Source organism: Pseudomonas japonica, from assembly GCF_900188455.1.
Lineage (GTDB): Bacteria > Pseudomonadota > Gammaproteobacteria > Pseudomonadales > Pseudomonadaceae > Aquipseudomonas > Aquipseudomonas japonica.
The window spans coordinates 1-57,419 of record NZ_FZOL01000014.1; the positions used below are offsets into that span (position 1 = coordinate 1).

General features: G+C 64.4%; 45 protein-coding genes and 3 pseudogenes (1 of these 48 running past the window's edge). 32 read left to right on the forward strand and 16 right to left on the reverse strand.

From position 1 onward, the window contains the following. The 9 genes from CHB99_RS17205 to CHB99_RS17245 form a co-directional block, all read left to right on the forward strand. The coding region (locus CHB99_RS17205; protein ID WP_141137303.1) for a type VI secretion system Vgr family protein at positions 1 to 912 on the forward strand (912 nt) is incomplete at its 5' end. Beyond that, on the forward strand, positions 909 to 1,847 hold the full coding sequence (locus CHB99_RS17210) for a hypothetical protein (RefSeq protein WP_052419418.1): 939 nt from the start codon (positions 909 to 911) through the stop codon (positions 1,845 to 1,847). The genes CHB99_RS17205 and CHB99_RS17210, both read left to right, overlap by 4 nt. Continuing rightward, the gene (locus tag CHB99_RS17215) at positions 1,844 to 5,023 is read left to right on the forward strand and encodes a T6SS effector BTH_I2691 family protein (RefSeq protein ID WP_042124122.1); all 3,180 of its coding nucleotides are present in this window, start codon (positions 1,844 to 1,846) and stop codon (positions 5,021 to 5,023) included. The genes CHB99_RS17210 and CHB99_RS17215 overlap by 4 nt, the downstream gene beginning before the upstream one ends. Positions 5,024 to 5,031: 8 nt before the next feature. Further along, on the forward strand, positions 5,032 to 5,802 hold the full coding sequence (locus tag CHB99_RS17220) for a DUF6708 domain-containing protein (protein ID WP_245655599.1): 771 nt from the start codon (positions 5,032 to 5,034) through the stop codon (positions 5,800 to 5,802). Then, the gene (locus tag CHB99_RS17225; RefSeq protein ID WP_042124120.1) at positions 5,799 to 6,287 is read left to right on the forward strand and encodes a hypothetical protein; all 489 of its coding nucleotides are present in this window, start codon (positions 5,799 to 5,801) and stop codon (positions 6,285 to 6,287) included. Before CHB99_RS17220 ends, CHB99_RS17225 begins: the two co-directional genes overlap by 4 nt. Then, positions 6,284 to 7,051 carry a DUF6708 domain-containing protein gene (locus tag CHB99_RS30125; protein WP_245655598.1) on the forward strand — a complete coding sequence of 256 codons (768 nt, stop codon included), beginning with the start codon at positions 6,284 to 6,286 and terminating at the stop codon, positions 7,049 to 7,051. The genes CHB99_RS17225 and CHB99_RS30125 overlap by 4 nt, the downstream gene beginning before the upstream one ends. Continuing rightward, positions 7,048 to 7,326, forward strand: coding sequence for a hypothetical protein (locus CHB99_RS17235; RefSeq protein ID WP_042124118.1), 279 nt, complete (start codon positions 7,048 to 7,050; stop codon positions 7,324 to 7,326). The genes CHB99_RS30125 and CHB99_RS17235 overlap by 4 nt, the downstream gene beginning before the upstream one ends. After that, entirely contained in the window at positions 7,323 to 8,090 is a 768-nt protein-coding gene (locus CHB99_RS30130) for a DUF6708 domain-containing protein (RefSeq protein WP_245655597.1), read from the forward strand. Before CHB99_RS17235 ends, CHB99_RS30130 begins: the two co-directional genes overlap by 4 nt. Positions 8,091 to 8,148: 58 nt before the next feature. Next, positions 8,149 to 8,406, forward strand: coding sequence for a PAAR domain-containing protein (locus tag CHB99_RS17245; RefSeq protein WP_042124116.1), 258 nt, complete (start codon positions 8,149 to 8,151; stop codon positions 8,404 to 8,406). Between the two features lie 6 nt (positions 8,407 to 8,412). Here the strand turns inward: CHB99_RS17245 and CHB99_RS17250 are convergent, their stop codons facing one another. From CHB99_RS17250 to CHB99_RS17260, 3 genes are all read right to left on the reverse strand, one after another. Further along, positions 8,413 to 8,832: a DUF3010 family protein gene (locus CHB99_RS17250; RefSeq protein ID WP_042124114.1), complete on the reverse strand. Its 420-nt coding sequence runs from the start codon at positions 8,830 to 8,832 to the stop codon at positions 8,413 to 8,415. An 8-nt stretch (positions 8,833 to 8,840) separates the two neighbouring features. After that, complete coding sequence (locus CHB99_RS17255) at positions 8,841 to 9,248, reverse strand: lysozyme inhibitor LprI family protein (RefSeq protein ID WP_042124131.1); 408 nt, start codon at positions 9,246 to 9,248, stop codon at positions 8,841 to 8,843. 143 nt (positions 9,249 to 9,391) lie between these two features. Then, positions 9,392 to 10,138 (reverse strand): hypothetical protein, encoded by a 747-nt coding sequence (locus tag CHB99_RS17260; protein ID WP_052419417.1) that lies wholly within the window; start codon positions 10,136 to 10,138, stop codon positions 9,392 to 9,394. 242 nt (positions 10,139 to 10,380) lie between these two features. Between CHB99_RS17260 and CHB99_RS17265 the strand changes: the two genes are divergently transcribed. From CHB99_RS17265 to CHB99_RS30630, 8 genes and pseudogenes are all read left to right on the forward strand, one after another. After that, complete coding sequence (locus CHB99_RS17265) at positions 10,381 to 11,358, forward strand: dipeptidase (RefSeq protein ID WP_009682902.1); 978 nt, start codon at positions 10,381 to 10,383, stop codon at positions 11,356 to 11,358. A gap of 214 nt (positions 11,359 to 11,572) precedes the next feature. Next, positions 11,573 to 12,103 (forward strand): 4-vinyl reductase, encoded by a 531-nt coding sequence (locus CHB99_RS17270; protein ID WP_042124111.1) that lies wholly within the window; start codon positions 11,573 to 11,575, stop codon positions 12,101 to 12,103. A gap of 17 nt (positions 12,104 to 12,120) precedes the next feature. Continuing rightward, positions 12,121 to 14,181: a dimethylglycine demethylation protein DgcA gene (dgcA, locus tag CHB99_RS17275; protein WP_042124110.1), complete on the forward strand. Its 2,061-nt coding sequence runs from the start codon at positions 12,121 to 12,123 to the stop codon at positions 14,179 to 14,181. Positions 14,182 to 14,327: 146 nt separating this feature from the next. Continuing rightward, complete coding sequence (gene dgcB, locus CHB99_RS17280; protein ID WP_042124107.1) at positions 14,328 to 16,274, forward strand: dimethylglycine demethylation protein DgcB; 1,947 nt, start codon at positions 14,328 to 14,330, stop codon at positions 16,272 to 16,274. After that, positions 16,274 to 17,497 (forward strand): electron transfer flavoprotein subunit alpha, encoded by a 1,224-nt coding sequence (etfA, locus tag CHB99_RS17285; RefSeq protein ID WP_042124106.1) that lies wholly within the window; start codon positions 16,274 to 16,276, stop codon positions 17,495 to 17,497. The genes dgcB and etfA overlap by 1 nt, the downstream gene beginning before the upstream one ends. Positions 17,498 to 17,512: 15 nt before the next feature. Beyond that, positions 17,513 to 18,283, forward strand: coding sequence for an electron transfer flavoprotein subunit beta (etfB, locus tag CHB99_RS17290; protein WP_042124104.1), 771 nt, complete (start codon positions 17,513 to 17,515; stop codon positions 18,281 to 18,283). A gap of 676 nt (positions 18,284 to 18,959) precedes the next feature. Then, positions 18,960 to 19,823, forward strand: coding sequence for an RHS repeat-associated core domain-containing protein (locus tag CHB99_RS30625; protein ID WP_084702669.1), 864 nt, complete (start codon positions 18,960 to 18,962; stop codon positions 19,821 to 19,823). Between the two features lie 183 nt (positions 19,824 to 20,006). Further along, positions 20,007 to 20,172: pseudogene (locus tag CHB99_RS30630) on the forward strand (RHS repeat-associated core domain-containing protein); the annotation flags it as partial. 689 nt (positions 20,173 to 20,861) lie between these two features. On the opposite strand, the gene gbcA reads toward CHB99_RS30630, so the two are convergent. After that, a complete protein-coding gene (gene gbcA, locus CHB99_RS17305) occupies positions 20,862 to 22,151 on the reverse strand; it encodes a glycine-betaine demethylase subunit GbcA (RefSeq protein WP_042124101.1) in 1,290 nt (429 codons plus the stop codon). Positions 22,152 to 22,434: 283 nt separating this feature from the next. On the opposite strand from gbcA, the gene gbcB reads away from it, so the two are divergent. Next, complete coding sequence (gbcB, locus tag CHB99_RS17315; protein WP_042124100.1) at positions 22,435 to 23,538, forward strand: glycine-betaine demethylase subunit GbcB; 1,104 nt, start codon at positions 22,435 to 22,437, stop codon at positions 23,536 to 23,538. Positions 23,539 to 23,541: 3 nt separating this feature from the next. On the opposite strand, the gene CHB99_RS17320 is transcribed toward gbcB, so the two are convergent. From CHB99_RS17320 to CHB99_RS30640, 3 genes and pseudogenes are all read right to left on the reverse strand, one after another. After that, complete coding sequence (locus tag CHB99_RS17320) at positions 23,542 to 24,468, reverse strand: hypothetical protein (RefSeq protein WP_042124098.1); 927 nt, start codon at positions 24,466 to 24,468, stop codon at positions 23,542 to 23,544. A gap of 398 nt (positions 24,469 to 24,866) precedes the next feature. Then, a complete protein-coding gene (locus CHB99_RS30635; protein ID WP_428977845.1) occupies positions 24,867 to 25,739 on the reverse strand; it encodes a methyl-accepting chemotaxis protein in 873 nt (290 codons plus the stop codon). Then, positions 25,722 to 26,492, reverse strand: a pseudogene (locus CHB99_RS30640) (MCP four helix bundle domain-containing protein); the annotation flags it as partial. The pseudogene CHB99_RS30640 and the gene CHB99_RS30635, both read right to left, overlap by 18 nt. Before the next feature lie 266 nt (positions 26,493 to 26,758). On the opposite strand from CHB99_RS30640, the gene CHB99_RS17330 reads away from it, so the two are divergent. The 4 genes and pseudogenes from CHB99_RS17330 (at position 26,759) to CHB99_RS30650 (ending at position 29,400) form a co-directional block, all read left to right on the forward strand. Then, positions 26,759 to 26,986 carry an MreC domain-containing protein gene (locus CHB99_RS17330; RefSeq protein WP_042124094.1) on the forward strand — a complete coding sequence of 76 codons (228 nt, stop codon included), beginning with the start codon at positions 26,759 to 26,761 and terminating at the stop codon, positions 26,984 to 26,986. Beyond that, positions 26,983 to 27,285, forward strand: a complete 303-nt coding sequence (locus CHB99_RS17335; protein WP_042124092.1) for a cell division protein ZapA — start codon at positions 26,983 to 26,985, stop codon at positions 27,283 to 27,285. Before CHB99_RS17330 ends, CHB99_RS17335 begins: the two co-directional genes overlap by 4 nt. A gap of 222 nt (positions 27,286 to 27,507) precedes the next feature. After that, positions 27,508 to 28,536 (forward strand): annotated as a pseudogene (locus CHB99_RS30645) (HAMP domain-containing protein); the annotation flags it as partial. Positions 28,537 to 28,671: 135 nt separating this feature from the next. Next, on the forward strand, positions 28,672 to 29,400 hold the full coding sequence (locus tag CHB99_RS30650) for a methyl-accepting chemotaxis protein (RefSeq protein ID WP_428977846.1): 729 nt from the start codon (positions 28,672 to 28,674) through the stop codon (positions 29,398 to 29,400). Between the two features lie 124 nt (positions 29,401 to 29,524). On the opposite strand, the gene CHB99_RS17345 is transcribed toward CHB99_RS30650, so the two are convergent. Next, positions 29,525 to 30,565, reverse strand: a complete 1,041-nt coding sequence (locus CHB99_RS17345) for a threonine aldolase family protein (protein WP_042124089.1) — start codon at positions 30,563 to 30,565, stop codon at positions 29,525 to 29,527. 386 nt (positions 30,566 to 30,951) lie between these two features. Here CHB99_RS17345 and CHB99_RS17350 point away from each other — a divergent pair, with 386 nt between their 5' ends. The 7 genes from CHB99_RS17350 (at position 30,952) to fdhA (ending at position 39,982) form a co-directional block, all read left to right on the forward strand. Continuing rightward, a complete protein-coding gene (locus tag CHB99_RS17350) occupies positions 30,952 to 32,205 on the forward strand; it encodes a serine hydroxymethyltransferase (protein WP_042124087.1) in 1,254 nt (417 codons plus the stop codon). Positions 32,206 to 32,220: 15 nt separating this feature from the next. Beyond that, positions 32,221 to 33,471 carry a sarcosine oxidase subunit beta family protein gene (locus tag CHB99_RS17355; RefSeq protein WP_042124084.1) on the forward strand — a complete coding sequence of 417 codons (1,251 nt, stop codon included), beginning with the start codon at positions 32,221 to 32,223 and terminating at the stop codon, positions 33,469 to 33,471. Between the two features lie 14 nt (positions 33,472 to 33,485). Beyond that, entirely contained in the window at positions 33,486 to 33,815 is a 330-nt protein-coding gene (locus CHB99_RS17360) for a sarcosine oxidase subunit delta (protein WP_042124082.1), read from the forward strand. Beyond that, a complete protein-coding gene (locus CHB99_RS17365) occupies positions 33,812 to 36,829 on the forward strand; it encodes a sarcosine oxidase subunit alpha (protein WP_042124080.1) in 3,018 nt (1,005 codons plus the stop codon). Before CHB99_RS17360 ends, CHB99_RS17365 begins: the two co-directional genes overlap by 4 nt. A 156-nt stretch (positions 36,830 to 36,985) precedes the next feature. Further along, entirely contained in the window at positions 36,986 to 37,618 is a 633-nt protein-coding gene (locus CHB99_RS17370) for a sarcosine oxidase subunit gamma (RefSeq protein ID WP_042124079.1), read from the forward strand. 14 nt (positions 37,619 to 37,632) lie between these two features. After that, entirely contained in the window at positions 37,633 to 38,490 is an 858-nt protein-coding gene (gene purU / locus CHB99_RS17375; protein ID WP_042124077.1) for a formyltetrahydrofolate deformylase, read from the forward strand. Between the two features lie 292 nt (positions 38,491 to 38,782). Then, on the forward strand, positions 38,783 to 39,982 hold the full coding sequence (gene fdhA / locus CHB99_RS17380; protein WP_042124075.1) for a formaldehyde dehydrogenase, glutathione-independent: 1,200 nt from the start codon (positions 38,783 to 38,785) through the stop codon (positions 39,980 to 39,982). Positions 39,983 to 40,177: 195 nt separating this feature from the next. Here the strand turns inward: fdhA and CHB99_RS17385 are convergent, their stop codons facing one another. From CHB99_RS17385 to glnE, 8 genes are all read right to left on the reverse strand, one after another. Continuing rightward, a complete protein-coding gene (locus CHB99_RS17385) occupies positions 40,178 to 41,620 on the reverse strand; it encodes a lipopolysaccharide kinase InaA family protein (protein WP_042124073.1) in 1,443 nt (480 codons plus the stop codon). Continuing rightward, positions 41,620 to 42,372: a lipopolysaccharide kinase InaA family protein gene (locus tag CHB99_RS17390; protein ID WP_042124072.1), complete on the reverse strand. Its 753-nt coding sequence runs from the start codon at positions 42,370 to 42,372 to the stop codon at positions 41,620 to 41,622. Before CHB99_RS17390 ends, CHB99_RS17385 begins: the two co-directional genes overlap by 1 nt. After that, positions 42,369 to 43,103, reverse strand: coding sequence for a lipopolysaccharide kinase InaA family protein (locus tag CHB99_RS17395; RefSeq protein WP_042124070.1), 735 nt, complete (start codon positions 43,101 to 43,103; stop codon positions 42,369 to 42,371). The genes CHB99_RS17390 and CHB99_RS17395 overlap by 4 nt, the downstream gene beginning before the upstream one ends. Continuing rightward, positions 43,103 to 43,909, reverse strand: a complete 807-nt coding sequence (gene rfaP, locus CHB99_RS17400; RefSeq protein ID WP_042124068.1) for a lipopolysaccharide core heptose(I) kinase RfaP — start codon at positions 43,907 to 43,909, stop codon at positions 43,103 to 43,105. Before rfaP ends, CHB99_RS17395 begins: the two co-directional genes overlap by 1 nt. Next, positions 43,906 to 45,027, reverse strand: coding sequence for a glycosyltransferase family 4 protein (locus CHB99_RS17405; protein ID WP_042124066.1), 1,122 nt, complete (start codon positions 45,025 to 45,027; stop codon positions 43,906 to 43,908). The genes rfaP and CHB99_RS17405 overlap by 4 nt, the downstream gene beginning before the upstream one ends. Then, entirely contained in the window at positions 45,027 to 46,088 is a 1,062-nt protein-coding gene (gene waaC / locus CHB99_RS17410; protein WP_042124065.1) for a lipopolysaccharide heptosyltransferase I, read from the reverse strand. Before waaC ends, CHB99_RS17405 begins: the two co-directional genes overlap by 1 nt. Beyond that, positions 46,089 to 47,138 (reverse strand): lipopolysaccharide heptosyltransferase II, encoded by a 1,050-nt coding sequence (waaF, locus tag CHB99_RS17415; protein WP_042124063.1) that lies wholly within the window; start codon positions 47,136 to 47,138, stop codon positions 46,089 to 46,091. 135 nt (positions 47,139 to 47,273) lie between these two features. Continuing rightward, the gene (glnE, locus tag CHB99_RS17420) at positions 47,274 to 50,207 is read right to left on the reverse strand and encodes a bifunctional [glutamate--ammonia ligase]-adenylyl-L-tyrosine phosphorylase/[glutamate--ammonia-ligase] adenylyltransferase (RefSeq protein ID WP_042124061.1); all 2,934 of its coding nucleotides are present in this window, start codon (positions 50,205 to 50,207) and stop codon (positions 47,274 to 47,276) included. A gap of 383 nt (positions 50,208 to 50,590) precedes the next feature. Between glnE and aceE the strand changes: the two genes are divergently transcribed. From aceE to CHB99_RS17435, 3 genes are all read left to right on the forward strand, one after another. After that, positions 50,591 to 53,236, forward strand: a complete 2,646-nt coding sequence (gene aceE / locus CHB99_RS17425; RefSeq protein WP_042124059.1) for a pyruvate dehydrogenase (acetyl-transferring), homodimeric type — start codon at positions 50,591 to 50,593, stop codon at positions 53,234 to 53,236. Positions 53,237 to 53,249: 13 nt separating this feature from the next. Further along, the gene (gene aceF, locus CHB99_RS17430; protein WP_042124057.1) at positions 53,250 to 54,890 is read left to right on the forward strand and encodes a dihydrolipoyllysine-residue acetyltransferase; all 1,641 of its coding nucleotides are present in this window, start codon (positions 53,250 to 53,252) and stop codon (positions 54,888 to 54,890) included. 386 nt (positions 54,891 to 55,276) lie between these two features. Beyond that, positions 55,277 to 57,419, forward strand: the 5' portion of a protein-coding gene (locus tag CHB99_RS17435) for a putative bifunctional diguanylate cyclase/phosphodiesterase (RefSeq protein ID WP_042124047.1). The gene runs 548 nt beyond the window's last position; 2,143 of the gene's 2,691 nt are visible here — the first part of the coding sequence; its start codon is at positions 55,277 to 55,279; the stop codon falls past the right edge of the window.

The window sequence follows — 57,419 nt, forward strand, 5'->3', positions numbered from 1 at the left end:
TACGGCCGGGTGAAGGTGCAGTTCCCTTGGGACCGCGAGGGCAAGGGTGACGAACACAGCTCCTGCTGGATTCGCGTATCGCAGAACATCGCCGGGGCGCTGTGGGGGCACATGGCGATACCGCGCATCGGCCAGGACGTGATCATTTCCAATTTCGACGGCGATCCCGACCAGCCGATCATCACCGGCCGCGGCTACACCGCCTTGCAGCGCCCGCCCTACGAACTGCCCAAGCACAAGACGCGCATGACCCTGAAGAGCCAGACCCACAAGGGCGATGGCTTCAACGAACTGCGCTTCGAGGACGAGGCGGGGCAGGAAGAGGTGTTCATCCATGCGCAGAAGGACCAGAACAACGTGGTCCGCAACGATGAAACCACCTTTGTCGGGCATGACCGCAGCGAGCAGGTGGAAAACGACGAGACCCTCACTGTCGGCCACGACCGCAAGGACACGGTGGGCAATGACGAGGAGGTGCTGATCAGCCGGCACCGGCGCCATCGGATCGGCGAGGACGACAACCTGAGCATTGGTCGCAACCACACCATTCTCACGACCAAGGACCGCACCGAAGAGGTGGGCAACAACCGTCTCGACAAGACTGCCGTCGATCACCGGGTGGAGATCGGCGCGAATCTGGAGCAGCAGGTGCAAGGTGCGGCGAGGTTGCAGGCGGGGCAGAGCATCACGCAGCACACCAGGGTATTTGAAATCCATGCGTCCGATTCGGTGGTCATCAAGGGCCCTGGCGGCACGCTGCGCATCGATGGCGCGGGGATCACGCTGGACGGTATTCAGATCACGCTCAAGGGGACCATGAACAAGCTGGGGGGAGGTGTCGGCAACGACCTGTCGCTGGTGAGCAAGGTCATGGAAGGGAAAGAAACCACATGCGGGGAGGAAACCAGATGAATAACGACGCTGTCAGCCGTTTTCCCGAGTACCGTGCGCCGGACGACTACGTCTATCTGCTGTTGGACGGTTGGGCCGAATGTGCGTCGGATCATCCGCTCAGCGTACCGTCGCTGATCCAGTCGCTGGGCGATGATGCCATTACCCGCGTGCTGCGGCCGGACCTATCCCACTCGCCCGACCTCTGCCCCGCACTGATTCGACTGGCAGCGCCGGGCGAGGACGTGCCACAGCGCTATCTCGGACTCAGCGCCGAATACGCCTCCCAGGACCTTGTCCATAGCAAGCGGTATGTCTGCGGCTGGCTGCTCAGCCCGCAACCGCTGGAGGTCGTCGCCACCCACATCGCGGATCGATGCCGCACCACCGCGCCCGAGGGCGAGCCTTCCTCGGCCTGGTTCGAGCCGCTGAGGCTGGAACTGTTGCTCGGCGCGATGAGCACGCAAGCAGGCGACTTGCTGGGGGCGATCCGCTTCTGGCTTTTCCCGCTCAGTTGGGGTGGTTATACGCTTTTGCGTGGCACCGCCTGCCCCTGTGATACAGCGCTTTCCGATACCGCGAAGGAAACCCAGCACCTGGCGCCAGTGGTCAACCGATTCCTGGGCATCTGGCGCCATGCCCTGCGCCGTCCACCCCGCTTCGCCCCGTGGCGCTGGGCGGGCACCTCCGGGTTGCCAGCACAGGCCGCTGTTCATGGTTTCCGCCTGATTCGCGATGCGCGCAGGCTCGGGCTTGCAAACAACCGCGACCTCATCTCCCTCAGCCTGCGCCGGGTGTTCCTGCACCCTCATCTGCCGCAGCACCCGGACATTCAGCAGGCCATCGCCCAGGCGCGAGCCGGCGCTCTCGATCTGCAAAGTCATTTCGCCAGCCACAGCGAAGCCACCTGGAGGCGCATCGTCTCCGAGTTGCCCCGTGCGGAGAATTACTCATGAGTTCCAATACCTCGTCCGATCTCGACCTCAGTCTCGACATAGCCATCAACGAAGCCGATCCACCGTCCCTCGACGTGTGCGGGGTCTGCAAGCGCATCGGCCTGCCCATCCTGCCCCTGCGCACGGCCTGTGCCCCCAGGCCCCTGGAGACCCAGGAACTGCCCCTGACCCTCGGCTCCGACGTCAGGACCGTGCGCCTGCGTGACAATCAGCCGCGCATTCTGCGCCGAGGTTTTCTCTATGTGATGCTCGACAGGAGGGAATGGCAGGCTTACCAGATCACGCCCGAGGGGGCACTGCGTCAGTTCCGGCCATACCAGGTGCCCCGAGAAGAACCACGCCCCTTGAGTGAGCGCTGCATCAGGCACGACCACGACATCCCCGCGTCCTTCCTCAACATCGACACCGACAAGTACGCCACCGCCTGGCTGGCCATCGCCAACGATCCCTGGCCCGCCGAGGTGCTGGACCGCTACCGGCGCGGCGGCACGGTCGACGGCATGAACCTCGACGAGCGCTTCTACAAGCTCGACCTCAAGGCTGCCCGCGAGAATCCCGCCAGCGTCGGCATCGCCATGACCGAGAACGACCTGCAGATCTACGACGTCCTCGAATACGGTCAGCCTGCGGCTGGCGGCTTCCACAGCGTGCATGGTTTCTATCCGCGCAATCACCGTCTGCGCGCCCTGGCGGGGCATGTGCGGGCAATGACCGAGAAACACACGCTGCCCAACGGCGTGCTGGCCCTGGTCCTGCCCGATCCCATCGGCATGGTGCAGGAGATCAATGCCCAGCGGCTGTTCCGTTACCAGGCCATGCAGGAATGGTGTGCCGAGCCACAGCGGCGGTTCGAGCACTTCACCTCGCAGGCATTGCTCGGGATTCGTGAGTTGCAGCTCGACAAGGCGAAAAAGCAGGGGATCAAGGACGCTGAAGAGGCGGTCGAGAATCAGCGTCAGTACAACGCCAGGCCGCAGTCCTACAGGGCGCCCCTGCCTGAACTCGATCTGGAGAAGGAGAAGCAACGCAGGACCAAATCCGAACAGGCCGATGCCGGCGAGCGGCTCGGTGACCGCTACGACGAGAAAGCCCGCGCGGCCTTCGAGGCCAACTACAACAAGACCCTGGCCGACTGGCAACAGATCGTCGACGAGGCCGCCGAGCCCTACGCGAAGCACTATCAGGGCGCTGCGTTTCAACTGGCTGCGCGGCATGACTACAGCGCCACCGATGACCGCTCGGTGGAGCTGTTCATCCGCATGATGAGCCAGTGCCTGGCCGGCGGGCCGACCGAACGTATCAAGGAGGGCAGTCTCGGTCCCAGCCAGGCGCTCTGGAAGGGCGAGCTGGAGAGTGGCTACAGCCTGTTCTACGAGGCTCTGCACGGCAAGGATGAGGGCTGGCTCAAGCAGATTCACCAAGGCCTGGTCGGTGATGAGCGGACCCGGATCTATCACGGGCTCAAGACCTTAATCACCACCGATGAAGGCGGGAAGCTCATGAAAACGGCGGTGCAGACGGCCATCGGCCAGTTGCTCGGCGGTGCCGCCACGGCCAGCCATGCCCTTGGCGAGCAGCTTTCGGAGCATATCCGGGCGCTGGTGGGGCACCTGCACCGGGAGGCCTGGCTGCGCTACTCCGGGGTGGAGCTCACGCAGCTCACGGTTACGTTGAGGGTGGGCGAATACCTCACGTTGCTCAACGAGATCCTTCACGAAGGCACCGCGTGCTTCATCGCCCACCTCGACCAGCAGTTCCGCAAACCGGCCGAGCGCAAGGTGCGCGCCATGCTGCTGAGTAATCAGTTCGCCCCGGCGCTGGCGGGCAGCCATGCGGTGCTGATCGAGATCAAGGTCTGGTCGCTGGAGAGTGCCGAGGCCTTGCAGGCCCGGCTGGAAACACTGCGGGCCGGTGTGGGTGACGGCGTCGGCGATGCGCTGCGCAAGGTCCGGGTGGGTACCGAAGCCGTTATCAGCACGATGGACGACATGGCACGCCACTTCACCGTCAATGCCGAGGTGGCGCGGCTGCTGGCGAGGGACTCGATGCACGGCATGCTCAATGCCGCCAAGACCGGTGGGAACGGCGCCTTCAACCTGGGGCTGGCGCTGGGTAGCTTGTGGTTCCAGCAGGATGCCCTGCGCCGGAGCTATGCGAACCTGCTGAAGACGGTGGGGAAGGAGCGCCCCGAAGCGATGGCGGCGGTGATGTCGGCGTCGTTCGGGGTGATGGGGGCGAGTGTTGAAGTCGTCGGGGGGAGCATTCAGATGCTGCGGCCTGATATGAACATCGCGGTGGTTCGAGCAACGGGAGGGGTGCGGGATATTAAGTTAGGCGGGCGGATTCTTCAGTTTGGCGGTGCGATTGTGTCGGTGGCGAGTGCGATGGAGGGGTTGCAGTATGCGTTTGCTGCTCGACGCTCATACAGCACTGGCGACCAGTTGGCGAGCGTCATTTATACAGGAGCTGCCATCACGGCGGGCCTTTCCGCAGGCTTCGGAATTGGAGGTTCTCTAGCTCCGGCAGCATTAGCACTCGCTCCCCTTGCAATTGCTGTGCTGTTTGGCCTTGCCGCGTATGGGGTAGCTGTTTGGGCGAAAGGGCAGGAGTCGCAGCCCTTGGAGCTATGGGCACGCCATTCCCTCTGGGGGCTACCGGGAGCGCACCGTCGCTGGACGGACGTGCACGATATGGATACGGCGATTGGTGCCTTGAACGCTGCGCTGTTGGGTTTGACCGCACAGCTTGCTGTAACCGAACGCATCCAAAGGCCAGGCGACAAGGTATCAGGGCGAGGTGGAACCTTGGAGTACAGAGTTCTTCTACCAGGCTATGACGCTGAGGTGTCGCGCTACAAATTTGCGTTGCAGGGATTCCAGGTTGGTGAAACTTCGGGCGGTATGATCGCCGGTGGACATACCGGTGGAGCGAATGGCCCTTTGCCGGTCCCTGCTGAGTGGAAATGGCGGAGCTATGACCCTGCAACGACGGCTCCGATCACTCATCACAATCCTGAGTCAGCAACGCTGGAGATCAAGGGCTCCATCACCTTCAACGGGGTTCTTGACTTTCATGCTCTGGAGCTTGAGGTGGACTACTGGCCTGACAAAAGTGATGAGTCCGGTGTCGCCCGGTTGATCGTAAAGGAAGACAAGATCAATGGGCGAGCGGAGTAGTAACCCATATGAAAGCACCTAAACTCGTTCCGCCTTGTCCGGGCTGGCAGGAAGACCTGCCTCGTCCTGATGAGGTGCCGGTCGTAGCTCCGGCACTTGGGTTCGATACGCCGAATCATCAGGATGATGTATTTCTGGAATTGCCTCGTGCGTCGGCCCTTATCAGGGGCGTGATGTTTTGGTTTGCACCGTTCTCAATTATTTCCCTTGTCATTTTTTCGTGGCTTTTTCTGTCAATTGATCAGGGGCGTAACTTTGAGACATGGATGATGTTTGTATCAGTCTTACTCATCGGAGTTTGGTCAGCCTTACTCTTCTGGAAGGTGGATGTGGCTCCGCCTCGAGATTTACCACTTCGCTTCAACCGCCCTCGTCAACGTCTCTACGCATATAACTTTAAGCACCGCTGGTGGAACCCTTTCGAACGCTGGCGAGTGGTGCCGGTGGCCTATGACTGGTCACAAGTACGTGCAGAACGCTGGAGCAGACGCCATTTCACGGCCCAGGGTGGGGTCATCTTCCAATTTGGTGTTGAGTTGTCCATCGTCAAGCCCGGCACCAACGAGGTCATCGACCGCTTCCCCCTGACCGCCATGGGCGCCGATGAACACGCCTGGGCTTATGTTTGCACCTACATGCAACAAGGCCCTGACGCGCTATCTCCCCCTGGCCCACCGAAAGATCACAACGATGTGCTCTGGTGCAATATCGCGCTGCTCCTGGCACCCAAGGTCAAATGGCCTGCCGAGATGGATCTGGAGTCGAGAACGGCACCATGAGCGTTGTCTTCATCGCCCACCTCGACCAGCAGTTCCGCAAACCGGCCGAGCGCAAGGTGCGCGCCATGTTGCTGAGCAATCAGTTCGCCCCGGCGCTGGTGAGTAGCCGCGCCAGAATCGTCCTGCCTGGTTATGACCCAGGCACCTCGCGCTACGAATGGTCATTTTGGGGATACCATCCTGGTGAAACTCCGGGAGGGATTATTGCCGAGGGGCGTACCGGTGGGACGAATGGTCCGTTGCCGGCTCCGGCAATGTGGAAATGGCCGGGCTATGATCCCGCAACGACGGCTCCGGTGATTCATCACAATATCGAGTTAAAAACGCTGGAGATCCGGGGAGCGATTGCATTCCAGGGTGATCTTGATTTTCACGCTCTGGAACTGGAAGTGTCCTACTGGCCTGACAAGAGTGACGAAGCGGGTATCGCTCGGTTGATCGTGAAGGAGGACAAGATCCCTGGGCGAGTAGGGTGGAAGGTATGAAAAGACCTGAGCTCGCCCCCCCATGTTCTGGCTGGCAAGAAGATCTGCCTCGTCCTGATGAGGTGCCGGTCGTAGCTCCGGCACTTGGGTTCGATACGCCGAATCATCAGGGCGATATTTTTCTTGAGTTGCCGCGTGCCTCAGCACTTATCAGAGGCTTGGTGATTTGGTTTGCACCGGTCACGAGTATCTTGCTGATTGTTCTGTCTTGGCTCTTTTTCTCAATTGAGCAGAAACTGAAGTTCGAGTTCTGGATGGTATATCTCTGTTGCATGTCTGTAGGAGTTTGGACGCTTCTGCTTTGTGTGCAGTTCGATATAACCCCCCCTCGAGACTTACCTCTTCGCTTCAACCGCGCCCGTCAGCGCCTCTACGCCTACAACTTCAACTACCGCTGGTGGAACCCCTTCGAACGATGGAGGGTTGAACCTGTAGCCTACGACTGGTCCCAGGTCCGCGCCGAGCGCTGGTTCAAGCGCGGCGCGACGGCGCATGGGGTCGTCTTCAAGGGCGGCGTGGTGCTCTCCATCGTCAAGCCTGGCACCAGCGAAGTCATCGACCGCTTTCCCCTGACCACCATGGGCGCCGACGAGCACGCCTGGGCCTACATCTGCACCTACATGCAACAAGGTCCTGACGCGCTACCTCTCCCCGGCCCGCCGAAAGATCATAACGATGTGCTCTGGTGCAATATCGCCTTGCTCCTGGCACCCAAGGTCAAATGGCCTGCCGAGATGGACCTGGAGTCGAGAACGGCGCCATGAACGTTGTCTTCATCTCCTCGCTCGACCAGCAGTTCCGCAAACCGGCCGAGCGCAAGGTGCGCGCCATGCTCCTGAGCAATCCGAAGATTCATCACGATACCGAGTCAAAAACGCTGGAGATCCGGGGGGCAATTGCTTTTCAGGGTGATATTGATTTTCACGCACTGGAGCTTGAGTTCTCCTACTGGCCTGACAAAAGTGATGAGTCGGGTATCGCTCGCCTGATCATTAAGGAGGACAAGATCCCAAGGCGAGTGGGAAGGGGGCTCATATGAGAAGGCCCGAGCTCGTCCCCCCATGTTCTGGATGGCAGGAAGATCTGCCTCGTCCTGATGAGGTGTCGGTCGTAGTTCCGGCCCTCGGATTCGATTCCCCCAATCATCAGGATGATGTTTTTCTGGAACTGCCGCGTACTTCAGCACTTATTAGAGGTTTGATGATCTGGTTCGCGCTGGCCATGAGCGTCGTGATGATTGTTCTGTCATGGCTATTTTTTTCAATTGAGTCAAAATTGAAACTTGAAATTCTTATGATATTTGTTCTGTGCATATTTGCTGGAGTTTGGTCAGTCCCCGTCTTCTGGAAGTTCGATGTAGCACCTCCGCGCGATCTGCCCCTCCGCTTTAATCGCGCCCGCCAGCGCCTCTACGCCTACAACTTCAACTACCGCTGGTGGAACCCCTTCGAACGCTGGAAGGTTGACCCTGTAGCCTACGACTGGTCACAGGTCCGCGCCGAACGCTGGTTCAAGCGCGGCGCGACGGCGCATGGTGTCGTCTTCAAGGGCGGCGTGGTGCTCTCCATCGTAAAACCCGGCACCAACGAAGTTATCGACCGTTTCCCCCTCACCACCATGGGCGCCGACGAGCACGCCTGGGCGTACATCTGCACCTACATGCAACAAGGCCCCGACGCACTACCGCCCCCCGGCCCACCGAAAGATCACAACGATGTGCTCTGGTGCAATATCGCCCTGCTCTTGGCGCCCAAGGTCAAATGGCCTGCCGAGATGGACCTGGAGTCGAGAACAGCGCCATGACAGCCCACACGCCTTCAAGACTATTCACCCAAATCTATACAACCAGAGGAAACCATCCATGCAGCCAATCGTTCTTCTAGGACACCAGCACGACTGTCCAATACACGGCAAAGGCACCGTCACCAGCGGCGCAATTGACGCAACCGTCAACGGCAAACCCATCGCCCGCGTCGGCGACTCGATCAGTTGCGGGGCGGTTATCCAGACTGGCTCTGCCGACACCTTCATCGACGGCCAGGCCGTGGCCCGTGTGGGTGACACCACCAGCCATGGCGGTACCCTGATCGAAGGCGATGCTGGCTGGTTGGTGGAGTGAATTGCCTCAGCGGCGGCTGAAGAGCACCGCACAAGCGCTCTTCCACGCCTCATGCTGATACTTGTTGAGCACCGCCGGCGGGGTCAGGTCGTGCTTCTTGCTCTGCGCGGTGATGGTCTGCGGCGACACCAGGTGCACTTCGCAGCCGTCGAGCAGTTGCAGCAGGCCTTCCAGCTTGAAGGTCACCGGCCCGCCGGCGAAGTCGCCCTTCTTGCTGCGTTTCTTGATCGCCAGGTGAGTGATGCCGTGTTCGCCGACGAAAGCCCGGACACGGGCGGCGAAGTCGCGGACCTGGGCGGCGTCCTCGTCGTCGTCGAGGCCGATCTTCTTGATCGCCGTGGCCACATGCACCGGTTGCCCGGCGTCCAGGCTGGCCACCGCCAGCAGGGCTTCGCTGCCCTTGAGTTCGATACCGCAGATGATCATGTGTTCGCTCAGTCGGAAGTCGGCAGGCCGAGGGATTGCAGGTATTCGGAGCGGTCGTCGTTGCGCTGCGCCAGGCAGGTGTTCTGCGCCGCTTCGAAGGCCTTGCCGGCGGCGATGTCGTAGGTCTCGACCTTGCAGTCGGCGTCGCGCAGCTGTTTCCAGATCGCCTCGGCGTCGCCCAGGCGCTTGCTCAGCTCGGCGATTTTCGCGCTCTTGCCGGCGTACTGCTCCTTGATGCGCTCCTGCAGGTCGGCGAAGGCGGCTTCCAGCTCGCGCTCGGAGGCGCTGCGGCTGTAGTGCGCGCACTCGTAGTTCTGCTGATCGGTTTCAACGTTGTCGCACGGCGTGCTTTCTTCTTCCGCGGCATGGGCGCCAACGGCCAGGGTAGCCAGCATCAGCCAGACCATCGATTTCATCGAATTCATCTCCCAAAGGAACATGGGGCGGGATTCTCGCTCTTTGCCCAGGCAAAGAACAGGGTGGCTGGATGAAGGTTTTTTTCCGCCGCGGTGCGTGGCACGGCCCCCGGGGCGCCGGGGACCGTGGCCGCGGGCGAGCCTCAGAGGCTCAGGTGCGCCAGAAAACGGTTGGCGTTATCCCCCAGTTTGGTGATCACTGCTTCGCGCACCTGGCTGTAGGTCTGGGTGTTGAGCACCGAGGTCTGGGCGGCGCGGAAGATCTGCACCTCGTTGCTCTGGAAGGTGACGAACAGAATGCTGGTGTTGGAGGTATTGCGTATCACCTGCATGCAGTTCATCAACATGGTCACGTCCCCTTCGGCGTTCTGCGTGCAGGGCATGATCTGGAAGGTGCCGACATTGCCTTTGTTGCAGTTGTCGAGAAACAGTTGCAGGGCATGCGGTTGCTTGCGCAGCGACTCGAAGGTGCGCCGCGCGAGGGGGGCGAACTCGGCACCGCCAACGACGCTGTCGATGATGTCCAGCGCCACGTCGTCCAGGGTGAACGCCTGGCGGTTCGGCTGGTAGCGCTGCATTTCGCTGTGCGACAGGGTCCAGCCGAGCTTGCCCAGGCCTTCGGTGTAGAAGTTGAACCACTTTTCGCGCTGCTTGGCCTTGTCGAAGCGCTTGCTGGCCGCCAGTTGCATCAGCAGGGTGCTGTTGAGCACGTCCTCGCGGGCCTGCTGACCGAGGCCGGAGACGAAGGACACGAGGCTGTCGCCGAGCACCATGGCGCCGTCGGTCCGGCGGGTGCTGTTGTCCGACTGGGGGGGCGGGTTCTGCAGAAACGGCCGGTGGGCGGTATCCGGAAACTGCAGGGACGCGATGTAATCATGAACGTCGCTCATGGGGTGACTCCTGTCGTGGTGGAAAGCCTGCGAAACTAGCGAAATCCCCGGCGCATGGCAGGCGGACGGGCTTCCTCGCCCGCCCTGGCACTCCGTCGTGCAGCCCTTTGTCGTCCTTTGACGCTTTCGGCAATTCCCCTGTCGTTTTTGCGTCGGGGCGACAATCACCCGAGGCATATGCTGACCTCCAATAGCGCCGGCAGACGATTCGGCGCCGGAATGCCAATAAAGGGGACTGCCTGATGAGCCCAGCCGAATTACACGCAGACAGCATCGTTATCGACGGGCTGATCATCGCCAAATGGAACCGCGAACTGTTCGAGGACATGCGCAAGGGCGGCCTGACCGCGGCCAACTGCACCGTGTCGGTCTGGGAAGGCTTCAAGGCCACCGTCGACCAGATCGCCGCCAGCCAGAAGCTGATCCGCGACAACAGCGACCTGGTGATGCCGGTGCGCACCACCGCCGACATCCGCAAGGCCAAGGAACTGGGCAAGACCGGCATCCTCTTCGGCTTCCAGAACGCCCATGCGTTCGAGGACCAGATTGCCTATGTCGACGTGTTCAAGCAGCTCGGCGTGGGTATCGTGCAGATGTGCTACAACACCCAGAACCTGGTCGGCACCGGTTGCTACGAGCGTGACGGCGGGCTGTCCGGCTTCGGTCGCGAGATCGTCGCCGAGATGAACCGCGTCGGCATCATGTGCGACCTGTCCCATGTCGGCTCCAAGACCAGCGAGGAAGTCATCCTCGAATCGAAGAAGCCGGTCTGCTACTCCCACTGCCTGCCTTCGGGCCTCAAGGAACACCCGCGCAACAAGTCCGACGCAGAGCTGAAGTTCATCGCCGACCACGGCGGTTTCGTCGGTGTGACCATGTTCGCGCCGTTCCTGGCCAAGGGCATCGACTCGACCATCGACGACTACGCCGAGGCCATCGAGTACACCATGAACATCGTCGGTGAAGACGCCATCGGCATCGGTACCGACTTCACCCAGGGCCATGGCCAGGACTTCTTCGAGTACCTGACCCACGACAAGGGCTACGCCCGTCGCCTGACCAACTTCGGCAAGATCATCAACCCGCTGGGCATCCGCACCGTGGGCGAGTTCCCCAACCTCACCGAGACCCTGCTCAAGCGCGGCCATTCCGAGCGCGTTGTCAGGAAAATCATGGGTGAAAACTGGGTCAACGTCCTCAAGGACGTCTGGGGCGAGTGAATACCTCTGGAGCCTCGCGAGCACGCCGATAGCTGCGTCAGGTCCTCACGATAAGCTCGCCGTACCTCGGTACTGTCTCGCTTATCGTTCCGGTCCTTCCTTGCTCTCGACGCGCTCGCGAGCCTCCAGAGGCATTCACAGCGGCTTTTTATCAAAGAGCAAAGCCAAAGCGGCTTTGCAGCTCGAATATCTAAATTTCTGGAGTTGAGTTTCCATGGCCAAGATCGCCCCGCAATTGCCAATCGAAGTCGACAGCGAGACCGGTGTCTGGACCAGCGACGCCCTGCCGATGCTGTACGTACCGCGGCATTTCTTCGTCAACAACCACATGGGCATCGAGGAAGTGCTGGGCGCCGAAGCCTACGCCGAGATCCTCTACAAGGCCGGCTACAAGTCCGCCTGGCACTGGTGCGAGAAGGAAGCCGAATGCCACGGCCTGGAAGGCGTGGCGGTGTTCGAGCACTACATGAAGCGCCTGTCCCAGCGCGGCTGGGGCCTGTTCAAGATCCAGGACATCGACCTCGACCAGGGCACCGCCAGCGTCAAGCTGGAGCACTCGGCGTTCGTCTACGTCTACGGCAAGGTCGGGCGCAAGGTCGACTACATGTTCACCGGCTGGTTCGCCGGGGCCATGGACCAGATCCTCGCCGCCCGCGGCAGCAAGATCCGCACCGTCGCCGAGCAGGTCTACGGCGGTTCCGAAGAAGGCCACGACGACGGCCTGTTCATCGTCAAGCCGCTGTAAGTCGAGGAGCCCGCGCCATGGCGTTCGAAGCTATGTTCCAGCCGATCCAGATCGGCAAACTGACCATCCGCAACCGCGTGCTGAGTACCGCGCACGCCGAGGTCTATGCCACCGACGGCGGCATGACCACCGAGCGCTATGTGAAGTACTACGAGGAGAAGGCCAAGGGCGGTATCGGCCTGGCCATCTGCGGTGGTTCTTCCGTGGTCGCCATCGACAGCCCGCAGCAGTGGTGGTCGTCGGTGAACCTGTCCACCGACCGCATCATCCCGCACTTCCAGAACCTCGCCGACGCCATGCACAAGCATGGCGCCAAGATCATGATCCAGATTACCCACATGGGCCGTCGCTCGCGTTGGGACGGCTACCACTGGCCGACCCTGATGTCGCCGTCCGGCATCCGCGAACCGGTGCACCGTGCCACCTGCAAGACCATCGAGCCGGAGGAGATCTGGCGGGTGATCGGCAACTACGCGCAAGCGGCACGTCGCGCGAAGGAAGGCGGCCTGGACGGCGTCGAGCTGTCGGCCGTGCACCAGCACATGATCGACCAGTTCTGGAGCCCGCGGGTCAACAAGCGTACCGACGAATGGGGCGGCACCTTCGAAGGCCGCATGAAGTTCGGCCTGGAAGTGCTCAAGGCGGTGCGCGCCGAGGTCGGCCCTGACTTCTGCGTCGGCATGCGTATCTGCGGTGACGAATTCCACCCCGATGGCCTCAGCCACGAGGACATGAAGGAAATCGCCAAGTACTACGATGCCACCGGCATGGTCGACTTCTTCGGCGTGATCGGCTCGGGTTGCGACACCCACAACACCCTGGCCAACGTGATTCCCAACATGAGCTACCCGCCGGAGCCGTTCCTGCACCTGGCGGCGGGCATCAAGGAAGTGGTCAAGGCCCCGGTGCTGCACGCGCAGAACATCAAGGACCCGAACCAGGCCACGCGCATTCTCGAAGGCGGCTATGTCGACATGGTCGGCATGACCCGCGCGCACATCGCCGACCCGCACCTGATCGCCAAGATCAAGATGGGCCAGGTCGACCAGATCAAGCAGTGCGTCGGTGCCAACTACTGCATCGACCGTCAGTACCAGGGCCTGGATGTGCTGTGCATCCAGAATGCCGCGACCTCCCGTGAATACATGGGCGTGCCGCACATCATCGAGAAATCCACCGGCGCCAAGCGCAAGGTGGTGATCGTCGGTGCCGGCCCGGCCGGCATGGAAGCGGCGCGGGTCGCCGCCGAACGTGGGCACGACGTGACCCTGTTCGAGAAGAAGGAACAGATCGGCGGGCAGATCACCATCGCCGCCAAGGCGCCGCAGCGCGACCAGATCGCCGGTATCACCCGCTGGTACCAGCTGGAGCTGGCACGCCTGAAGGTCGACCTGCGCCTGGGCACCGCCGCCGACGCCGCGACCATCATGGACCTGCGTCCGGACATCGTCGTACTGGCGGTGGGCGGGCATCCGTTCATGGAGCAGAACGAGCACTGGGGTGCCGCCGAAGGGCTGGTGGTGAGCAGCTGGGACGTGCTCGACGGCAAGGTCGCGCCGGGCAAGAACGTGCTGGTCTACGACACCATCTGCGAGTTCACCGGCATGTCGGTGGCCGACTTCATCGCCGACAAGGGCAGCCAGGTGGAGATCGTCACCGACGACATCAAGCCGGGCGTGGCCATCGGTGGTACGTCGTTCCCGACCTACTACCGCAGCATGTACCCCAAGGAAGTGATCATGACCGGCGACCTGATGCTGGAAAAGGTCTACCGCGAGGGCGACAAGCTGGTTGCCGTGCTGGAGAACGAATACACCGGGGCCAAGGAAGAGCGGGTGGTCGACCAGGTGGTGATCGAGAACGGCGTGCGGCCTGACGAGGCGCTGTACTACGCGCTCAAGGACGGTTCGCGGAACAAGGGCCAGATCGATGTCGAGGCGCTGTTCGCCATCCAGCCGCAGCCGATCCTCGGCCAGGCGGGCGAGGGCTACCTGCTGTACCGCATCGGCGACTGCGTGGCGCAGCGCAACACCCATGCGGCGATCTATGACGCCTTGCGGCTGTGCAAGGACTTCTGATCGCAGGGGGCTGCTGCGCAGCCCTTCGCAGGCAAGCCAGCTCCTACGGGAGCAGGCATTGCGCCTCCACCGTAGGAGCGTGGCTTGCCCGCGAAGGACCGCAAAGCGGTCCCGGTGCCCAACGAAACACCTAATGGGAGCTTCCCATGCTGAACCTTATCCTCCCCATCCTGCTGTTCGCCGCCCTCGGCCTGGCCGTGCTCGGCGCCGTGCGGCGCGTGCGCATGTGGCGCCAGGGCCGGCCGTCGCCGGTCAATCTGCTGGCCGGCCTGCTGGCCATGCCGCGGCGCTACCTGGTCGACCTCCACCATGTGGTGGAACGCGACAAGTACATGTCGAAAACCCACGTGGCCACCGCCGGCGGCTTCGTGCTCTCCGCCGTGCTGGCCATCGTCGTGCACGGTTTCGGCCTGCGCAGCCAGATCCTCGGCTACGCTCTGCTGGCCGCCACCGTGCTGATGTTCTGTGGTGCGCTGTTCGTCTTCAAGCGACGCCTGAACCCACCCTCGCGCCTGTCCAAAGGCCCGTGGATGCGCCTGCCGAAAAGCCTGCTGGTGTTCTCCGCGACCTTCTTCATCGCCACCCTGCCCGTCGCCGGCATCCTCCCCGAGGGCTTCGGCGGCTGGTTCCTCGTCGCCCTGCTGGGCCTGGGCGTGGTCTGGGGCGTGTCCGAGCTGTTCCTCGGCATGACCTGGGGCGGGCCGATGAAACACGCCTTCGCCGGGGCCCTGCACCTGGCCTGGCACCGCCGCGCCGAACGCTTCGGCGGCGGTCGTTCCACCGGTCTCAAGCCGCTCGACCTGGAAGACCGTTCGGCACCGCTGGGCGTGGAAAAACCCAAGGATTTCACCTGGAACCAACTGCTCGGTTTCGACGCCTGCGTGCAGTGCGGCAAATGCGAAGCCATGTGCCCGGCGTTCGCCGCCGGCCAGCCGCTGAACCCGAAGAAACTCATCCAGGACATGGTCATCGGCCTCGCCGGCGGCACCGACGCGCAGTTCGCCGGCAGCCCCTACCCCGGCAAGCCGATCGGCGAGCATGGCGGCCATCCGCACCAGCCGATCGTCAACGGCCTGGTCGATGCCGAGACCCTGTGGTCGTGCACCACCTGCCGCGCCTGCGTCGAGGAATGCCCGATGATGATCGAGCACGTCGATGCCATCGTCGACATGCGCCGCCACCTGACCCTGGAAAAGGGCGCCACGCCGAACAAGGGCGCGGAAGTCCTCGACAACCTGATCGCCACCGACAACCCCGGCGGTTTCAACCCCGGCGGACGGATGAACTGGGCCGCCGACCTGAACCTGAAAGTGCTGTCCGAGGTGAAGTCCACCGAGGTGCTGTTCTGGGTCGGCGACGGCGCCTTCGACATGCGCAACCAGCGCACCCTGCGCGCCTTCGTCAAGGTGCTGAAAGCCTCCGGCGTCGACTTCGCCGTGCTCGGCCTGGAAGAGCGCGACAGCGGCGACGTGGCCCGGCGCCTGGGTGACGAAGCCACCTTCCAGACCCTGGCCAAGCGCAATATCCAGACCCTCGGCAAGTACCGCTTCCAGCGCATCGTCACCTGCGACCCGCACAGCTTCCATGTGTTGAAGAACGAGTACGGCGCCTTCGGCGGCGAGTACCTGGTGCAGCACCACAGCACCTGGATCGCCGAGCTGCTCGACGCCGGCAAGCTGAACCTCGACGCGCACAAGGGCGGCAGCGTGACCTATCACGACCCGTGCTACCTGGGCCGCTACAACGGCGAATACGAGGCGCCGCGCCAGGTGCTGCGCGCCCTCGGCATCGAGGTCAAGGAGATGGAGCGTTCCGGCTTCCGCTCGCGCTGCTGCGGCGGTGGCGGCGGCGCGCCGATCACCGACATTCCTGGCAAGCAGCGCATTCCCGACATGCGCATGGAGGACATCCGCGAGACTGGCGCCGAACTGGTGGCGGTGGGTTGTCCACAGTGCACGGCGATGCTCGAAGGTGTCGTCGAACCGCGTCCGCTGATCAAGGACCTGGCCGAACTGGTGGCCGACGCCCTGCTGGAAACCCCGGCGGCGAGCAAGCCGGCCACGAGCAAACGTGAACCCGCGGAGGTGCACTGATGAGTGACATTATTCGCCGCGACCCGCGTGCCGAATGGATCGCGCGCAACCGCCTGCACCCGCTGCACGCGGCCATGCAGGTACAGCAGGACAGCTGGATGGGCCCCAACGGGGTGATCCGCAAGAACCCCCACACGGTGGGCTTCATCGGCCCCAACGGGATCAAGCGCATCGACCGCAGCGGCGCCCAGCAGGGTGGCAGCAGCGGCAAGCGCAGCGCGGCGGCCGAGGTGCAACTGCCGCTGCACCAGGTGCCGGCGCCGGCGTTCTACATCGCCGTGGTCCCGGACATGGTCGGCGGTCGCCTGAGCAGCCACGACCGCGACCTGCTCGGCCTGGCCCATAGCCTCGCCGGCAGCGACGGCGCGGTACTCGCCGTGGTGTTTGGCGAGCACAAGGAAAGCAACTTCGCCGGCAATGGCGTCGACCGCCTGTTGCTGATCGACGGCGAGCAGTTCCAGGGTTATGCACCGGAGCAGCGCGTCCAGGGCCTGCGCGCTGTGGATAACCAGTTTTCCCCACGCCACTGGCTGCTGCCAGACAGTCGCACCGGTGGTGGCGAGCTGGGCCGGCGGTTCGCCGCGACCCTGGGCGAGCGTCCGGCGACGCGGGTCTGGCAGATCAAGGACGGTCTCAGCAGCGGCCGCGCCGGTGCTGGCCAGCAAGACCTGGTACGCAACCTGCCGCGCTTGATCCTGGCCGCCGCCGAGTGCGCCGACCCGGTCAGCGAAACCCGTCACGAAGCGCTGCCGGTGGAGTTGTCCACAGGCGTGGCGCGCAGCCTGTCGCGCATCGAGGACCTCGGCCCGGTGGCTGTGGACCCGGCCGCCATCGCGATGGCCGAATCCGAGTTCATCGTCTCCGGTGGCAACGGCGTCAAGGACTGGGAGCTGTTCCACCGCGCCACCGCGGCCCTCGGCGCCACCGAAGGCGCCTCGCGGGTGGCGGTGGACGACGGCTTCATGCCGCGCAACCGCCAGGTCGGCGCCACCGGTACCTGGGTGACCGCGCGGGTCTACGTGGCGGTGGGCATTTCCGGGGCGATCCAGCACCTGCAGGGCATCGGTGCCTGCGACAAGGTGGTGGCGATCAACATGGACCCCGGTTGCGACATGATCAAACGCGCCGATCTCTCGGTGATCGGCGACAGCGCGGCGATCCTGCAGGCGCTGATCGAGGCTGTGGACAACTTCCGCAACGCCGCCAGACGCGATGCGGCATAAGGGCAGGGGACAAGCATGAACACGAAGGTCATCAGCCTGGTTTCGGTCGGCGCCCACCCCACCTCGGGGCGCAGCCGCCGTGCCGAACAGGACGCCCGCGCCGTGGAGCTGGGCCTGCAACTGGCCGGCGACACGCTGCAGGTATTGCATGCCGGCGATCCCCATGAGGAAGCCCTGCGCGCCTACCTGGGCATGGGCCTGGCCCAGCTCGATGTACTCGAGCAGCCGGCCGGCGCCGATGTGCTCGGCGTGCTCGGCGACTACCTGCGCGAAGCCGGCGCGCAACTGGTGCTCACCGGCAGTCAGGCGGAAACCGGCGAAGGCTCGGGCATGCTCCCGTACCTGCTGGCCGAGCGCCTGGGCTGGCCGCTGGTGGTGGGCCTGGCCGAGGTGGAGTCCATCGACAACGGCACCGCCCAGGTGCTGCAGGCGCTGCCCCGTGGTCAGCGGCGGCGGCTCAAGGTACGCCTGCCGTTTCTCGCCTCTGTGGATAACGCCGCGCCGAAGCCACGGCAGAGCGCCTTCGGTCCGGCGCGCCGCGGTGTGCTGGCGGCTCGCGAGGTGGAGATCGTCGACGACGAGCTGTTCGCCAGTGCCGAACTGCTGCCCGCCAAGCCGCGTCCCAAGCGGCTCAAGGTGATCAAGGCGAAGAGCGGTGCCGACCGCATGAAGGCCGCCACGGCCAAGGCCAGTGGCGGCGGTGGACAAGTGCTCAAGGATGTCAGTCCGCAGGCCGGGGCCGAAGCCATTCTCAAGCTGTTGATGGAAGAAGGCGTGCTGCGCTGAGGGTTGTGCACAAAGTCTGTTGGCGGTTCTGTGGATAAAATGTTTGCTGCCTTCTGGAAGCCTTGCCATGCAAGGCTTCCGTGCATTTGGTCAAATTTCGTACAGGTCACTTTAAGGCTATTCCCTGGTGAATAACCGTTTCGAATGAAGCAGTTGCCCACAATCCTTGTTGGTGGCTTTGTGGATAAACTGTTTGATCAGGTATAAAACCCTTTAAAAACAATAAGTTGATGTTTTTGTTCAAAAAACGATCAATCGCCCCTCCCGAGTCTTTCAGCGGCCCTCAAAGCCCTTTCAAACAAGGCCATAGCGCTGTTATCAACAGGTCTTGAAAGTACGCTCCCGGTTTCACACAAAGTCTGTTGGCGGCTTTGTGGATAAGGTGTTTGCCGACGGCCAGGAGCCTTGAATTCAAAGGCTTGCAGAGATTAGATCAAAAAATGAACAGTTTCAGCCTGTGCAAGGGAAGCGGCATGCGGGGCGTTTTCCCACAGTTGCTGTGGGCCGGCCTGTGGATAAAGTGTTCGTCAGTCCGCGCGCCCCAATGAATATGGGCGTTCCGGGTAATTGGTCAAATATCGTACAGGCTTCCTACCTGTCAGAACTGCCAGTAGCCGTGGACGTTGCCGGGTTCTAAGGTAGTCGCAGAGGCACTGTCGACCCCCGCGAGAAGCCCATGATGCAGGCGCCCACCGATACCCGCACCCTGTTGCTGGCGACCGACCGGCAACACACGCCGTTGTTCGAAGTGGATGGTGCGGATTGTCGTGCACTGGTCCACAGCCCCCACGGCGGCCGGTCCGCGATCCATCCGGCGCTGGCGCGCATGGGCTTCACCGGGCAGTTCAGGGAGCCGCGGGACCGTTACCAGTTGGGCAACGGTCATCGGGTGTACAACCCGACGCTGATGCGTTTCCACAGCCCCGACCGCTACAGCCCGTTCGACCGTGGCGGTCTGAATGCCTACGCCTACTGTGGCGGTGATCCGGTCAACCATACCGACTCGAGCGGGCGCTTCATCGACGGCGAGCAGGCCGGTCCGCTGCTGACGCTGTTCCTGCACAGTGGCCTGTTGATGAATTCCGTGTTCAGCATGTTCTTCACCAAGATGAAGGGATCACTGCAACTGGCCAATGGCATTGCCATCGCCGGTTCGGGCATCAGCCTGGCGGGCGGGGGGACGGCCCTGGGGGGGGAGGAGGGCGCGCAGAACCTGATCTACATGGGGACGATGATCTCCGGGATGGTGGCGCACAGTCGTTTCGCCATCAATACGCGGGGCGAGTACAAGAAGCGGCAGTTGAAGCGGAACAAGCCAGCCGAGACCAGTGCGCCGCCGCCGACGCCCACTACGCCGACACCGGGGCAGACGTCCCCCCCTTTTGACAAGTTGTTTCCGCCGAAACGGGCTTCGAGGACATCCATCAAAAGCCTGCCGATATTCTCGGGGACCAGGGGGGGAGACGTGAACGGCGCTGGTGAGCAACTGCGCCTGACGCTCAAATTGCTTCGTGATCGCGGTGCGTCACAGAACGTTTGAACCTCGCCAGTACCAACAGGAAGACATGCCGTGCCCAGCACTACATCGAACCAACACAGCCCTTTGCTGCTGGCGACCGATGCCAGCCAGACCCCGGTGTTCGAAACCCTCGCTGCCGAGTTGAATCCCCTGCGCCATTCCCCCTATGGCACGCGGCAGGGTGAGCGCGCGCCGCAAGGTCACCTGGGCTTCAATGGGCAACTGCGCGAGCAGCCGTCGGGCTGGTACCACCTCGGCCATGGCCACCGCCTCTACAACCCGGTGCTGCGGCGTTTTCACAGTCCTGACGGTCTGAGCCCGTTCGGCGCGGGCGGCCTGAACCCCTACGCCTACTGCCAGGGCGATCCGGTGAACTTCACCGATCCCAGCGGGCGCGAAGTGCAGGGCACGCACATCCTGGGCTTCGTCCTGCATGGGCTGTTGCTGGCGATGGGCGGCGCCTCGCTGTTCTTGCCCCGTGTACTGCAGCGGGCCAGAGCGGGGAGCAGCCTGGCTCGCTACCGAGACAGCGCGCCACAGATCGCCGGTGCGACCGGCGGCCTCGATCGCGTTGGCACGGTAGCCGGCATGGTCGGTTCAGTCGCCGCCATCGGTGCGTATGCCACGGACGGTAGCGACTCTGGAGAAGGTCTGCTGTATTCGGCAGCGGGTATCGGTATCAGTGTGGCGATGGTCAAGGGCCTGGTGCTGGCCACGCCGATGAAGGATTTCACGTCCACCGGGCAGAAGAAGTTCGCCACCTTCGTGCATGGCAGGAAAGCCATCAGCGACGCGAGGCTAACCAACAGTCGTGTGTCCACGGCTGGCCCGCCCGTGCGGACGGTTGCGCCTACGGCCGTGCAGATCTGGGAGAGTCCACCGGACGGGCACGTGTACCTGCAGATGCAGGAAATCCGGAAGCGAGCACCTTTACCCCGAGGTGGAGTAGCACGGCAGATCGCGAAGCGGAAACGAAATGCACATCGCTAATGAGTCGGAAGATCCCGGAAGCACGAAACGCGGCACCAGGCCGCGTTTCGTGGACAGACCGTGCCGGCCTTACTGCGCCGAAACATCCTTCAGATACGGCGCCGGCTCGGCCCCGAGGTTGTTCAGCACGCGTTGGCTGTACCAGTCGATGAAGTTGACCACGCCGAACTCATAGGTCTTCGAGTAAGGCCCCGGCTGGTAGGCCGTGGAGTTGATCCCGCGCTGGTTCTCCTCGGCCAGGCGACGGTCCTGGTCGTTGGTCGCGTCCCAGACCTCGCGCATGCGCTGCGGGTCGTAGTCCACGCCCTCGACGGCGTCCTTGCGCACCAGCCACTTGGTGGTGACCTTGGTTTCCTGGGCGCTGATCGGCCACACGGTGAAGACGATCATGTGATCGCCCATGCAGTGGTTCCACGAGTGCGGCAGGTGCAGGATGCGCATCGAACCGAGGTCGGGGTTCTGGATGCGGCCCATCAGCTTGGAGCAGGCCTGCTTGCCGTCCATGGTCATCGACACGGTGCCCTTGAGCAGCGGCATGCGCACGATGCGGTTGCGCAGGCCGTGGCTCTTGTGCAGGTACGGGATCTTCTCGGCTTCCCAAGCGGCGGCGGAGGCGGCGACGTGGTCCTTGAACGACTGGGTGGCACGCGGGTCGTTGGTGTCGTCCCACTCCAGCAGGGTGTTGAGCAGTTCCGGGTGCGAACCGCTGCAGTGGTAGCACTCGCGGTTGTTTTCCAGGACCAGCTTCCAGTTGGCCTTTTCCATCAGGGTGGTCTGCACCGCGACCTTGGCGTTCTCCATGTCGTACGGTTCCATGTAGTGCGCCAGGGTGGCGAGGAACTCGTCGATGGCCGGCGGGTTCTGCGCCAGGCTGATGAAGATGTAGCCGCCAGCGACCTTGCAGTGCACGGGCTTGAGGCCGTACTCCTTCATGTCGAAGTCGGCGCCCATCTCGGTGCCGGCGAACAGCAGGCGGCCGTCCAGCTCGTAGGTCCACTGGTGGTACGGGCAGACCAGCTTGGCCACCTTGCCCTTGTCGCTGGTGCACAGCCGCGAGCCGCGGTGGCGGCAGACGTTGTGGAAGGCATGCACCTGGCCCTCGGCACCGCGCACCACCATGATCGGGTTCTTGCCGATCTCCAGGGTGAGGAAGTTGCCCTTGGCCGGGATCTCGCAGGTCATGCCGGCGATCAGCCATTCCTTGTGGAAGATCTCCTGCATGTCGATCTGGAACAGGCGCTCGTCGGTGTAGAACGGCTGTGGCAGCGAGTAGGTGCGCTCGCGGTTCTGCAACATCTCGGCGGTGGCCTTGCGTGCTGGTTCCAGCGGATCGTCCAGGCTCAGGGTAGTGACGTCCATCGTGTAAGTCCTCATGGCCTCGGCGGCCGGCGAAAGTGGCTAATCGTTGTTATGCGACGCAAGGCATTTCTGCACGGATCATTTGCGACGGAGTGTGCGATTGCCGGCGACGCGAACCATATCCATGGGCGACATGATCGAATCCGTTTCCGACGCGCCAGCCCTTGCCGGCAGGGGCTGGTCGCGATAAGCACGCCGATGTCGTGAATGGGTAAGTGGAGCGCCCGTTCCTTGCGCATTATCGTGACCATCAAGCCGCAGTCGGCCGTGGAGACGAAGAACAATGTCCAATCCCTTTCTGAATCCGGTGACCACCCAGACCTGGGCCAACGGTCGCCACATCGTCCGCTGCGTAAAAGTCATCCAGGAAACCTGGGACGTTCGCACCTTCTGCTTCATGGCCGACCAGCCGATCATGTTCTTCTTCAAGCCCGGGCAGTTCGTCACCCTGGAGCTGGAGATCGAAGGCCAGCCGGTGATGCGCTCCTACACCATCTCCAGCTCGCCGTCGGTGCCCTACAGCTTCTCGGTGACCATCAAGCGCGTGCCCGGCGGCAAGGTCTCCAACTACCTGCACGACACCCTGCACGAAGGCCAGGAACTGGCGGTGCACGGGCCGGTCGGGCTGTTCAACGCCATCGACTTCCCCAGCCCGAAAGTGCTCTACCTCAGCGGCGGCGTCGGCATCACCCCGGTGATGTCCATGGCCCGCTGGTTCTACGACACCAACGGCAATGTCGACATGGTCTTCGTGCACAGCGCGCGCTCGCCGAAGGACATCATCTATCACCGCGAGCTGGAGCACATGGCCTCGCGGATCGAAAACTTCAGCCTGCACATCATCTGCGAGAAGCATGGCCTGGGTGAGCCGTGGGCCGGCTATCGCGGCTACCTGAACCACAAGCTGATGGAACTGATCGCCCCCGACTTCATGGAGCGCGAAATCTTCTGCTGCGGCCCGACGCCCTACATGACCGCGGTCAAGCGCCTGCTGGAAGGCGCCGGCTACGACATGCGCCGCTACCACGAGGAGTCGTTCGGCGCCACGCCGCCGGAGGCCAAGGCCGACGCGGTGGAGCATGCCGAGCAGGCGGCGGAAGCGGCCGAGGAGATCACCGCCGGCGACCTGCACCTGGTGGAGTTCACCGCGACCGGCAAGAGCAGCCGCATCGCCCCCGGCGAGACCGTGCATGCCGCCGCGGCGAAGGTTGGCCTGATGATTCCCAAGGCCTGCGGCATGGGTATCTGCGGTACCTGCAAGGTGCTCAAGCTGGGCGGGGAAGTGGAGATGGAGCACAACGGCGGGATTACCGACGAGGATGTCGCCGAGGGTTACATCCTGTCCTGCTGCAGCGTGCCGAAGGGGGATGTGCGCATCGAGTACTGAGGTTCAGCGCAACAGGCGGATCAGCAGCGTGTCGATGCGTTCGATCGGCAGGCCGCCCAGGTACAGCGCCAGTACCGCAACGACAAAGTCCGCGAGCAGCAGCCCGCGGGCTTTGTCGTTTCTGGCGCGCTGGACCAGCGTGCTGCCACTGAGGGCCATGGCACCGAGCAGGGGCAGGGCGCCGAGCAGCACCGCCAGCGTCCCCAGCCCCGGATAGAAGCGCTCGCCGACCAGGCGCAGGCTGACCACCGTGTCTACTGCCGGCACCGCTGAAGCGAGCAGGGCGCCCAGGCTCATCAGCCACAGGCCGGGCACCACCAGGCCCGCGTAGAGCGTGGTCTGGCGCTGGCCGCCGGTGAGTGGGGTGAAGCTCGCCTGCCACAGCGCGGCGGCGGCGAACTGGGTGGCGAACGCCTCGCGGGAAAAGTGCAGCTGGCGTTGCGCGGTATCCGCCTCCAGCAGCAGCGCGGCGGCGAGGCTGAGGAGGGCGAAGACGATGATCAGCAACGGTGCCAGCAATCCCTGCAGGCGCCGCAGCAGTGCTGGCCCCGGCAGGGCGATGGCGGCGGCGAGCAGCAGGGCGAGCAACTGCCAGTTGAGCACCTGCCCCGGCAGCAGGTGGACCGCGATCCGGGCCAGGGCATCGAGGTGCAGCAGCGGCAGCAGCAGGCACAGCGGCAGCAGCACCAGGCGCTGGTGCGCGGGCAGGAAGGCGGGGGCGAGGCTGCCGAGCAGCACGCCCGCCAGGATCGCCAGCGTGCTGTGCCAGAAGCCCAGGCCGAGCAGCGGACCGATGAAACCGATGGCCAGGGTGGCGGGCAGGCAGTTGCTGGTGAACCAGAACAGGAAGGTCTGACGGCAGTGGCTGTCGGCTGCGCGCGACGTTGTGTCGGAGGATTCCAGGGGCAGGCTGGCGGGGGCCTTGTTCATCGGGGTGTCTCGACGTTCAGGGGGGCTTGGACGGCGAGAGGGTAGGGAGTACGGGGGCGCTAGGTTGGGGGAAATTGATTCAAATCGTGCGGGGGCAAAGCGGGGGATTCGGTGTCCGCGGGGTGGTTTCTGCCGGGAATGGCCGATTTTGTAGGAATTGGTTTTCAGCCTTTGCGTTGGGGGTTGGTGAGTGGTGTAGGTGGAGTTGGGAAATTTCGATGGATTCTGAAATTTTCCTACCTGCACTGTCGAGGATCTGAATCCGTAGGAGCTGGCTTGCCTGCGAAGGACCGCGCAGCGGTCCCAAAATCGAGTCGACAGTACAGTTTTGGGACCGCTACGCGGTCCTTCGCGGGCAAGCCTGCTCCTACAGGGGGGGCGTGTTTATCCGTTCGGGATCAGACCCGGAACCGCGCCACCAGGCCGTTCAACCCCACCGCCAGCCGCGACAGCTCGGCACTGGCCGCGCTGGTCTGGTGCGCGCCGGTCGCCGACTGCACCGACAGGTCGTTGATGTTCACCAGGTTGCGGTCCACTTCCCGCGCCACCTGGGCCTGTTCTTCGGCGGCGCTGGCGATCACCAGGTTGCGCTCGTTGATCTGCGCCACCGCGCCGGTGATGGTCTCCAGCGCGCTGCCGGCACCACGGGCGATGCTCAGGGTCGACTCGGCACGCTCGGTACTGTTGCGCATCGAGCCCACGGCCTGCTCGGTACCGCCCTGGATGCTGCTGACCATGCGCTCGATTTCCGCGGTGGACTGCTGGGTGCGATGCGCCAGCGCGCGCACTTCGTCGGCGACCACGGCGAAACCACGCCCGGCTTCACCGGCGCGGGCCGCCTCGATGGCGGCGTTGAGGGCGAGCAGGTTGGTCTGGTCGGCCAGGCCACGGATCACGTCGAGCACCTTGCCGATATCGCGGGACTGCTCGGCCAGGTTGCCCACCAGCACCGAGGTGCTCTGCACGTCATTGCTCATGCGTTCGATGGCGCTGACGGTCTCCATGACCAGGTCGCGGCCGTCGGTGGCCGAGCGGGTCGCTTCGGCGGAGGCCTCGGAGGTGCTGACCGCGTTGCGTGCCACTTCCTCGACGGCGCTGGTCATCTCGGTGACCGCGGTGGCGGCCTGTTCGATCTCGTTGTTCTGCTGCTGCAGGCCGCGGGCGCTTTCTTCGGTGACGCTGTTCAGCTCTTCCGCGGCCGAGGCCAGCTGGGTGGCGGAACCGGCGATCTGCTGCAGGGTGTCGCGCAACTGTTCCTGCATTTTCGCCATCGCCTGTTGCAAGCGCGCGGCTTCGTCCTTGCCCTCCGGGCGGATGCTGTGGGTCAGGTTGCCGGCGGCGATCTGCTCGGCCACGCCCAGCACCTCGTCGATCGGCTTGACGATGCTGCGGGTCAGGACGATGGCGCAGAGGAAGGTCAGCACGGTGGCGGCGATCAGCAGGCCGATGACCAGGGTGAAGGCGCTGGCGTACTGCTCGGCGGCGGCCTGGTTGATGTCGCGGGTCTGGTCGGTGTTGATCTTCACCAGTTTGTCCAGGTTCGCGGTGATCTGCTCCATGTTCTGCAGCAGCTCGCGGTTGATCATCTCGCGGATCGCCGGCAGGTCGTTGGCCTGGGAGTGCTGGACCATGCGGTTTTCCAGCTGGCGGTACTGGCCGAGCGCCTGGACGTACTGGTTGTAAACGCCGCGCTCTTCGTCGCTGGCGATCAGCGGCTCGTAGACTTTGCGCGCGGTATCGATCTGGCTGTTGCGCTCGGCCAGCTGGCTGACGGTGTTCTGCAGCACATCCGCTTCGCGGTTGATCATCAGGCGATAGGACAGGGTACGCAGGCGCAGGGTCAGCAGGTTGATCTGGTCGAGGGCCTTGATGCTCGGCACGGTGATCTGTTCGATGTCTTCGCCGGCCTGGCGGATCTTGCTCATCTGGGTCAGGGCGAAGCTGCCCAGGGCCAGCATCAGCGCGCCGATCAGGGCAAACCCCAGCAGCGCACGCGGGGCGATGTTCATGTTGCGTAGGGACATGGTCGGATCCAAATCAAGGGACGCGATCCATGCGCCGGGGGGGAGATTGCTTTTAAAACTATCGGTATTGGCTGATCGGACTTGAGGGCTTGTCCTACAAAAAACATCACCTTTTCCTCGCTTTGCCGACCAAATGCAGGAACCGGCTGACCCAGATCAGGTCAATGTGCACCAGCGCGGGGCTCTGGCCCCGATATTTCTGGCGGCTCGGTCACGTTTTCTTTATCGTGTGCGCCCCCGTAATTTCCCCCTTGGAGAAGGCGATCATGCTGGACACCACCCTGAGTCAACTGGAACAACTGGTCGGCGAACTGCTGCAGAAAAATCAGCAACTGGCCGAGCGCAATGCACAACTGGAGGCCGAACTGGCCCAGGCCAAGGATGAAAACGAAAGCCTGCAACTGAACCTGATGGAGCAGGAAGAAAAGTACGGCGCCACCAACGCCCGCATCCAGGCTCTGATTGAACGCGCCAGCGGTACCGTCGGCGCATGAACGAGTCCGCGCAGACGATCAATGTCGTCTCGATCATGGGCAATGACTACTCGATCAAGGCCCCGGCGGGGCAGGAGCGGGTACTGGCCGAAGCGGTGCGGATGCTCAAGGCGTCCCTGGCCGACACCAAGCGCAGCTACCCGTCGCTGATCGGTGACAAATTGCTGGTTCTCGCGGCGCTGAACCTGTGTTCCCAGCAGATCGCCCTGCAGCAGGCGCATCAGCAAACCCTTGACCGTTATCAAGAGCAAGTCAGCGCCACGGTCGAGGCTATCTCCCAGGCAATCGATAGCGCCTGACCCCTGTCGTGGGAGCCACCCTTCGCGGCTCCCACTGTCACCTCATCGTCCTTTTCCTGATATCGGTGCGTTCCCGTCATCGATCCTGACCGATAGGTCTGGAAAAATCGTATACCTCTGATGTATACAATTGGCCTGTCACTTGCAGTACAGGTTCTATTTCTCAGAGGACGACCCATGCAGTTCTGGCGGCGCAGTATTCAATGGCAACTGATCGCAAGCATGGGCGCAGCCCTGTTGGTCAGCATTTTGATCGTGGTTGGCATCTACACCGTGGCGGTCAATCGCCTGACCGAGCGTTACCTGGTCGACACGGCATTGCCGGCGAGCATTGAGGCGATTCGTAACGATATCGAGCGCATGCTTGGCCGGCCCCTCACCGCCGCCGCCGACATCGCCCACAATACGATGCTGCGCGACTGGCTGGCCGCCGGGGAAAACCCCGAGCAGGCCCAGGCCTTCGTCGACTACCTGCAAGCGCTGAAGGAGCAGAACCAGGCGTTCACCGCCTTGTTCGCGTCCACCGTGAGCAATCACTACTACAACGAGAAGGGCCTGGACCGCACGCTCAGTAGGAACAATCCGAAGGACAAATGGTTCTACGGTTTTATCGATAGTGGCGATAATCGCATGCTCAACATCGATATCGACGGCAGCACCGGCGAACTCGCGCTGTTCATCGACTATCGGGTGGAGAAGGACGGCAAGCTGGTGGGCATCGCCGGCCTGGGCCTGCGCATGACGGAAATGTCCGAGCTGATCCACAACTTCAGCTTCGGCGAGCGCGGGCGGGTCATGCTGGTGCGTGGCGATGGCCTGATCCAGGTCCATCCGCAGAACGAATTCGGTGGCAAGCGGCACCTGTCGGAACAGATCGGCGAGGCCGCGGCGCAGGCCGCCCTGGCACCGCATGACGGCTTGCAGAGCAGCCGCTTCGAACGCGATGGCGAATCCTTCGTCGCCCTCAGCCTGCCGCTGCGTGGCCTGAACTGGCATCTGGTGGCCGAAGTACCGGAGTCGCAGATCTATGCCGAGGTGCATGAAACCGTATGGCTGACCAGCCTGATCGGCGGGGCGGTGGCCCTGTTGTCGCTGCTGCTGGTGGTGCTGCTGGCGCGGGGCATCGTGCGGCCGATCCGTCAGGTTACCGCCGCGCTGGTGGCCATCGGCGATGGCGGTGGCGACCTCAGCCACCGTCTCGACGACACCCGTCGCGACGAGCTGGGCGACCTGGCCCGCGGTTTCAACCGGTTCCTCGACAGCCAGCGCAAGCTGATCGGCGAAGTGCTGGGCACCAGCGAGCAACTGCGCACGGCGGTGGGGCAGGTGATCCATGTGGTGGTGAGTACCGCCGAGCGTTCCGGCAAGCAGCAGGAAATGACCGAGATGGTCGCCACCGCCGTGCATGAAATGGGCCTGACCGTGCAGGACATCGCACGCAACGCCGGCGAAGCGGCGCATGCCTCGCAGACCGCGCGGGACGAGGCGCTGGAAGCGCGCCAGGTGGTGCAACGGTCGATTGCGCATATCGAGGGCATGTCCGGCGAGATCGGCACCGCGGCCGAGGCGGTGAGCCAGCTGGCCGAGGAAGTGGCCTCGATCGACAAGGTGCTGGCGGTGATCCGCAGCATTTCCGAACAGACCAACCTGCTGGCGCTGAACGCAGCGATCGAGGCGGCGCGGGCCGGCGAGATGGGGCGTGGCTTTGCCGTGGTGGCGGATGAAGTGCGTACCCTGGCGCAGCGCACGCAGGTGTCCACCGGCGAGATCCAGCAGATGATCCAGCGTCTCAAGCAGGGCACCGGCACGGCGGTGGAGTCGATGCATGCCGGGCAGGCCGCGACGGGGACCGGGGTGGAGTCGAGCCAGCGGACCGGCGATTCCTTGAGCGCCATCACCGGGCAGGTGGACCGGATCAGCGATATGAACCTGCAGGTGGCGACGGCGACCGAGGAGCAGTCGGCGGTGACCGAGGAGATAAACCGCAATGTCCAGGGCATTTCCGACCTGGCGCGGGAGACGGCGCTGGAGGTGCAGGGGTGTCGGGAGGAGTGTGCGGCGTTGCAGCGCCTGGCCGATGACCTGGCGCGGCAGATGGGTGGGTTCCGGCTCTAGATCCTCGGGGACCGCTTTGCGGTCCTTCGCGAGCAAGCTCGCTCCCACAAGGATCGCTGCAAACTGTGGGAGCGAGCTTGCTCGCGAAGGGCCGCAGGGCGGCCCCCAGACCAGGCAACGCGGATCAGGCCCCCATCACCGCCCGGATATCCGCCGCCAGCTCGCGCACCCGCGCTTCCTCGGTATCCCACGAGCACATGAACCGCGCGCCACCGCTGCCGATGAAGGTATAGAAGCGCCAGCCCTTGTTGCGCAGATGCTCCAGCGCCGCTTCCGGCATCTGCAGGAACACGCCGTTGGCCTCCACCGGGAACATCAGCTCCACCCCCGGCACATCCGCCACCAGCCCGCTGAGCAGTTGCGCGCACTGGTTGGCGTGAACCCCGTGGCGCAGCCAGGCGCCGTTCTCCAGCAGCCCGACCCACGGCGCCGAGAGGAAGCGCATCTTCGACGCCAGTTGTCCGGCCTGCTTGCAGCGGTAGTCGAAGTCTTCGGCCAGCTTGCGGTTGAAGAACAGGATCGCCTCACCCACGGCCATGCCGTTCTTGGTCCCGCCGAAGCACAGCACGTCGACTCCGGCCTTCCAGGTCAGCTCCGCCGGCGAGCAGCCGAGGAAGGCGCAGGCGTTGGAAAAACGCGCGCCGTCCATGTGCAGGTTGAGGCCCAGTTCCTTGCAGGTGGCGCTGATCGCCTTGAGCTCGTCCGGGCGGTAGACGCTGCCGACCTCGGTGGCCTGGGTGATGGTCACCACCCGTGGCTTGGGGTAGTGGATGTCCTGGCGCTTGAGCGCCACTTCGCGGATCGAGGCCGGGGTCAGCTTGCCGTTCTCGCTGCGCGCGGTGAGCAGTTTCGAGCCGTTGGAGAAGAATTCCGGGGCGCCGCATTCGTCGGTCTCGACGTGGGCGGTCTCCGAGCAGATCACGCTGTGGTAGCTCTGGCACAACGACGACAGGGCCAGGGAGTTGGCCGCGGTGCCGTTGAAGGCGAAGAACACTTCGCAGTCGGTTTCGAACAACTGGCGGAAATGGTCGGCGGCGCGGGCCGTCCACTGGTCGTCGCCGTAGGCGCGTTCGTGTCCCTGGTTGGCCTTTTCCATGGCGGCCCAGGCTTCCGGGCAGATTCCCGAATAGTTGTCGCTGGCGAATTGTTGGCTTTGTTCTGTCATGGCTCAGGTCCTGTTAGCAAGGCAGGAGAGCACTCTAATGCATGGATTGTCAGGTTGCCTATACAAGTAGGCGGAAACGGTTCGCCGGCGCGTTACGCCTGTAGGAGCGAGGCTTGCCCGCGAAGGACCGCGCAGCGGTCCCAGGTAGCGGTGAAGTCTGGGACCGTTGCACGGTCCTTCGCAGGCAAGCCAGCTCCTACGGGGTGATGAGCAGCCATTGCCCCCGACTATCGCAAACAAGACAAAACAATGTCGTAAACGCACCTTTGCGTGGCGTGCGCAGGCATCTGGCCGCACGGGTCCGGTCATACCATCGCTGCAAAGGACACCCGTCAATGTCACGGGTTCCACTCAATAAGAGACTCACCGCTGCCGGGAGAAATGCGATGTTCAGCAAGCAAGACCAGATCCAGGGTTATGACGATGCACTGCTGGCGGCGATGAATGCCGAAGAGCAGCGTCAGGAAGATCACATCGAACTGATCGCCTCGGAAAACTACACCAGCAAGCGCGTCATGCAGGCCCAAGGCAGCGGCCTCACCAACAAGTACGCCGAAGGCTATCCGGGCAAGCGCTACTACGGCGGTTGCGAGCACGTCGACAAGGTCGAGGCGCTGGCCATCGAGCGCGCCAAGCAGCTGTTCGGCGCCGACTACGCCAACGTCCAGCCGCACTCCGGCTCCTCGGCCAACGGCGCGGTCTACCTGGCCCTGCTGCAGGCCGGCGACACCATCCTGGGCATGAGCCTGGCCCATGGCGGCCACCTGACCCACGGCGCCAAGGTGTCGTCCTCGGGCAAGCTGTACAACGCGGTGCAGTACGGCATCGACACCGACACCGGGCTGATCGACTACGACGAAGTCGAGCGCCTGGCCGTCGAGCACAAGCCGAAGATGATCGTCGCCGGCTTCTCCGCCTACTCCAAGACCCTGGACTTCCCGCGCTTCCGCCAGATCGCCGACAAGGTCGGTGCCCTGCTGTTCGTCGACATGGCCCACGTCGCCGGCCTGGTCGCCGCCGGCCTGTACCCCAACCCGATTCCGTTCGCCGACGTGGTCACCACCACCACCCACAAGACCCTGCGCGGTCCGCGTGGCGGCCTGATCCTGGCCAAGGCCAACGAAGAGATCGAGAAGAAACTCAACGCCGCGGTCTTCCCCGGTGCCCAGGGCGGCCCGCTGATGCATGTGATCGCGGCCAAGGCAGTGTGCTTCAAGGAAGCCCTGGAGCCTGGCTTCAAGGCCTACCAGCAGCAGGTCATCGAGAACGCCCAGGCCATGGCTGGCGTGTTCATCGATCGTGGCTACGATGTGGTGTCCGGCGGCACCGACAACCACCTGTTCCTGGTCAGCCTGATCCGTCAGGGCCTGACCGGCAAGGACGCCGACGCCGCCCTGGGTCGTGCCCACATCACCGTCAACAAGAACGCCGTGCCGAACGACCCGCAGTCGCCGTTCGTGACCTCGGGCCTGCGCATCGGCACCCCGGCCGTCACCACCCGCGGCTTCAAGGTCGCCCAGTGCGTGGAACTGGCCGGCTGGATCTGCGACATCCTCGACAACCTCGGCGATGCCGATGTGGAAGCCGATGTCGCGCGCAACGTGTCGGCACTGTGTGCGGACTTCCCGGTTTACCGCTGAGTGGAGCAACAGACCATGCAACGTTATTCGGGCTTCGGCCTCTTCAAGCACTCCCTCAGCCACCACGAGAACTGGCAGCGCATGTGGCGCACGCCGACGCCGAAGAAGGTCTACGACGTCGTCATCGTCGGCGGTGGCGGCCACGGTCTGGCGACCGCGTACTACCTGGCCAAGGAACACGGCATCACCAATGTCGCGGTGATCGAGAAAGGCTGGCTGGGCGGCGGCAACACCGCGCGCAACACCACCATCGTGCGTTCCAACTACCTGTGGGACGAGTCGGCGCACCTCTACGAGCACGCCATGAAGCTGTGGGAGGGCCTGTCCCAGGACATCAACTACAACGTGATGTTCTCCCAGCGCGGCGTCTACAACCTGTGCCACACCCTGCAGGACATCCGTGACTCCGAGCGTCGGGTCAACGCCAACCGCCTCAACGGCGTCGATGGCGAGTTGCTCAACGCCAAGCAGGTGGCGGACGAGATCCCGTACCTGGACTGCTCGAAGAACACCCGCTATCCGATTCTCGGCGCCACCGTGCAGCGCCGTGGCGGCGTCGCCCGTCACGATGCCGTGGCCTGGGGCTTCGCCCGCGCCGCCGACGCCCTCGGTGTCGACCTGATCCAGCAGACCGAGGTGATCGGTTTCCGCAAGGAAAACAACACCGTGATCGGCGTGGAAACCAACAAGGGCTTCATCGGCGCCAAGCGCGTCGGCGTGGTCACCGCCGGTAACTCCGGACACATGGCGCGCCTCGCCGGCTTCCGCCTGCCGCTGGAATCCCACCCGCTGCAGGCGCTGGTCTCCGAGCCGATCAAGCCGATCATCGACAGCGTGATCATGTCCAACGCCGTGCACGGCTACATCAGCCAGTCGGACAAGGGCGACCTGGTCATCGGCGCCGGTATCGACGGCTGGGTCGGCTACGGCCAGCGCGGTTCGTACCCGGTCATCGAGCACACCCTGCAGGCGATCGTCGAGATGTTCCCGATCCTCTCCCGCGTGCGCATGAACCGTCAGTGGGGCGGCATCGTCGACACCAGCCCGGACGCCTGCCCGATCATCTCCAAGACCCCGGTGAAGAACATGTTCTTCAACTGCGGCTGGGGTACCGGCGGCTTCAAGGCCACCCCGGGCTCGGGCAACGTCTTCGCCGCCAGCCTGGCCAAAGGCGAGATGCACCCGCTGGCCAAGCCGTTTTCCATCGACCGTTTTCACAACGGCGCCCTGATCGACGAACACGGCGCAGCCGCCGTCGCCCACTAACAGGAGAAACCACCATGCTGCACATCTTCTGTCCACACTGCGGCGAACTGCGGTCCGAGGAAGAGTTCCACTCGTCCGGCCAGGCGCACATCCCGCGTCCGCTGGACCCGAACGCCTGCACCGACGAACAGTGGGGCGACTACATGTTCTTCCGCGACAACCCGCGCGGCCTGCACCACGAGCTGTGGATCCACGCCGCCGGTTGCCGTCAGTACTTCAACGCCACCCGTGACACCGTGACCTACGAGATCCTGGAAACCTACAAGATCGGCAGCAAGCCACAGGTCACCGGCAAGAGCAGCGCCCCGCAGTTGGTCGCCAACGGCCAGGGAGAAAAGGTATGAGCCAGGTTTATCGCCTCTCCAGCGGCGGTCGCATCGACCGCAGCAAAGTCTTGAATTTCACCTTCAACGGCCAGAGCTACCAGGGCTACGTCGGTGACAGCCTGGCCGCCGCGCTGCTGGCCAACGGCGTCGACATCGTCGGGCGCAGCTTCAAGTACTCGCGTCCGCGCGGCATCATCGCCGCCGGTGCCGAGGAGCCGAACGCGATCCTGCAGATCGGTGCCAGCGAAGCCACCCAGATCCCCAACGTGCGGGCTACCCAGCAGGCCCTGTATTCCGGCCTGGTCGCCACCAGCACCAACGGCTGGCCGAACGTGAACAACGATGTCATGGGCATCATCGGTAAAGTCGGCGGCAAGATGATGCCCCCCGGCTTCTACTACAAGACGTTCATGTACCCGCAGTCGTTCTGGATGACCTACGAGAAGTACATCCGCAAAGCCGCCGGCCTCGGTCGCGCGCCGCTGCAGAACGACCCCGACACCTACGACTACATGAACCAGCACTGCGATGTGCTGATCGTCGGTGGCGGCCCCGCCGGTCTCGCCGCCGCCCTGGCTGCCGCGCGCAGCGGGGCGCGGGTGATCCTCGCCGATGAACAGGAAGAGTTCGGCGGCAGCCTGCTCGACAGCCGCGAAAGCCTCGACGGCAAGCCGGCGGCCGAGTGGGTCGCCGCGGTGGTCGCCGAGCTGAAGAGCCTGCGCGAAGTGACCTTGCTGCCACGGGCCACGGTCAACGGCTACCACGACCACAACTTCCTGACCATTCACGAGCGCCTGACCGACCACCTCGGTGATCGCGCGCCGATGGGCCAGGTGCGTCAGCGCATGCACCGGGTTCGCGCCAAGCGCGTGGTCCTGGCCACCGGCGCCCACGAGCGTCCGCTGGTGTACGCCAACAACGACGTGCCGGGCAACATGCTGGCCGGCGCCGTCTCCGTCTACGTCCGCCGCTACGGCGTGGCCCCGGGCCGCAAGCTGGTGCTGGCGACCAACAACGACCATGCCTACCGCGTTGCCCTCGACTGGCACGACGCCGGCCTGCAAGTGGTGGCTGTCGCCGATGCGCGGCACAACCCGCGCGGTTCGCTGGTGGAAGAAGCCCGTGCCAAGGGCATCCGCATCCTGACCTCCAGCTCGGTGGTCGAGACGCGCGGCAGCAAGCGCGTCAGCGGCGCCCGTGTCGCCGCCATCGATGTGAAGGCGCACAAGGTCACCAGCCCTGGCGAATGGCTCGAATGCGATCTGGTCGCCAGCTCCGGCGGCTACAGTCCGGTGGTCCACCTGGCCTCGCACCTGGGCGGCAAGCCGGTCTGGCGTGAAGACATCCTCGGCTTCGTGCCGGGCGACGCACCGCAGAAGCGCGTATGCGTCGGTGGCATCAACGGTGTGTTCGGCCTGGGCGAAAGCCTCGCCGACGGTTTCGAGGGCGGCGCCCGTGCGGCCAGCGAGGCCGGCTTCAAGGCCGCTGCCGTCACCGCGCCGAAAGTCCTGGCACGCCAGGAAGAGGCCACCGTGGCGCTGTTCCAGGTGCCTCACGAGAAGAACACCGCCCGCGCGCCGAAGCAGTTCGTCGACCAGCAGAACGATGTCACCGCCGCCGCCATCGAACTGGCGACCCGCGAAGGCTTCGAGTCGGTCGAGCACGTCAAGCGCTACACCGCGCTGGGCTTCGGTACCGACCAGGGCAAACTGGGCAACATCAACGGCCTGGCCATCGCCGCCCGTTCGCTGGGCATCGGCATCCCGGAAATGGGCACCACCATGTTCCGTCCGAACTACACGCCGATCACCTTCGGCGCGGTCGCCGGGCGTCACTGCGGTCACCTGTTCGAGCCGGTGCGCTTCACCGCGCTGCATGCCTGGCATGTGAAGAACGGCGCCGAGTTCGAAGACGTCGGCCAGTGGAAGCGGCCGTGGTACTTCCCTCGCGCCGGTGAAGACATCCACGCCGCCGTGGCCCGCGAATGCAAGGCCGTGCGCGACAGCGTGGGCCTGCTGGACGCCTCGACCCTGGGCAAGATCGACATCCAGGGCCCGGATGCCCGCGAGTTCCTCAACCGCATCTACACCAACGCCTGGACCAAGCTCGACGTGGGCAAGGCCCGCTACGGCCTGATGTGCAAGGAAGACGGCATGGTCTTCGACGACGGCGTGACCGCCTGCGTCGGCGACAACCACTTCATCATGACCACCACCACCGGCGGCGCGGCGCGCGTCCTGCAGTGGCTGGAGATCTACCAGCAGACCGAATGGCCGGACCTGAAGGTGTACTTCACCTCGGTCACCGACCACTACGCGACCCTGACCCTGTCCGGCCCGAACAGCCGCAAGCTGCTCGCCGAAGTCAGCGACATCGACCTGGACAAGGACGCCTTCCCGTTCATGAGCTGGAAGGAAGGCCTGGTCGGCGGCGTGCCGGCGCGGGTGTTCCGGATCTCGTTCACCGGCGAGCTGTCCTACGAGGTGAACATCCAGGCCAACTACGCCATGGGCGTGCTGGAGAAGATCGTCGAGGCCGGCAAGAAGTACAACCTGACCCCGTATGGCACCGAGACCATGCACGTCCTGCGCGCCGAGAAGGGCTTCATCATCGTCGGCCAGGACACCGACGGCTCGATGACCCCGGACGACCTGAACATGAGCTGGTGCGTCGGGCGCAACAAGCCGTTCTCCTGGATCGGCCTGCGCGGCATGAACCGCGAGGACTGCGTGCGCGAGAACCGCAAGCAGCTGGTGGGCCTCAAGCCGGTCGACCCGAACAAGTGGCTGCCGGAAGGTGCGCAACTGGTGTTCGATCCGAAGCAGCCGATCCCGATGGACATGGTCGGTCACGTCACCTCCAGCTACGCGGCCAACTCGCTGGGTTATTCCTTCGCCATGGGTGTGGTCAAGGGTGGCCTGCAGCGCATCGGCGAGCGGGTCTACTCGCCCCAGGCCGACGGCAGCGTGATCGAGGCGGAGATCTGTTCTTCGGTGTTCTTCGATCCCAAGGGTGAGCGGCAGAACGTTTAAGGCTGTGTTCGGGGACCGCTTCGCGGTCCTTCGCAGGCAAGCCAGCTCCTACAAGAGCAGGGTGAGCCCCGCAACTCTCTGTAGGAGCGTGGCTTGCCCGCGAAGGGCTGCAAAGCAGCCCCAGATGGATTCCAGAATTCAGGCAGGTATAAAAAGATGAGCGCCATCAACGTCTACGAACAACGCCCCGGCGGCGACGCCAAAGCCGAATCGCCGCTGCACCACGCCGACCTGTCCAGCCTGGTCGGCAAGGGCCGCAAGAACGCCGGGGTGACCCTGCGCGAGAAGAAATTCCTCGGTCACCTGACCCTCCGTGGCGACGCCCACGACCCGGCCTTCGCCGGCGGCGTGTTCAAGGCCATCGGCCTGGAACTGCCGGTCGCCCTGACCGTGGTCGCCAACGGTGACATGTCGCTGCAATGGCTCGGCCCGGACGAGTGGCTGCTGATCGTCCCCGGCGGCCAGGAGTTCGCCGTGGAAAATGCCCTGCGCGACGCGCTGCAAGGCCAGCACATCCAGGTGGTCAACGTCAGCGGCGGGCAGACTCTGCTGGAACTGAGCGGCCCGAAGGTGCGTGAAGTGCTGATGAAATCCACCAGCTACGACGTGCACCCGAACAACTTCCCGGTGGGCAAGGCGGTCGGTACCGTGTTTGCCAAGTCGCAACTGGTGATCCGCCGCACCGGCGAGGAAACCTGGGAGCTGCTGATCCGCCGCAGCTTCTCCGACTACTGGTGGCTGTGGTTGCAGGACGCTTCCGCCGAATACGGTCTGGCCATCGAAGCCTGAGCAGGAGAATCAGCATGAGTCGTGCCCCGGACACCTGGATTCTCACCGCCGACTGCCCGAGCCTGCTCGGTACCGTGGATGTGGTCACCCGCTTCCTCTACGAGCAGCGTTGCTACGTCACCGAGCACCACTCGTTCGATGACCGGCTGTCCGGGCGCTTCTTCATTCGCGTCGAGTTCCGCCAGCCGGACGACTTCGACGAGGCGGGCTTCCGCGCCGGCCTGGCCGAGCGCGGCGAGGCCTTCGGCATGCTCTTCGAGCTGACCGCGCCGAACCACCGGCCGAAGGTGGTGATCATGGTTTCCAAGGCCGATCACTGCCTCAACGACCTGCTCTATCGCCAGCGCATCGGCCAGTTGGGCATGGACGTGGTGGCGGTGGTGTCGAACCACCCGGACCTCGCGCCGTTGGCCGAGTGGCATCACATCCCGTATCACCATTTCCCCCTGGATCCCCACGACAAGCCGGCGCAGGAACGCAAGGTGCTGCAGGTGATCGAGGAGTCCGGCGCCGAGCTGGTGATCCTCGCCCGCTACATGCAGGTGCTGTCGCCGGAGCTGTGCCGTCGCCTGGACGGCTGGGCGATCAACATCCACCACTCGCTGCTGCCCGGCTTCAAGGGCGCCAAGCCGTATCACCAGGCCTACAACAAGGGCGTGAAGATGGTCGGTGCCACCGCGCACTACATCAACAACGACCTCGACGAAGGCCCGATCATCGCCCAGGGCGTCGAGGTGGTGGACCACAGCCACTATCCCGAGGACCTGATCGCCAAGGGCCGTGATATCGAGTGCCTGACCCTGGCACGGGCGGTGGGGTATCACATCGAGCGGCGGGTGTTCCTCAACGCCAACCGCACCGTCGTTCTCTAAGTCCTCCTGGGACCGCTTCGCGGTCCTTCGCGAGCAAGCTCGCTCCCACAAGGTTTCTTTGCCGGGCTCATTTTTGTGGCCTGGCAGGTAACCCTGTGGGAGCGAGCTTGCTCGCGAATGCATTCTGGATACCTCCACGGGACTGCCGCCGATAGATAAACCACTGTCGCAACCAGTGGCGGCATTCACGCCCGACCGGCCCACAATTCCCCCATTCCAGTAACACTGGCCGCCCATGGACGGCGGCGCTTCAACCAACGCTGCATAACTACAAGTCAAGCGAGGTAAGAGCATGTCTGGCAATCGTGGAGTGGTGTATCTCGGCGCCGGAAAGGTCGAGGTGCAGAAGATCGACTATCCGAAGATGCAGGACCCGCGCGGTCGCAAGATCGAGCACGGGGTCATCCTCAAGGTGGTCTCCACCAACATCTGCGGCTCCGACCAGCACATGGTTCGCGGCCGCACCACTGCCCAGACCGGACTGGTCCTGGGCCATGAAATCACCGGCGAGGTCATCGAGAAGGGCAGCGACGTCGAGAACCTGAAGATCGGTGACCTGGTCTCCGTACCCTTCAACGTCGCCTGCGGCCGCTGCCGCTCCTGCAAGGAAATGCACACCGGCGTCTGCCTGACCGTCAACCCGGCCCGCGCCGGCGGTGCCTACGGCTATGTCGACATGGGCGACTGGACCGGCGGCCAGGCCGAGTACGTGCTGGTGCCGTACGCTGACTTCAACCTGCTGAAACTGCCGGATCGCGACAAGGCCATGGAGAAGATCCGCGACCTGACCTGCCTGTCCGACATTCTGCCGACCGGCTACCACGGTGCGGTCACTGCTGGCGTTGGCCCGGGCAGCACCGTGTATGTCGCCGGTGCCGGCCCTGTCGGCCTCGCTGCCGCCGCCTCGGCACGCCTGTTGGGCGCCGCCTGCGTGATCGTCGGTGACCTCAATCCGCTGCGCCTGGCGCATGCCAAGGCCCAGGGCTTCGAAGTGGTCGACCTGTCCAAGGACGCCCCGCTGCACGAGCAGATCATCGACATCCTCGGCGAGCCTGAAGTGGACTGCGCGGTCGATGCCGTCGGCTTCGAAGCCCGTGGCCATGGCCATGAAGGCGCCAAGCACGAGGCCCCGGCCACCGTGCTCAACTCGCTGATGCAGGTCACCCGCGTTGCCGGCAAGATCGGTATTCCGGGCCTGTACGTGACCGAGGATCCGGGTGCGGTGGATGCCGCGGCGAAGATCGGTGCCCTGAGCATCCGCTTCGGCCTGGGCTGGGCCAAGTCGCACAGCTTCCACACCGGCCAGACCCCGGTGATGAAGTACAACCGCGCGCTGATGCAGGCGATCATGTGGGACCGCATCAACATCGCCGAGATCGTCGGGGTGCAGGTGATCAGCCTCGACCAGGCGCCGGAAGGCTATGGCGAGTTCGATGCCGGTGTGCCGAAGAAATTCGTGATCGACCCGCACAAGACGTTCAGTGCGGCGTAAGCGGAAATGAAGAAGGGGCCGGTTTCGGCCCCTTCTTCATAGAACAAAACATAACCAACTGATTTTGCGCGTATTTTGTAGGAGCTGGCTTGCCTGCGAAGGACCGCGCAGCGGTCCCCGAATGCGGTGAGGTCCGGGACCGCTTCGCGGTCCTTCGCAGGCAAGCCAGCTCCTACAGGGACCGCGTCGTGCTTCTTAGTCCGAGAGTTTCGGCAGGCACTCATCCAGCCGCTTGTACAGCGCACTCTCCACCGGCCAGTTCCTCAACAACCGCGCCCGGTCCCTGGCGAACGCCGGGGCGAAGCTCAGTTGCGTCGCATGCTGGCTCATCGCATCGAGGTCGATCAGCGCCCACTGCCCGTCCTGCCAGAACAGGTTGTAGGCCTTCAGGTCGCCATGGCTGATGCGCTCGTGAATCAACTGCGCCAGCAACTGCTGCAACGCCGCCAATTGCGCTTCAGGCACGTCACCGCTGTCCACGTACGGCGCGAAGCTGGTCATCAGGTCCGGCCCGTCGAGCAGTTCGGTGATCAGGTAGGCCTTGCCGCGCAGGCCCAGCGTGCGTGTCTCCAGCACCGCCAGCGGGGTGGGCGTGGCGAAGCCGAGGAACGCCAGGCGATGCCCTTCGATCCATGAATGCCAGGCCCGGCTCGGGCGCCAGAAGCGCTTGAACCAGTGGGCGGTGTTCTTGATGTTGTAGCGCTTGATCACCAGCGCCCGGCCATCGGCCTCGACCCGTGCCACGCTGGCGGCACCGCCGGTCTTGTACAGGTGCCCGGCGTCGATCAGCGCATCGGCGTTGTCCAGCACAGGCTGCATCGCGGCGACCTGCTTGCGCGGGATCGCCTTCAGGCCCGAGGCGCCGCGCTCGACGCTGAACAGCGTGCAATCACGACCGGCCTTGTCCAGGTAGTCCTTCAGGCGCCAGTGGCGGACCTTGTCGATCTGCTTCTGCAGGGCTTCCAGCGGCAGCGCGTGCTCGCTGTTGGCCAGCAGGTAGTGCACCAGCAGTTCCTCGATGAACGGTTCGAGGCGCTTGGGCAACTGGGCGAAGAGCACCCCGAGGTTCTGCAGCACCTGCTGGCGCGACAGCGGCTGGCCCGGGTTTTCCGCCTTGATCCCGCCACCGTCGATGACGTACAGCTGGCCGTCATGGCGCAGCAGGTTGTCCAGGTGCAGGTCGTCCTGCCACAGGCCCTTGGCGTGCAACTGCGCGACCGCGGCGAGGGCTTCGCCGAGGACCAGGCTCTGCGCGTCACTCAGCGGTGCCTGGGCTTCCACCTCGGCCCAGGCGTCGCCGAGGCTGCTGGAGCCTTCGAGGTATTCGAACAGCAACCAGCCACCTTCGCCTTCTTTCAGGCCGTCGGCCAGCAGTCGCGGGGTGGTCACGCCGTTGTCGGCGAGCAGGCGCACACCGTCCCGTTCCCGCTGGAAATGCCGCGCGGCGCTGCCGCCGACCAGCAATTTGGCCAGCACCGGCGTGCCCCGCCAGACCCCGGCTCCGACATAGCGCTGCCCCGGCAGCACCCGCAGCAGGCTGAGCAGTTGCAGCTCGGCGCTGCCGGCGGCATCGGCGAGGGTGATGCTCAACGGCAGCGCCGGGGTGCGCCCGGCATCCTTGAGTTCGGACAAGCGCATCAGCGGGTTTCCTTATGACGACGGCGACGCAGCAGGCGCTGCAGCCAGGCATTCACCAGCGCGCTGTCCGCAGGCTGATCCAGGTACGCCGACAGCAGCAGGCGCACGTCCGCCTCGCTCCAGAGCGGCGCGCGACGCAGCAGCGGCTCCAGGTCCTTGAGGCGGTCACGCTGGCCGAACAGCAGCGGCCGGGTCTTTTCCAGATCGATCAACTGGGCCTGCCAGCCGTCGCCGCGTTCGCGCAGGAAGATGTGCTTGGGATAGAAGCAGCCGTGGACCTGCCCGGCAGCATGGAGGGTGCGGGCCAACTGGCCGCAGGCGCGCAGGATGCCGTGGCGCTGGCCGGTGTCCAGCTGTTCCCACTGGCCGAGCAGCAGGTCGAGATCGGTCCACTCGTCCAGCGCCCGGGTCATGAGGATCGCCCGGCGCTCGCCGTCGATCTTGCGCTCGCCGTAGTACACAGCCTGCAGCGCTGGAATGCGCAGCTTCTGGTAGCGGCTGATATTGCGGAATTCGCGGGCGAAGGTCGGCTCGCCGAACGGCCGGTGCAGGGTGTGGGTCAGGTAGTTGCTCTGGCGCTTGAGGTAGTAGCCCTTGCCTTCGAGCTCCAGGCGAAACACGCTGCTCCAGCCACCACGGCCGGTGTTGGGCTCGTCCACCGCGTCCAGTTGCACCGCCCAGAGCTGGTCGAAGCCGTTCAGGCCGTGGCGTTCGAGCAGCGCCGTGTCGGTGTTGGCGACAAAATCACTCATTCGCGTCCCTCGAAAAACTTCACGATATGGCGGATGCGCTTCTTGTCGGCCGCGTTCAGGCGGTCGCGGTTGCGGTACTGCAGATAGAAGCGCAGGCGCTGGGTGGCCGACAGATGATACTTGGCCACTTTGTCCAGGCACGCCAGGTCCTTGGTGATGCGGTAGCGCAGCATGAAGCCCCACCAGAAGTCGCCGGTCGGGCAATCGATGAAGAATAGCGTGCCCGCGTCGTCCACCAGCAGGTTGCGCCACTTCAGGTCGTTGTGGGTGAAGTGGTGGTCATGCATGACCCGCGTATGCCGCGCCAGCTGCCGGCTGACGTGGTCGACCCAGTGGCGGTCGGCCAGGCGTGGGTCGTTGCTCTCGGCCAGGGCGTTGAGGTCTTCGGTGCGCGGCAGTTCGCGGGTGATCATCGCGCCGCGGCCGAAACTCAGGCCATTGCGCTCCAGGCCGCAGGCCACCACCTCGGCGGTGGGAATCTGCCACTTGGCGAACTGCTTGAGGTTCTGCCACTCGGCCTTGATCCGCGGCCGCCCCAGGTAGCGGCGCAGGTGCTTGCCGGCGCCGGTGTAGCGTTTGACGTAGTAGTTGACCCCGTCACGCTGGACGCGGATCACTTCGCTCAGCGGATCTCGGGTGAGTTGCTCGCCCTGCAGGGCGAACACCGCGTCGATACTGCCGAAATCCTCTGCCAGGGCCGCGTACTTCGGCTCCAGTGTCCAACCCGCCATCAGAGCGCATCCCCATACCGTTGCTTACGCTCGTAGAGCTTCTGCGCCTTGCCGTCCAGCCAGCGCAGCAGGCCCGCGTGTTCGGCGAGGATCTGGCGCAGCGGTTGCTGGAAATAGCCGCGCAGGAAGCGCAGCTTGTCGCGTCGCGTCAGGCCGATGTCCAGCGCCGAGAAATACAGGGCGGCCAGGTCCTTGTCGCGCCAGCGCCGGGTGATCCTGTCACGGGTCTGGGCGCGGTGCAGGTCGATGACCGACAGCTTGAAGTCATCCGCCGTCACCGGTTTGTCGGTGTGCAGGAGGAAGTGGCAGATGTAGCAGTCGCGGTGGTTGACCCCGGCGCGGTGCATGCCGCCGGTCATCTTCGCCACCTCGGCGATCAGCGCGCGCTTGAGGCGCGGCTCTGGCGGCTGGCGCAGCCAGTCGATGCTGAAGTCTTCCAGGCTGACCGTCGGCGCCAGTTCCTCGGTGACGATGAACGAGTGCTGGGTCGCCGGATTGCTGCCACGCTCGCCGAAGGCCACCGCGGTCATGGTCGGTACGCCGGCCTGGTGCAGGCGCTGGATCGCGGTCCATTCCTGGCCGGCGCCGAGCACCGGCAGCTTGGCGCTGAACAGGTTCTTGAAGATCTCGCCCCAGCCGATGCCGCGGTGGATCTTGACGAAATAGCCGTCGCCGGCGACCTCGGTGCGCAGGGTACGGCGGCCTTCCAGCTCGCGGTAGACCTCGCCCTGCAGCGCTTCGACGGCCTCGAAAGGGTCGCGTCCGGCCCACAGGCGCTTGAAGGGTTCTGCCAGGATCAGCTTCATGGGCGCTCCCCGAGAATCACGTCGGCGGCATGCTCCGGCATGCTGTACAGGTCGGCGGTCTCGGCGAAGGCCAGGCCGTTCCGGCCCCAGCTGGCGCGAGCCGCCGGGTCTTCGAGCATGCGCTGCAGGTAGCGGTTGAGCTGTTCCTGTTCGAACGGCTCGTCCAGCACCAGGCCGCTGTCGGCCTCGGCGATGTAGTGGGCGTAGCCGCACACCGCGGTGACCAGCACCGGCAGGCCGGCGACCAGCGCCTCCAGCAGCACGGTGCCGGTGTTCTCGTTGTAGGCCGGGTGGATCAGCACGTCGGCGCCGAGCAGGAAGCGCGGGATATCGCTGCGTCCCTTGAGGAACTGCACCTGGTCGCCAAGCCCCAGGGCGGTGCTCTGCAACTGGAACACCTTGGGATCGTCCTGGCCGATGACCATCAGCCGGGTGCGCTTGCGCAGGGCCGAGGGCAGGGCGGCGAGGGCCTTGAGGCTGCGGTCGGTGCCCTTGGTCTTGAACCCGGAACCGATCTGCACCAGCAGCAGGTCGTCGTCGCCGAGGTCGAATTCGCGGCGGAAGTCGGCGCGGATCTCGGCGGCGTTGGCCGGAGCCCGGCGGTCCTGGGAAATGCCCGGCGGCAGCAGGTGGAAGCGTTCTTCCGGGGTGCCGTAGTGCTTGATGAACAGCGGTTGCTGCACCTCGGAAATCATCAGGATTTCGGTGCGCGCGTCCTTCGCGAAGACCGCGCGCTCGTATTCGGCGAAGTGCCGGTAGCGGCCCCAGCGCCGGTACAGGCCGCCGCGCAGGGTCTGGGCCTTGTCCTCGAAGCAGCCGTCGGCGGCGTAGTAGACGTCCAGGCCGGGCATCTTGTTGAAGCCGATCAGGCGGTCGACCGGGCGTTTGGCCAGGTCGGCGGCCATCCAGGCGCTGAGTTTTTCATTGCGGCGGTGGTTGAACAGCGCCTTGACCGGCGCCACCAGCACTTCGAAACCGGGCGGCACGTCGCCTTCCCAGATCAGGGTGTAGACACGGATCTTGTGCCCGCGGCGCTGGCACTCCAGGGCGATGCGCATGAAGTCACGCTGCAGGCCACCGAAGGGGAAATACTTGTAGAGCACGAAAGCCAGTTGCATCAACGAACATCCTCGGCCCGCAGCAGCTCGCCCAACTGGCGTGCCACACGTTCGGGATTCAGGCGAGTGAAGCACAGCGGCCACTCACGTTTGAGATCGAACCGGCGCAGTTCCTCGGCGCTCGGTTTGTAGGTGCACTTCTTGCGCAGGCAGGGTGCGCAGGGGAAGTCGCTGGCCACATGGACCTGGGATTTGCCATAGGCCCCGGTGAGACCCGGATTGGTCGGGCCGAACAGGGAAATGGTCGGCACGTCCAGCGCCGCCGCGAGGTGGCCGAGTCCGGTATCGACGGCCACGCAGGCCTTGGCCGAGGCCAGCACCTTGCCAACCCCGGCAAGGTTCAATTTGGGTAGCACCTGGGCATTCTTCAAGCCCTGGGCGATGCGCTCGGCGCGGGCCTTCTCCGCCGGATTGCCCCACGGCAGGCAGACATGCAGGCCGGCGCGACCGAGGCGTTCGGCCAGCTGGCGCCAGTACAGCTCGGGCCAGTGCTTGGTGTCCCAGGTGGTGCCATGCAGGAACACCACGTAGGGCGCCACGCCGATCTGCTCCAGGCGGCTGCGGTCCAGGCCGTAGTCGCCGATGCCGTCCGGCAGGTCGTAGCCCAGGGCCAGGGCGAACAGCTGGCGGACCCGTTCGACCGCGTGCTGGCCGGTGGCAACCGACAGGCGGCGGTCATAGAAGCGGCTGGAGAGTCCTTCACGCGCCGAATAGCGGTCGAGGCCGGCGACCGGGGTCTTTTTCACGTAGCGGGTCAGCCAGGCGCTCTTGACCAGGCCCTGGGCATCGATCACCAGGTCGTACTTGCGCTCGCGGATACGCTTCTTGAACTGGCCCCATTCGCCGCTCTTGAAGGTCTGCCAGAGGTTCTTGCGCCAGCGGCGGATCGCCACCGGGATGACCTGGTCCACCGCCGGGTGCCAGCTGGGGATCTCGGCGAAGCCTTCTTCCACCACCCAGTCGAACCGGATGCCGGGGATGGCATGGGCCGCGTCGCTCAGGGCCGGCAGGGCGTGGATCACGTCGCCCAGGGACGAGGTCTTGATCAGCAGCACACGCACTTAGTCGACCTCTGGACTGATGTCGACCAGCGACGGGCCATTGAGGCGCTGCAATGCCGCCGCGACGGCATCCGGCTCCAGCTGGCGCAGGCAGTTGTAGTGGCCGTAGCGGCAGGTGCGGTCGAAGCACGGGCTGCAATCCAGGCCCAGGCGCACCACTTCGACCTGGTCGGCCAGCGGCGGGGTGAAGCCCGGCGACGTCGAGCCGTAGACCGCCACCAGCGGCCGGTTCAGCGCCGCGGCGACGTGCATCAGCCCGGAGTCGTTGGACACCACGGCATCGGCGCAGGACAGCAGGTCGATGGCCTCGGCCAGCGAGGTTTCCCCGGCCAGGTTGCTCGACTCCTCGCGAAAGCCCGGAATCAGCCGCGCGCGGATCTGCTCGCCGACCGGATGGTCGTTCTTCGAGCCGAACAGCCAGACCTGCCAGCCTTCACGGATCTTCAGCTCGGCGACCTTGGCGTAATGCTCTGCCGGCCATTTCTTCGCCTCGCCGAACTCGGCACCCGGGCACAGGGCCAGGACCGGGCGGTCCAGCTCCAGGCCGAACTTGGCCAGGGCCGCGGCACGGCTGGCATCCTCGATGCTCAGGCGCGGGCGCGGGTAGGGCTGCGGCAGGTCGCTGTCGGCCGGGTAGGCCAGGGCCATGAAACGCTCGATCATCAGCGGGTAGCGCGCCTTGTCCAGGCGCCGCACGTCGTTGAGCAGGCCGTAGCGGAATTCGCCACGCCAGCCGGTGCGCTTGGGAATCCCGGCGAAGAACGGCACCAGCGCCGACTTCAGCGAGTTGGGCAGGAGGATCGCCTGGTCGTACTGGCCGGCCAGGGACTTGCCGATGCGTCGCCGCGTGGCCAGGTCGAGCACGCCGTGGCCGAGCGGGAAGCTCAAGGCCTGGCGCACTTCGGGCATGCGTTCGAGGATCGGCCGGCTCCATTCGGGTGCCAGCACGTCGATCACGCAATCGGCGTGACGCTGCTTCAGGACCTGGAACAGCGTCTGCGCCATCACCATGTCGCCCACCCAGCTGGGCCCGATTATCAAAATTCTCATGCGTTATCCAGAAACGATCAGGGAGGCTGCAGTCTGTCTTGCAACAGCCTGGCCTCCCTTCTTTATATTCAGGCTCGGTCCAGTGTAAGTCACTGAGTGTAGGCTGGCGTCCTGCCAGCCGTTTGCGCTCACTGTTCAGCCAAGCCCCAACTCGCTCCAGATACGCCGGACTTCACGGCGTTCCGTGGCGAACTGGGCCGCGTCGATCACCCCGGCCTGTTTCTGCAGGGCCTGGCGGTGCGCGGCGGAGCGGAACGCCTTGTACACCTCGCGCAGCAGCACGGCATCGCTGGCGGGCATCAGCCCGGCCTCCTCGAGACCCTCGAGAATGCGGATGTTGTCGGTGTAGCGCAGCAGCGCCGGATGGCTGTGGGACCAGGCGAGCGCGGCGTATTGCACCATAAATTCAATATCGACGATACCACCGGCATCCTGCTTGATATCGAAGGGAACGCCGGCGTCGTAGGCGTTGCCCGCGGTACCGGCGGCGGTGCCTTTGGTGCCCAGGTTGTCGCGCATCTTGGCGCGCATCTCGCTGACTTCGACCCGCAGGGCGGCCAGGTCGCGCTGCTTGCCCAGGACCCGCGCGCGCACATCCTCGAAGGCTGCGCCAACCTGTTCGCAGCCCACCAGCACGCGGGCGCGGACCAGGGCCTGGTGCTCCCAGGTCCAGGCTTCGTTCTGCTGGTAACGTTCGAAAGCACCCACCGAGCTGACCAGCAACCCGGACGCACCGGATGGCCGCAGGCGCATGTCGACGTCATACAGCTGACCGGAGTTGGTCTGGGTGGTCAGCAGGTGAATGATGCGCTGGCCCAGGCGGGTGAAGAACTGCGCGCTGTCGATCGGCTTGGCGCCGTCGGTCTCGGCCTGCGGGTCGCCATCGTGGATGAACACCAGGTCGAGGTCCGAGCCGTGGCCCAGTTCGAGGCCGCCGACCTTGCCGTAGCCGACGATGATGAAGCCCGGGTCGCACGGGCTGCCGTCGCTGCGCTGCGGGCGGCCGTGGCGGGCCACGGTCTGGCGCCAGGACAGGGCCAGCACCTGGTTGAGAATGGCCTCGGCGAGCCAGGTCAGGTAGTCGCTGACCTTCATCAGCGGCAGGCTGCCGGCGATTTCCGAGGCGGCGACGCGCAGGCTGTGGGCCAGTTTGAAGTGGCGCAGGGCCTCCATCTGCTGTTCCAGGTCGTCCTCGGGGATGCGGGTCAGGCGTTCGCGCAGCTCGGCGGCCAGTTCCGGCGCCTTCGGCGGGCTGAACAGACGGCTTTCGTTGAGCAGTTCGTCGAGCAGCAGCGGGAAGCGCGCGATCTGCTCGGCAATCCACGGGCTGGCGGCGCACAGGGTTAGCAGGCGGCGCAGGGCCCCGGGGTTTTCCGTGAGCAGCACCAGGTAGGCGGAGCGGCGTGCCACGGCCTCGACCAGCGGCAGCACCCGTTCCAGCACCAGGTCCGGATCGTCGTGCTCCACGGCCTGGGCCAGCAGGCGCGGAATGAAGGCATCGAGGCGCTCGCGGCCGAGGCGCTGCATGGCCCGCAGCTGCGGGCTGGAACGCAGCGCGGCGAGCAGCTTGAGGGCGCGCTGGGCATCGCGGAAGCCGGCGTCCTGCAACTGGCGGCAGGCGGCTTCCTCGTCCTGGGCTTCTTCCCACAGCGGCAGCCATTCGCCGCCGACCACCACTTCACCTTCGCCTTCTTCTTCATCCGGATCGGCGATGACCTGGCGGAAGTGCCAGTCGATACGCCCGCGCCAGTGCATCAGCTGGGCGTGGAAGGCATCCCAGTCGGGGAAGCCGAGCATGAAGGCGATGCGCGCGCGGTCGAGGTCGTCGTCCGGCAGCATCTGGGTCTGGCGGTCGCCGATGGCCTGGATGGCGTGCTCGGTATACCGCAGGAATTCGTAGCCTTCGCGCAGCTCGGTGACCACCGCGGCGGGCAGGTAGCCCTGGCCTTCGAGGGTCGCCAGCACTTTAAGGAGGGGGCGCTGCTGCAGGCTCAGGTCGCGGCCCCCGTGGATCAGTTGGAAAGCCTGGGCGATGAACTCCACCTCGCGGATGCCGCCGGCACCCAGCTTGATGTTCGCCGACATGCCCTTGCGCCGGACTTCCTGCTGGATCAGCTGCTTCATGGTGCGCAGCGCTTCGATGGCGGAGAAGTCCAGGTAGCGGCGATAGACGAAGGGCCGCAGCATTTCCTGCAGTTGCGCGCCAGCGGCCTGGTCGCCGGCCACCACGCGGGCCTTGATCATGGCGTAGCGTTCCCAGTCGCGGCCCTGGTCCTGGTAGTACTGCTCCAGGGCATTGAAGCTCAGCACCAGGGCACCGGACGAACCGTAGGGGCGCAGGCGCATGTCGACACGGAAGACGAAGCCGTCGACGGTGATCGGGTCCAGTGCCTTGATCAGGCGCTGGCCGAGGCGGGTGAAGAACTCCTGGTTGTCCAGCGAGCGCTTGACCCCGGTGGTCTCGCCGCCTTCGGGGTAGGCGAAGATCAGGTCGATGTCCGAGGACAGGTTGAGCTCCACCGCGCCGAGCTTGCCCATGCCCAGCACCACCATCTGTTGCGGCTGGCCGCTGCGGCTGCCGGTCGGCGTGCCGAACTGCTCGCACAGGCGCGGATAGAGCCATTGATAGGCCTGGTCGATGGCGGCGTCGGCCATGTCGGAGAGGTCGCGGCAGGTTTCGATCAGGTCGGCCTGACGGGTCACGTCACGCCAGACGATGCGCACCTGGTGGCGGTTGCGCTGGCGGCGCAGGGCGCGGGCCAGGTCGTCCTCGCTGGTGGCGGCGCCGGCCGCGGCGGCCAGTTGCGCGCACAGCTCGCCGGGGGCGAAGCGGCGGTCGAGGTCGCCGCTGGCGGCCAGGTCGAGGAGCATCGCCGGATCACGCAGGCTCTGTTCCAGGACGAACACGCTGGCGGCCGAGACCCGGGCGAAGGCGGCCCAGCGTTCGGCGTTCCAGTCGTCCAGGCTCAGGCCGTCGGCGGCGGCCACGGCCCCGCGCAGGGCCTGTTGATTGTCGAGGGCGGTGGCTTGGAGGGTTTCTGGCAGCTCGACCAGCAAAGGCAGGCTCATGGTCTATCCTTGATCCGCGGGAAAAGGCAGGCAGTGACGAGGTGGCTGAAGCGCGGCCCGGGTTGGACTGTCGTACAAAAGTGAGAAATAGCTGCAATCTCGGAATTTCTGGCAGAAATCATCACGGCAGACCTTTTCGTAACCGGTTTTTAATCGCCGGTATCGTTTTATCTCACAAGCCAATGGATGGCCTGGGACTGTTCTCATGTAGTTTTACTACTGCTTTTTTCAGTCGAAGGCATGTAATGACGAACGATTTGTAGTAAAACTACACGCCGCCGGGACTACCTCCGGTAATCCAAGAATTCATGTCGTCTGCCCAAAAGGCCAGTCGCAAACTTCAGGCAACCGATTCTGGAAGCCTTTCCGCCCTGGAGCAAGCCATGCAAGACCTCGATCCCGTCGAAACCCAGGAATGGCTGGACGCCCTGGAGTCGGTCCTCGACAAAGAAGGCGAAGACCGCGCTCACTACCTGATGACCCGTATGGGCGAGCTGGCCACCCGTAGTGGCTCGCAGCTGCCGTACGCAATCACCACGCCATACCGCAACACCATTCCCGTCACCCACGAAGCACGCATGCCTGGCGACCTGTTCATGGAACGCCGCATTCGCTCGCTGGTGCGCTGGAACGCGTTGGCCATGGTAATGCGCACCAACCTGAAAGACTCGGACCTGGGCGGCCACATCTCTTCGTTCGCCTCCAGCGCAACCCTGTACGACATCGGCTTCAACTACTTCTTCCAGGCTCCGACCGACGAGCACGGCGGCGACCTGATCTTCTTCCAGGGCCACGCCTCGCCAGGCGTCTACGCCCGCGCCTTCATGGAAGGTCGCATCAGCGAAGACCAGATGAACAACTTCCGTCAGGAAGTCGATGGCAAGGGCCTGTCGTCCTACCCGCACCCATGGCTGATGCCTGACTTCTGGCAGTTCCCGACCGTATCCATGGGGCTGGGCCCGATCCAGGCGATCTACCAGGCGCGCTTCATGAAGTACCTGGAAGCTCGCGGCTACATCCCGGCCGGCAAGCAGAAAGTCTGGTGCTTCATGGGCGACGGCGAGTGCGACGAGCCGGAATCCCTGGGCGCGATCGCCCTGGCCGGCCGCGAGAAGCTGGACAACCTGATCTTCGTCATCAACTGCAACCTGCAGCGCCTCGACGGCCCGGTTCGCGGCAACGGCAAGATCATCCAGGAACTCGAAGGCGTGTTCCGTGGCGGTGGCTGGAACGTCAACAAAGTCGTCTGGGGCCGTTTCTGGGACCCACTGCTGGCCAAGGACACCGACGGTATCCTGCAGCGCCGCATGGACGAAGTCATCGACGGCGAGTACCAGAACTACAAGGCCAAGGACGGCGCGTTCGTCCGTGAGCACTTCTTCAATACGCCAGAACTCAAGGCCATGGTCGCCGACCTGTCCGACGACGAGATCTGGAAGCTCAACCGTGGTGGCCACGACCCGTACAAGGTCTATGCGGCCTACCACCAGGCGGTCAACCACAAAGAGCAGCCGACCGTCATCCTGGCCAAGACCATCAAGGGCTACGGCACCGGTGCTGGCGAAGCCAAGAACACCGCGCACAACACCAAGAAGGTCGACGTCGACAGCCTGCGTCACTTCCGTGACCGCTTCGACATCCCGGTCAAGGACGAAGAGCTGGAAAACCTGCCGTTCTTCAAGCCTGAAGAAGGCAGCGCCGAAGCGCGCTACCTGGCCGAGCGCCGCGCCGCACTGGGCGGTTTCGTACCGCAGCGCCGCAGCAAGTCGATCAGCATCCCGACTCCGCCACTGGAAACCCTGAAGGCGATCCTGGACGGCTCGGGCGACCGCGAAATCTCCACCACCATGGCCTTCGTGCGGATCCTCGCGCAACTGGTCAAGGACAAGGAAATCGGCCAGCGCATCGTTCCGATCATCCCGGACGAAGCCCGTACCTTCGGTATGGAAGGCATGTTCCGCCAGCTGGGCATCTACTCGTCCGTCGGTCAGCTCTACGAGCCAGTCGACAAAGACCAGGTGATGTTCTACCGCGAAGACAAGAAGGGCCAGATCCTCGAGGAAGGCATCAACGAAGCGGGCGCCATGTCCTCCTTCATTGCCGCCGGTACTTCGTACTCGAACCACAACCAGCCGATGCTGCCGTTCTACATCTTCTATTCGATGTTCGGCTTCCAGCGTATCGGTGACCTGGCCTGGGCTGCCGGCGACAGCCGTACCCGCGGCTTCCTGATCGGCGGTACCGCCGGCCGTACCACCCTGAACGGTGAAGGCCTGCAGCACGAAGACGGTCACAGCCACATGCTGGCTGCCACCATCCCGAACTGCCGCACCTATGATCCGACCTACGGCTACGAGCTGGCGGTGATCATCCAGGACGGCATGAAGAAGATGACCGAAGAGCAACAGGACGTCTTCTACTACATCACCGTGATGAACGAAGCCTACACCCAGCCAGCCATCCCGGCCGGCGCCGAGGAAGGCATCATCAAGGGCATGTACCTGCTGGAAGAAGACACCCGCGAAGCGGCGCACCACGTGCAACTGCTGGGCTCCGGCACCATCCTGCGCGAAGTCCGCGAAGCGGCGAAGATCCTGCGCGACGAGTACAACGTCGGCGCCGACGTCTGGTCCGTCACCAGCTTCAACGAACTGCGTCGCGACGGCCTGGCCGTGGAGCGCAGCAACCGCCTGAAGCCGGGTCAGAAACCACAGGTCACCTACGTCGAAGAGTGCCTGGCCGGCCGCAAGGGCCCGGTCATCGCGTCCACCGACTACATGAAGCTGTTCGCCGAGCAGATTCGTCAGTGGGTACCGAGCAAAGAGTTCAAGGTCCTGGGTACCGATGGTTTCGGTCGCAGCGACAGCCGCAAGAAGCTGCGTCACTTCTTCGAAGTCGACCGTCACTTCGTCGTGCTGGCTGCCCTGGAAGCCCTGGCTGACCGTGGCGAGATCGAACCGAAGGTGGTGGCCGACGCCATCGTCAAGTTCGGCATCGACCCGGACAAGCGCAACCCACTGGACTGCTGAGGAGTATTTTTAAGTGAGCGAAATCATTCGCGTACCTGACATCGGCAGCGGTGAAGGTGAAATCATCGAGCTGTTCGTCAAGGTCGGTGACCGTATCGAAGCAGACCAGAGCCTGCTGACCCTGGAGTCCGACAAGGCCTCCATGGAGATCCCGGCCCCCAAGGCTGGCGTGATCAAGGCGCTGAAGGTCAAGCTGGGCGACCGCCTGAAAGAAGGCGACGAACTGCTGGAACTGGAAGTCGAGGGTGCCGCCGCCGCGGCCCCCGAGGCACCTGCCGCCGCTCCTGCCGCTGCCGCGCCTGCCGCCGCACCGGCCGCGGCACCGGCACCCGCCGCCGCGCCAGCCGCGCCGGCTGCCGCCAGCGTGCAGGACATCCACGTGCCGGACATCGGTTCGTCGGGCAAGGCCAAGATCATCGAAGTGCTGGTCAAGGCCGGCGACACCGTCGAAGCCGACCAGTCGCTGATCACCCTGGAGTCCGACAAGGCCTCCATGGAGATCCCGTCGCCTGCCGCGGGCGTGGTCGAAGCCGTGATCGTGAAACTGGACGACGAAGTCGGCACCGGTGACCTGATCCTCAAACTGAAAGTCGCTGGCGCTGCACCTGCTGCCGCTCCGGCGCCTGCCGCTGCTGCACCGGCTCCGGCTGCTGCACCTGCTGCTGCCCCGGCCCCTGCTGCTGCCGCGCCGGCTCCAGCCGCTGCTGCTCCGGCCGCCGCGCCTGCACCAAGCGGTGCCAAGGTCCACGCCGGTCCTGCCGTGCGTCAGCTGGCCCGCGAGTTCGGTGTCGAGCTGAGCGCCGTGGCGCCGACCGGTCCGCACGGTCGCGTGCTGAAGGAAGACGTGCAGGTCTACGTCAAGGCCATGATGCAGAAGGCCAAGGAAGCCCCTGCCGCTGGCGGCGCTACCGGTGGCGCGGGCATCCCGCCGATCCCGGTCGTCGACTTCAGCAAGTTCGGTGAAGTGGAAGAAGTGGCCATGACCCGCCTGATGCAGGTCGGTGCCGCCAACCTGCACCGCAGCTGGCTGAACGTGCCGCACGTGACCCAGTTCGACTCGGCTGACATCACCGAGCTGGAAGCTTTCCGCGTCGCACAGAAAGCCGTGGCCGAGAAGGCCGGCGTCAAACTGACCGTGCTGCCGCTGCTGCTGAAAGCCTGCGCCTTCCTGCTCAAGGAACTGCCGGACTTCAACAGCTCGCTGGCGCCAAGCGGCAAGGCGATCATCCGCAAGAAATACGTGCACATCGGCTTTGCCGTGGACACCCCGGATGGTCTGCTGGTCCCGGTGATCAAGAACGTCGACCAGAAGAGCCTGCTGCAACTGGCTGCCGAAGCGGCTGCCCTGGCTGAAAAAGCCCGGACCAAGAAGCTTTCCGCGGACGACATGCAGGGTGCCTGCTTCACCATCTCCAGCCTCGGCCACATTGGCGGCACCGGCTTCACGCCGATCGTCAACGCGCCGGAAGTGGCGATCCTCGGTGTCTCCAAGGCCACCATGCAGCCGGTCTGGGACGGCAAGGCCTTCCAGCCGAAGCTGATGCTGCCGCTGTCGCTGTCCTACGATCACCGCGTGATCAACGGCGCCGCCGCCGCGCGCTTCACCAAGCGTCTGGGTGACGTGCTGGGCGATATCCGCACCATGCTGCTGTAACTGCTGTCCAGCCAGTCTCGTCCTGCCGGGCGGGGCTGGCGCACCCTTTTCGAGCTGCCACGCTCGTACCTCAACCCCGTCATCTGGCGGGGCTTTTTTTTGCCTGTGAAAACAAAAACAGACCTGCGCGCCCTTCCCGTAGGAGCGTGGCTTGCCCGCGAAGGACCGCATAGCGGTCCCCGAAGAGAGAACCCGGGACCGCTATGCGGTCCTTCGCGGGCAAGCCACGCTCCTACGGGCTGAAGAAAAGCATTGCCGTGCCGACATAGATCAAACCAGCATCAAACCTATTGCTTGTCAGCCCCCGGCGCATGATGCAACCTTGCCCGAACGTGCATAGCAAAGTGCCAAGCCCGTGCCATCAGTCTTATTCGAGCGAGCTTCCCATGAAGAGCCAAACCGATGCCGCCAGCCGTCCGGCGGCCGAGGTAGTGACGCAGTTACCGGTGCCATCACGGCTCGGCATGCTGCGTTTCGAGCGGCTGAACGAAGCGAGCTGGGCGATGCTCTATCTCGATCCGTGCTGCGAGCGCCAGTTCGGCCTGCCGGCCGTGGAGCTCTGTGCCCTGGTCGGCTCGCCCTACGCCAGCCTCATGGAGCCCGAAGCCCGCTACAAGCTGCATGACACCATCCAGGCGCAACTGGCGGCGAGCAATCACTATGTCAGCCGCTACACCCTGCACACCAACCACGGCCCGCTGAACCTGCTGGAACTGGGCGAGGCCTACAAGCAGCACAATCGTCAGTTGCTGCGCGGCTACCTGCTGGTGCTGGACGAGCAGGAAGGCATCAGCCCCGAGCTCAGCGCCGAAGACCTGGAAACCCGCAACAGCCGCCTGCAGATCGCCCTCAAGCTGAACCAGCAGGCACAGCAGGAGCAGCTCGAACACCTGGAGCGCGTGCGTGCCCAGCAGGACCTGATCCTGCACCTGGCGCGGCACCGCTACAGCGCCAGCAATTCGCTGCAGGAGGCTGCCGAGCTGATCACCCGCAGCGCCTGCGACATCTACCGGATCGAATGCGCCAGCCTGTGGTACCTGGAAGGCCAGCGCCTGGAGCCGATCTCCGCGTTCTATCGCGAGACCCGCGAGTACCGCACGCCCAAGCCGATCGATGCGAGCCTGTTCCCGGATTACCTGGAAGCCCTGCACACCAGCCGCGCCATCGATGCGCACAACGCCAGCCACGATCCGCGTACCCGCGACATCACCGAGAGCCTGCGCCCGCGCGATGTGATCGCCATGCTCGATGCCAGCATCCGCATCGATGGCCAGGTGGTCGGCGTGCTCTGCCTCGAACACGGCGGCAGTCCGCGGGCCTGGCAGAGCGACGAGATCGCCTTCGCCGGCGAGCTGGCCGACCAGTTCGCCCAGGTCATCAACAACCACAACCGCCGTGCCGCGACCAATGCCCTGCACCTGTTCCAGCGCGCGGTGGAGCAGAGCGCCAACGCCTTCCTGCTGGTCAACCGCGACGGCGTGGTGGAGTACGTCAACCCGAGCTTCACCGCGATCACCCAGTACAGCTCCGAGGAAGTCCAGGGCCATCGCCTGTCCGAACTGTCGGCCCTGGAGAACCTCAGCGAGCTGCTGTTCGACGAGTCCAGCCTGGCCGTGGGCAACAGCTGGCAGGGCGAGTTCAAGAGCCGACGCAAGAACCTCGAACCGTACTGGGGGCAACTGTCGATTTCCAAGGTGTATGGCGACAACCGCGAACTGACCCACTACATCGGCATCTACGAAGACATCACCCAGAACAAGCTGGCCCAGCAGCGCATCGAGCGCCTGGCCTACACCGACAACCTGACCGGACTGGGCAACCGCCCGGCGTTCATCCGCAACCTCGACGAGCGTTTCGCCCGCGACAGCGACACGCCGATCTGCCTGCTGCTGGTGGACATCGACAACTTCAAGCGGATCAACGACAGCCTCGGCCACCAGACCGGCGACAAGCTTCTGGTCAGCCTGGCCCGGCGCCTGCGCAACAGCCTCAGCCCGGGCGGCAGCCTGGCGCGGTTTGCCAGCAACGAATTCGCCGTGCTGCTGGACAACACCGACCTGGAAAGCGGCCAGCAGATCGCCCAGCAGTTGCTCAACACCCTCGACAAGCCGATGTTCGTCGACAACCAACTGATCAACGTCACCGGTTCCGTGGGCCTGGCCTGCGCGCCGCTGCATGGCCGCGATCCACAGACCCTGATGAAGAACGCCGGCCTGGCCCTGCACAAGGCCAAGGCCAACGGCAAGCACCAGGTCCAGGTGTTCACCGAGGCGCTGAACGCCGAGGCCAGCTACAAGCTGTTCGTCGAGAACAACCTGCGCCGCGCCCTGGCGCAGAACGAACTGCAGGTGTTCTACCAGCCCAAGCTGTGCCTGCGCACCGGGCGCCTGCTCGGCCTGGAAGCCTTGCTGCGCTGGAACCATCCGGAGAAGGGCATGATCCGTCCGGACCAGTTCATCAGCGTCGCCGAGGAAACCGGCCTGATCATCCCCATCGGCAAATGGGTGGCGCGCCAGGCCTGCCGCATGA

What these genes read in the sequence shown, in the direction of transcription:
- CHB99_RS17210 (WP_052419418.1), top strand. Translation starts at nt 909, where the DNA reads ATGAATAACGACGCTGTCAGCCGTTTTCCCGAGTACCGTGCGCCGGAC.
- CHB99_RS17215 (WP_042124122.1), top strand. Translation starts at nt 1,844, where the DNA reads ATGAGTTCCAATACCTCGTCCGATCTCGACCTCAGTCTCGACATAGCC.
- CHB99_RS17220 (WP_245655599.1), top strand. Translation starts at nt 5,032, where the DNA reads ATGAAAGCACCTAAACTCGTTCCGCCTTGTCCGGGCTGGCAGGAAGAC.
- CHB99_RS17225 (WP_042124120.1), top strand. Translation starts at nt 5,799, where the DNA reads ATGAGCGTTGTCTTCATCGCCCACCTCGACCAGCAGTTCCGCAAACCG.
- CHB99_RS30125 (WP_245655598.1), top strand. Translation starts at nt 6,284, where the DNA reads ATGAAAAGACCTGAGCTCGCCCCCCCATGTTCTGGCTGGCAAGAAGAT.
- CHB99_RS17235 (WP_042124118.1), top strand. Translation starts at nt 7,048, where the DNA reads ATGAACGTTGTCTTCATCTCCTCGCTCGACCAGCAGTTCCGCAAACCG.
- CHB99_RS30130 (WP_245655597.1), top strand. Translation starts at nt 7,323, where the DNA reads ATGAGAAGGCCCGAGCTCGTCCCCCCATGTTCTGGATGGCAGGAAGAT.
- CHB99_RS17245 (WP_042124116.1), top strand. Translation starts at nt 8,149, where the DNA reads ATGCAGCCAATCGTTCTTCTAGGACACCAGCACGACTGTCCAATACAC.
- CHB99_RS17250 (WP_042124114.1), bottom strand. Translation starts at nt 8,832, where the DNA reads ATGATCATCTGCGGTATCGAACTCAAGGGCAGCGAAGCCCTGCTGGCG.
- CHB99_RS17255 (WP_042124131.1), bottom strand. Translation starts at nt 9,248, where the DNA reads ATGAAATCGATGGTCTGGCTGATGCTGGCTACCCTGGCCGTTGGCGCC.
- CHB99_RS17260 (WP_052419417.1), bottom strand. Translation starts at nt 10,138, where the DNA reads ATGAGCGACGTTCATGATTACATCGCGTCCCTGCAGTTTCCGGATACC.
- CHB99_RS17265 (WP_009682902.1), top strand. Translation starts at nt 10,381, where the DNA reads ATGAGCCCAGCCGAATTACACGCAGACAGCATCGTTATCGACGGGCTG.
- CHB99_RS17270 (WP_042124111.1), top strand. Translation starts at nt 11,573, where the DNA reads ATGGCCAAGATCGCCCCGCAATTGCCAATCGAAGTCGACAGCGAGACC.
- dgcA (WP_042124110.1), top strand. Translation starts at nt 12,121, where the DNA reads ATGGCGTTCGAAGCTATGTTCCAGCCGATCCAGATCGGCAAACTGACC.
- dgcB (WP_042124107.1), top strand. Translation starts at nt 14,328, where the DNA reads ATGCTGAACCTTATCCTCCCCATCCTGCTGTTCGCCGCCCTCGGCCTG.
- etfA (WP_042124106.1), top strand. Translation starts at nt 16,274, where the DNA reads ATGAGTGACATTATTCGCCGCGACCCGCGTGCCGAATGGATCGCGCGC.
- etfB (WP_042124104.1), top strand. Translation starts at nt 17,513, where the DNA reads ATGAACACGAAGGTCATCAGCCTGGTTTCGGTCGGCGCCCACCCCACC.
- CHB99_RS30625 (WP_084702669.1), top strand. Translation starts at nt 18,960, where the DNA reads ATGATGCAGGCGCCCACCGATACCCGCACCCTGTTGCTGGCGACCGAC.
- gbcA (WP_042124101.1), bottom strand. Translation starts at nt 22,151, where the DNA reads ATGGACGTCACTACCCTGAGCCTGGACGATCCGCTGGAACCAGCACGC.
- gbcB (WP_042124100.1), top strand. Translation starts at nt 22,435, where the DNA reads ATGTCCAATCCCTTTCTGAATCCGGTGACCACCCAGACCTGGGCCAAC.
- CHB99_RS17320 (WP_042124098.1), bottom strand. Translation starts at nt 24,468, where the DNA reads ATGAACAAGGCCCCCGCCAGCCTGCCCCTGGAATCCTCCGACACAACG.
- CHB99_RS30635 (WP_428977845.1), bottom strand. Translation starts at nt 25,739, where the DNA reads ATGGCGAAAATGCAGGAACAGTTGCGCGACACCCTGCAGCAGATCGCC.
- CHB99_RS17330 (WP_042124094.1), top strand. Translation starts at nt 26,759, where the DNA reads ATGCTGGACACCACCCTGAGTCAACTGGAACAACTGGTCGGCGAACTG.
- CHB99_RS17335 (WP_042124092.1), top strand. Translation starts at nt 26,983, where the DNA reads ATGAACGAGTCCGCGCAGACGATCAATGTCGTCTCGATCATGGGCAAT.
- CHB99_RS30650 (WP_428977846.1), top strand. Translation starts at nt 28,672, where the DNA reads ATGGTCGCCACCGCCGTGCATGAAATGGGCCTGACCGTGCAGGACATC.
- CHB99_RS17345 (WP_042124089.1), bottom strand. Translation starts at nt 30,565, where the DNA reads ATGACAGAACAAAGCCAACAATTCGCCAGCGACAACTATTCGGGAATC.
- CHB99_RS17350 (WP_042124087.1), top strand. Translation starts at nt 30,952, where the DNA reads ATGTTCAGCAAGCAAGACCAGATCCAGGGTTATGACGATGCACTGCTG.
- CHB99_RS17355 (WP_042124084.1), top strand. Translation starts at nt 32,221, where the DNA reads ATGCAACGTTATTCGGGCTTCGGCCTCTTCAAGCACTCCCTCAGCCAC.
- CHB99_RS17360 (WP_042124082.1), top strand. Translation starts at nt 33,486, where the DNA reads ATGCTGCACATCTTCTGTCCACACTGCGGCGAACTGCGGTCCGAGGAA.
- CHB99_RS17365 (WP_042124080.1), top strand. Translation starts at nt 33,812, where the DNA reads ATGAGCCAGGTTTATCGCCTCTCCAGCGGCGGTCGCATCGACCGCAGC.
- CHB99_RS17370 (WP_042124079.1), top strand. Translation starts at nt 36,986, where the DNA reads ATGAGCGCCATCAACGTCTACGAACAACGCCCCGGCGGCGACGCCAAA.
- purU (WP_042124077.1), top strand. Translation starts at nt 37,633, where the DNA reads ATGAGTCGTGCCCCGGACACCTGGATTCTCACCGCCGACTGCCCGAGC.
- fdhA (WP_042124075.1), top strand. Translation starts at nt 38,783, where the DNA reads ATGTCTGGCAATCGTGGAGTGGTGTATCTCGGCGCCGGAAAGGTCGAG.
- CHB99_RS17385 (WP_042124073.1), bottom strand. Translation starts at nt 41,620, where the DNA reads ATGCGCTTGTCCGAACTCAAGGATGCCGGGCGCACCCCGGCGCTGCCG.
- CHB99_RS17390 (WP_042124072.1), bottom strand. Translation starts at nt 42,372, where the DNA reads ATGAGTGATTTTGTCGCCAACACCGACACGGCGCTGCTCGAACGCCAC.
- CHB99_RS17395 (WP_042124070.1), bottom strand. Translation starts at nt 43,103, where the DNA reads ATGGCGGGTTGGACACTGGAGCCGAAGTACGCGGCCCTGGCAGAGGAT.
- rfaP (WP_042124068.1), bottom strand. Translation starts at nt 43,909, where the DNA reads ATGAAGCTGATCCTGGCAGAACCCTTCAAGCGCCTGTGGGCCGGACGC.
- CHB99_RS17405 (WP_042124066.1), bottom strand. Translation starts at nt 45,027, where the DNA reads ATGCAACTGGCTTTCGTGCTCTACAAGTATTTCCCCTTCGGTGGCCTG.
- waaF (WP_042124063.1), bottom strand. Translation starts at nt 47,138, where the DNA reads ATGAGAATTTTGATAATCGGGCCCAGCTGGGTGGGCGACATGGTGATG.
- glnE (WP_042124061.1), bottom strand. Translation starts at nt 50,207, where the DNA reads ATGAGCCTGCCTTTGCTGGTCGAGCTGCCAGAAACCCTCCAAGCCACC.
- aceE (WP_042124059.1), top strand. Translation starts at nt 50,591, where the DNA reads ATGCAAGACCTCGATCCCGTCGAAACCCAGGAATGGCTGGACGCCCTG.